Source organism: Streptomyces sp. NPDC050422, from assembly GCF_044458665.1.
Classification (GTDB): Bacteria; Actinomycetota; Actinomycetes; order Streptomycetales; family Streptomycetaceae; genus Streptomyces.
Genome location: NZ_JBITIE010000027.1, coordinates 1 through 56,586 on the forward strand (window position 1 = coordinate 1; position 56,586 = coordinate 56,586).

Annotated in this window: 47 protein-coding genes and 1 tRNA gene; 25 read left to right on the forward strand and 23 right to left on the reverse strand. The window is 71.3% G+C overall.

Annotation, left to right across the window (positions count from 1 at the left end; genetic code table 11):
- Positions 1-306 precede the first annotated feature (306 nt).
- Both ACIBJG_RS33455 and ACIBJG_RS33460 read right to left on the reverse strand, forming a co-directional pair.
- Positions 307-380, reverse strand: a tRNA-Pro gene (locus tag ACIBJG_RS33455).
- 50 nt (positions 381-430) lie between these two features.
- Positions 431-3,064, reverse strand: a complete 2,634-nt coding sequence (locus ACIBJG_RS33460; protein ID WP_399313373.1) for an ATP-binding protein — start codon at positions 3,062-3,064, stop codon at positions 431-433.
- 109 nt (positions 3,065-3,173) lie between these two features.
- On the opposite strand from ACIBJG_RS33460, the gene ACIBJG_RS33465 reads away from it, so the two are divergent.
- Both ACIBJG_RS33465 and ACIBJG_RS33470 read left to right on the forward strand, forming a co-directional pair.
- Complete coding sequence (locus ACIBJG_RS33465) at positions 3,174-3,704, forward strand: DUF309 domain-containing protein (protein WP_399313375.1); 531 nt, start codon at positions 3,174-3,176, stop codon at positions 3,702-3,704.
- A gap of 107 nt (positions 3,705-3,811) precedes the next feature.
- Entirely contained in the window at positions 3,812-4,186 is a 375-nt protein-coding gene (locus ACIBJG_RS33470) for a hypothetical protein (protein WP_399313377.1), read from the forward strand.
- A 31-nt stretch (positions 4,187-4,217) separates the two neighbouring features.
- Here ACIBJG_RS33470 and ACIBJG_RS33475 read toward each other — a convergent pair whose 3' ends face one another.
- From ACIBJG_RS33475 to ACIBJG_RS33485, 3 genes are read right to left on the reverse strand one after another with little or no spacing between them, the layout of a single operon-like run.
- Positions 4,218-5,447: an FAD-dependent oxidoreductase gene (locus ACIBJG_RS33475; protein ID WP_399313379.1), complete on the reverse strand. Its 1,230-nt coding sequence runs from the start codon at positions 5,445-5,447 to the stop codon at positions 4,218-4,220.
- A complete protein-coding gene (locus ACIBJG_RS33480) occupies positions 5,444-6,865 on the reverse strand; it encodes an NAD(P)/FAD-dependent oxidoreductase (RefSeq protein WP_399313381.1) in 1,422 nt (473 codons plus the stop codon). Before ACIBJG_RS33480 ends, ACIBJG_RS33475 begins: the two co-directional genes overlap by 4 nt.
- Positions 6,866-6,884: 19 nt before the next feature.
- Positions 6,885-8,318 (reverse strand): FGGY family carbohydrate kinase, encoded by a 1,434-nt coding sequence (locus ACIBJG_RS33485; protein ID WP_399313382.1) that lies wholly within the window; start codon positions 8,316-8,318, stop codon positions 6,885-6,887.
- A 323-nt stretch (positions 8,319-8,641) separates the two neighbouring features.
- On the opposite strand from ACIBJG_RS33485, the gene ACIBJG_RS33490 reads away from it, so the two are divergent.
- Both ACIBJG_RS33490 and ACIBJG_RS33495 read left to right on the forward strand, forming a co-directional pair.
- A complete protein-coding gene (locus tag ACIBJG_RS33490; RefSeq protein ID WP_399313384.1) occupies positions 8,642-9,649 on the forward strand; it encodes a hypothetical protein in 1,008 nt (335 codons plus the stop codon).
- Positions 9,650-9,717: 68 nt separating this feature from the next.
- Positions 9,718-11,247: an amino acid permease gene (locus tag ACIBJG_RS33495; protein ID WP_399313386.1), complete on the forward strand. Its 1,530-nt coding sequence runs from the start codon at positions 9,718-9,720 to the stop codon at positions 11,245-11,247.
- A gap of 80 nt (positions 11,248-11,327) precedes the next feature.
- Here the strand turns inward: ACIBJG_RS33495 and ACIBJG_RS33500 are convergent, their stop codons facing one another.
- Complete coding sequence (locus ACIBJG_RS33500) at positions 11,328-12,098, reverse strand: sulfite exporter TauE/SafE family protein (protein WP_399313388.1); 771 nt, start codon at positions 12,096-12,098, stop codon at positions 11,328-11,330.
- A gap of 126 nt (positions 12,099-12,224) precedes the next feature.
- On the opposite strand from ACIBJG_RS33500, the gene ACIBJG_RS33505 reads away from it, so the two are divergent.
- The 6 genes from ACIBJG_RS33505 to ACIBJG_RS33530 all read left to right on the forward strand — a co-directional run bounded on the left by ACIBJG_RS33505 (position 12,225) and on the right by ACIBJG_RS33530 (position 19,743).
- The gene (locus ACIBJG_RS33505; protein WP_399313390.1) at positions 12,225-13,382 is read left to right on the forward strand and encodes a substrate-binding domain-containing protein; all 1,158 of its coding nucleotides are present in this window, start codon (positions 12,225-12,227) and stop codon (positions 13,380-13,382) included.
- A 102-nt stretch (positions 13,383-13,484) separates the two neighbouring features.
- Entirely contained in the window at positions 13,485-14,846 is a 1,362-nt protein-coding gene (locus tag ACIBJG_RS33510; protein ID WP_399313392.1) for an ABC transporter substrate-binding protein, read from the forward strand.
- Between the two features lie 48 nt (positions 14,847-14,894).
- The gene (locus tag ACIBJG_RS33515; protein ID WP_399313394.1) at positions 14,895-15,890 is read left to right on the forward strand and encodes a carbohydrate ABC transporter permease; all 996 of its coding nucleotides are present in this window, start codon (positions 14,895-14,897) and stop codon (positions 15,888-15,890) included.
- Positions 15,887-16,762 carry a carbohydrate ABC transporter permease gene (locus ACIBJG_RS33520; protein ID WP_399313396.1) on the forward strand — a complete coding sequence of 292 codons (876 nt, stop codon included), beginning with the start codon at positions 15,887-15,889 and terminating at the stop codon, positions 16,760-16,762. The genes ACIBJG_RS33515 and ACIBJG_RS33520 overlap by 4 nt, the downstream gene beginning before the upstream one ends.
- Positions 16,763-16,804: 42 nt before the next feature.
- The gene (locus tag ACIBJG_RS33525; RefSeq protein WP_399313398.1) at positions 16,805-17,845 is read left to right on the forward strand and encodes a hydroxyacid dehydrogenase; all 1,041 of its coding nucleotides are present in this window, start codon (positions 16,805-16,807) and stop codon (positions 17,843-17,845) included.
- Positions 17,842-19,743, forward strand: coding sequence for a DUF2264 domain-containing protein (locus ACIBJG_RS33530; protein ID WP_399313399.1), 1,902 nt, complete (start codon positions 17,842-17,844; stop codon positions 19,741-19,743). The genes ACIBJG_RS33525 and ACIBJG_RS33530 overlap by 4 nt, the downstream gene beginning before the upstream one ends.
- 46 nt (positions 19,744-19,789) lie before the next feature.
- On the opposite strand, the gene ACIBJG_RS33535 is transcribed toward ACIBJG_RS33530, so the two are convergent.
- The 3 genes from ACIBJG_RS33535 to ACIBJG_RS33545 are packed head-to-tail and all read right to left on the reverse strand — an operon-like array spanning position 19,790 to position 22,724.
- Positions 19,790-20,422 (reverse strand): lactate utilization protein C, encoded by a 633-nt coding sequence (locus ACIBJG_RS33535; RefSeq protein ID WP_399313401.1) that lies wholly within the window; start codon positions 20,420-20,422, stop codon positions 19,790-19,792.
- Positions 20,419-21,960: a LutB/LldF family L-lactate oxidation iron-sulfur protein gene (locus tag ACIBJG_RS33540; protein WP_399313404.1), complete on the reverse strand. Its 1,542-nt coding sequence runs from the start codon at positions 21,958-21,960 to the stop codon at positions 20,419-20,421. The genes ACIBJG_RS33535 and ACIBJG_RS33540 overlap by 4 nt, the downstream gene beginning before the upstream one ends.
- A complete protein-coding gene (locus ACIBJG_RS33545; protein WP_399313405.1) occupies positions 21,957-22,724 on the reverse strand; it encodes a (Fe-S)-binding protein in 768 nt (255 codons plus the stop codon). The genes ACIBJG_RS33540 and ACIBJG_RS33545 overlap by 4 nt, the downstream gene beginning before the upstream one ends.
- A 351-nt stretch (positions 22,725-23,075) precedes the next feature.
- On the opposite strand from ACIBJG_RS33545, the gene ACIBJG_RS33550 reads away from it, so the two are divergent.
- Entirely contained in the window at positions 23,076-24,752 is a 1,677-nt protein-coding gene (locus ACIBJG_RS33550) for an L-lactate permease (protein ID WP_399313407.1), read from the forward strand.
- A gap of 93 nt (positions 24,753-24,845) precedes the next feature.
- Here the strand turns inward: ACIBJG_RS33550 and ACIBJG_RS33555 are convergent, their stop codons facing one another.
- The 5 genes from ACIBJG_RS33555 to ACIBJG_RS33575 all read right to left on the reverse strand — a co-directional run bounded on the left by ACIBJG_RS33555 (position 24,846) and on the right by ACIBJG_RS33575 (position 28,658).
- Positions 24,846-25,604: a FadR/GntR family transcriptional regulator gene (locus ACIBJG_RS33555; RefSeq protein ID WP_399313409.1), complete on the reverse strand. Its 759-nt coding sequence runs from the start codon at positions 25,602-25,604 to the stop codon at positions 24,846-24,848.
- A gap of 149 nt (positions 25,605-25,753) precedes the next feature.
- Positions 25,754-26,797 (reverse strand): S66 peptidase family protein, encoded by a 1,044-nt coding sequence (locus ACIBJG_RS33560; RefSeq protein WP_399313411.1) that lies wholly within the window; start codon positions 26,795-26,797, stop codon positions 25,754-25,756.
- A gap of 55 nt (positions 26,798-26,852) precedes the next feature.
- Positions 26,853-27,233: a DUF4440 domain-containing protein gene (locus ACIBJG_RS33565; RefSeq protein ID WP_399313412.1), complete on the reverse strand. Its 381-nt coding sequence runs from the start codon at positions 27,231-27,233 to the stop codon at positions 26,853-26,855.
- 97 nt (positions 27,234-27,330) lie between these two features.
- Positions 27,331-28,110 carry a crotonase/enoyl-CoA hydratase family protein gene (locus ACIBJG_RS33570; protein ID WP_399313414.1) on the reverse strand — a complete coding sequence of 260 codons (780 nt, stop codon included), beginning with the start codon at positions 28,108-28,110 and terminating at the stop codon, positions 27,331-27,333.
- A gap of 29 nt (positions 28,111-28,139) precedes the next feature.
- A complete protein-coding gene (locus ACIBJG_RS33575) occupies positions 28,140-28,658 on the reverse strand; it encodes a hypothetical protein (RefSeq protein ID WP_399313416.1) in 519 nt (172 codons plus the stop codon).
- Between the two features lie 568 nt (positions 28,659-29,226).
- Between ACIBJG_RS33575 and ACIBJG_RS33580 the strand changes: the two genes are divergently transcribed.
- From ACIBJG_RS33580 to fusA, 3 genes are all read left to right on the forward strand, one after another.
- Positions 29,227-30,114 (forward strand): DUF2510 domain-containing protein, encoded by an 888-nt coding sequence (locus ACIBJG_RS33580; protein WP_399313418.1) that lies wholly within the window; start codon positions 29,227-29,229, stop codon positions 30,112-30,114.
- Positions 30,115-30,232: 118 nt separating this feature from the next.
- Positions 30,233-30,547, forward strand: a complete 315-nt coding sequence (locus ACIBJG_RS33585) for a hypothetical protein (protein WP_399313420.1) — start codon at positions 30,233-30,235, stop codon at positions 30,545-30,547.
- A gap of 409 nt (positions 30,548-30,956) precedes the next feature.
- Entirely contained in the window at positions 30,957-33,035 is a 2,079-nt protein-coding gene (gene fusA / locus ACIBJG_RS33590; RefSeq protein WP_399313422.1) for an elongation factor G, read from the forward strand.
- Positions 33,036-33,101: 66 nt separating this feature from the next.
- Here fusA and ACIBJG_RS33595 read toward each other — a convergent pair whose 3' ends face one another.
- Entirely contained in the window at positions 33,102-34,547 is a 1,446-nt protein-coding gene (locus ACIBJG_RS33595; RefSeq protein WP_399313423.1) for a glyceraldehyde-3-phosphate dehydrogenase, read from the reverse strand.
- A 207-nt stretch (positions 34,548-34,754) separates the two neighbouring features.
- Here ACIBJG_RS33595 and ACIBJG_RS33600 point away from each other — a divergent pair, with 207 nt between their 5' ends.
- Both ACIBJG_RS33600 and ACIBJG_RS33605 read left to right on the forward strand, forming a co-directional pair.
- Complete coding sequence (locus ACIBJG_RS33600) at positions 34,755-35,678, forward strand: LLM class F420-dependent oxidoreductase (protein ID WP_399313425.1); 924 nt, start codon at positions 34,755-34,757, stop codon at positions 35,676-35,678.
- Positions 35,679-35,957: 279 nt separating this feature from the next.
- Positions 35,958-37,463, forward strand: a complete 1,506-nt coding sequence (locus ACIBJG_RS33605; RefSeq protein WP_399313427.1) for an aldehyde dehydrogenase family protein — start codon at positions 35,958-35,960, stop codon at positions 37,461-37,463.
- A gap of 54 nt (positions 37,464-37,517) precedes the next feature.
- Here ACIBJG_RS33605 and ACIBJG_RS33610 read toward each other — a convergent pair whose 3' ends face one another.
- The gene (locus tag ACIBJG_RS33610) at positions 37,518-38,144 is read right to left on the reverse strand and encodes a TetR/AcrR family transcriptional regulator (protein ID WP_399313429.1); all 627 of its coding nucleotides are present in this window, start codon (positions 38,142-38,144) and stop codon (positions 37,518-37,520) included.
- Between the two features lie 88 nt (positions 38,145-38,232).
- Between ACIBJG_RS33610 and ACIBJG_RS33615 the strand changes: the two genes are divergently transcribed.
- On the forward strand, positions 38,233-39,372 hold the full coding sequence (locus ACIBJG_RS33615; RefSeq protein WP_399313431.1) for an acyl-CoA dehydrogenase family protein: 1,140 nt from the start codon (positions 38,233-38,235) through the stop codon (positions 39,370-39,372).
- A gap of 75 nt (positions 39,373-39,447) precedes the next feature.
- Here ACIBJG_RS33615 and ACIBJG_RS33620 read toward each other — a convergent pair whose 3' ends face one another.
- The 6 genes from ACIBJG_RS33620 to ACIBJG_RS33645 form a co-directional block, all read right to left on the reverse strand.
- Positions 39,448-41,280, reverse strand: coding sequence for an AMP-dependent synthetase/ligase (locus ACIBJG_RS33620; protein ID WP_399313433.1), 1,833 nt, complete (start codon positions 41,278-41,280; stop codon positions 39,448-39,450).
- A 179-nt stretch (positions 41,281-41,459) separates the two neighbouring features.
- Positions 41,460-43,637 (reverse strand): 3-hydroxyacyl-CoA dehydrogenase NAD-binding domain-containing protein, encoded by a 2,178-nt coding sequence (locus ACIBJG_RS33625; RefSeq protein WP_399313434.1) that lies wholly within the window; start codon positions 43,635-43,637, stop codon positions 41,460-41,462.
- A gap of 31 nt (positions 43,638-43,668) precedes the next feature.
- A complete protein-coding gene (locus ACIBJG_RS33630) occupies positions 43,669-44,883 on the reverse strand; it encodes an acetyl-CoA C-acetyltransferase (RefSeq protein WP_399313436.1) in 1,215 nt (404 codons plus the stop codon).
- A 76-nt stretch (positions 44,884-44,959) separates the two neighbouring features.
- The gene (locus ACIBJG_RS33635) at positions 44,960-46,108 is read right to left on the reverse strand and encodes an acyl-CoA dehydrogenase family protein (RefSeq protein ID WP_399313438.1); all 1,149 of its coding nucleotides are present in this window, start codon (positions 46,106-46,108) and stop codon (positions 44,960-44,962) included.
- The gene (locus tag ACIBJG_RS33640; RefSeq protein ID WP_399313440.1) at positions 46,105-47,130 is read right to left on the reverse strand and encodes an LLM class F420-dependent oxidoreductase; all 1,026 of its coding nucleotides are present in this window, start codon (positions 47,128-47,130) and stop codon (positions 46,105-46,107) included. The genes ACIBJG_RS33635 and ACIBJG_RS33640 overlap by 4 nt, the downstream gene beginning before the upstream one ends.
- On the reverse strand, positions 47,130-48,284 hold the full coding sequence (locus ACIBJG_RS33645) for a CaiB/BaiF CoA transferase family protein (RefSeq protein WP_399313442.1): 1,155 nt from the start codon (positions 48,282-48,284) through the stop codon (positions 47,130-47,132). Before ACIBJG_RS33645 ends, ACIBJG_RS33640 begins: the two co-directional genes overlap by 1 nt.
- Before the next feature lie 259 nt (positions 48,285-48,543).
- Between ACIBJG_RS33645 and ACIBJG_RS33650 the strand changes: the two genes are divergently transcribed.
- From ACIBJG_RS33650 to ACIBJG_RS33665, 4 genes are all read left to right on the forward strand, one after another.
- Positions 48,544-49,263, forward strand: coding sequence for a TetR/AcrR family transcriptional regulator (locus ACIBJG_RS33650; protein WP_399313444.1), 720 nt, complete (start codon positions 48,544-48,546; stop codon positions 49,261-49,263).
- Between the two features lie 46 nt (positions 49,264-49,309).
- Complete coding sequence (locus tag ACIBJG_RS33655; RefSeq protein WP_399313446.1) at positions 49,310-49,819, forward strand: DUF4334 domain-containing protein; 510 nt, start codon at positions 49,310-49,312, stop codon at positions 49,817-49,819.
- A complete protein-coding gene (locus ACIBJG_RS33660; protein WP_399313447.1) occupies positions 49,816-50,907 on the forward strand; it encodes an NAD(P)-dependent alcohol dehydrogenase in 1,092 nt (363 codons plus the stop codon). The genes ACIBJG_RS33655 and ACIBJG_RS33660 overlap by 4 nt, the downstream gene beginning before the upstream one ends.
- Positions 50,908-51,045: 138 nt before the next feature.
- Positions 51,046-52,242 (forward strand): TetR/AcrR family transcriptional regulator, encoded by a 1,197-nt coding sequence (locus ACIBJG_RS33665; RefSeq protein WP_399313449.1) that lies wholly within the window; start codon positions 51,046-51,048, stop codon positions 52,240-52,242.
- Positions 52,243-52,352: 110 nt separating this feature from the next.
- On the opposite strand, the gene ACIBJG_RS33670 is transcribed toward ACIBJG_RS33665, so the two are convergent.
- A complete protein-coding gene (locus ACIBJG_RS33670; protein WP_399313451.1) occupies positions 52,353-53,552 on the reverse strand; it encodes an oxygenase MpaB family protein in 1,200 nt (399 codons plus the stop codon).
- Between the two features lie 521 nt (positions 53,553-54,073).
- Between ACIBJG_RS33670 and ACIBJG_RS33675 the strand changes: the two genes are divergently transcribed.
- From ACIBJG_RS33675 to ACIBJG_RS33690, 4 genes are all read left to right on the forward strand, one after another.
- A complete protein-coding gene (locus ACIBJG_RS33675) occupies positions 54,074-54,409 on the forward strand; it encodes an Ig domain-containing protein (protein ID WP_399313453.1) in 336 nt (111 codons plus the stop codon).
- A gap of 201 nt (positions 54,410-54,610) precedes the next feature.
- Positions 54,611-54,787, forward strand: coding sequence for a hypothetical protein (locus tag ACIBJG_RS33680; RefSeq protein ID WP_363023523.1), 177 nt, complete (start codon positions 54,611-54,613; stop codon positions 54,785-54,787).
- A gap of 10 nt (positions 54,788-54,797) precedes the next feature.
- A complete protein-coding gene (locus ACIBJG_RS33685; RefSeq protein ID WP_399313455.1) occupies positions 54,798-55,511 on the forward strand; it encodes a hypothetical protein in 714 nt (237 codons plus the stop codon).
- A complete protein-coding gene (locus ACIBJG_RS33690) occupies positions 55,508-56,545 on the forward strand; it encodes a DUF6895 family protein (RefSeq protein WP_399313458.1) in 1,038 nt (345 codons plus the stop codon). Before ACIBJG_RS33685 ends, ACIBJG_RS33690 begins: the two co-directional genes overlap by 4 nt.
- Positions 56,546-56,586: the final 41 nt, after the last annotated feature.

Below are 56,586 nucleotides of genomic sequence, written 5' to 3' on the forward strand. Positions count from 1 at the left end.
GATCGACAGTTGACAGTTCCTCATCCATTTCCCCATCAGGAGCGGGCATGAGCGCAATCGACCCAAAGCCTATTACCGCAGCCTTGCAAAGCAGCCGAACTGCGGGAGGTGGCGGGGAATCTCTGTTCGGAATTCTCGGCGCAGGCCTCGCCTGCTCAGCCCGCCGCATCACGTGAGGTGGGAAACGCTCACCGCCGCCCACCTGCGGGGGCGAATCGTCGACGGGGCCGAGGGTGTCCCCGGGAACCGCCGAGGGCCGGTCTCGGATTTCTCCGAGACCGGCCCTCGATCTACGACTCTCGCGAGTCGGGACGACAGGATTTGAACCTGCGACCCCTTGACCCCCAGTCAAGTGCGCTACCAAGCTGCGCCACGTCCCGCTGACCAGTCCCCCGGTCCTGCCGGGCGGCTGCGCAGGACAAACATTACCTCACTCCGTGGACCGGATCGACGCCCGTGCCTGCTGGGCGCGGGTTGCCAGCCCTTCGGCACCGCAGGCCGTGGCCAGCTTGTGCGCCCGGGCGAGCTCGCGCGGCGACCGGGTGGCAACGCCGTGGTCGAACAGGGCGAGCGCGAGCTCGTAGCCGGACGGCGATGCCTCCAGGTGGCGGACCGCCTCGCCCAGGAGCTGGGCGGCCTCGTCCGGGCGGGCGAAGAGGGCGACGCAGCGCAGTGCCTCGCCGATCGCCGTGTCCGTGCCGAACCGCTCGGCGTGCACCCTGGAGGAATTGGCGATCCGGGCGGCGCGGCCCGGGTCGTCGTCGGCCAGGGCGCGGGCCAGGTCACCGGCCCAGGGGCCCCAGACGCCGTTGAACCTGCCGCGCGGTTCGAGGGACTGGCCGGCCGCCTCCAGCTCCGTGACCGCTTCCTTCGTACGGCCTTCGGCGAGCAGCAGGCGACCGCGGACGCACGGGGCGTCGGGCAGAACCATGGCGCTGGGATAAGGCGGGCCGAAGTCGTACCGGTCCGCGATCTTGCGTGCCTCGGTGACACGGCCCCGGGCGAGCAGCGTGTCGATGAGCAGACAGGCGGCGTCCCAGTGGACCGGCAGTCCGCTGCCCACGCGGTCGGCGAGGCGGAGTCCCTCACGCAGGAAACCCTCGGCCTCGGCCAGGCGGCCGCGACGACGGTGGACCAGCCCCAGGAGCGTGTGGGCGAAGGCCAGGTGGGCGCCGCTCCAGCCGGAGATCTCGAAGGCGCGCACGGCCTCACCGAAGAGTTCCTCGGCGCGGTCGAGTTGGTCGGTGAAGGCGTAGGTGATGCCGAGCAGGGTCGGGAGCTCGAAGCCCCATTCGGTGTCGGTCCAGCCGAGGCCGCGGGCGGGGTGGCCGTTGACCAGGGCGCGTTCGCAGAGGTCCACGATCAGCTGGGCGTTCTCGCCGCGCAGCATCGCGTCGAAGGCGCGCAGCGTGAGCAGCGCCCGTTCGGCGTTGTCCCGGCCGGTGAGGTGGTCGGCGTTGGCGGCGAGCCGGCGGGAGCGGCCGGGGCCGTCCTCCTCGGTGGCCTGCATGCCCTCCCAGAGGAAGTGGGCGGCCTGCAGCCGCATCAGGCCCGGGCCCGGCGCCGTGCGCCCGGCCTCGGCCGCGAGGGCGAGCGCCGCCTCCTTCAGCTGGTTGTTGTGCGACAGCGCGGCGGCGAGCCGGAACGTGGCGTCGACCCGCAGATCGTCGGCGAGGCCCGGCATGTCGAGGGCGGCCCGCAGGTGTTGCACGGTGGTGGGCGGCGAGCTGAGGAGGGTGGCGCAGCCCAGTTCGTAGAGCAGCGTGGCCCGCACGTCGTGGCGCGGGGGTTCCTGGAGGGCTCGCTCCAGGCAGCGGCGGGCGGCCTCGGGGGCGCCGACCGCGAGGTGCTGGTTGGAGGCCGCCCGCAACTGCTCGACCAGCTCCTGGTCGTCGTCGGGGTGGACTTCGAGCAGGTGGCGGGAGGCGGCGGCCGGGCCGAGTCCGGCCCGGGTGATGGCCCAGGCGGCCCTGCCGTGCATCGCGGTGCGGGTGGCCGGCGGAATGGAGCGGTAGACGGCGGTGGCGATCAGGGGGTGTACGAACTCCAGCGGATCGAAACCGCTGACGATACGGGCCTCGCGCAGCCGGGCCGTGCAGTCCGCCGCTTCGGCGGCGCTCATCCCGGCCAGCGTGGCGGCGAGGTCCTGGGAGATGTCCGTGCCGAGGACGGCGGCGGCCCAGGCGAACCGGTTGGCGTTGGTGCCGAGCCGTTCGAGCCGGGTGACGAGGCCACTGCCCCGGGCGGACGCGCCGAGTTCCCGCAGCAGTCCGGCCGACTCCTCCAGCGGGGGCAGTTCGCTGTCCTGGACCTTGGCGACGAGCTCGACCGCCTCGTAGGGGTTGCCGCCGGTGACGGCCCATGCCTCGCGGCAGAACGGGTCGTCGGCGTGCTCCCCGAGGGTGGCCCGGACCAGTTCGGCCGTGGCGTCGGGGGTGAGCGCGCGCAGGGCGACCCGGACCTGCGCCGGATGGCTGCCGGCTGTGGTGCGCTGGGCCTCACGGGCCGCGAGCTCCTCGGGGCGGTGCGCCTGGACGACCAGGACCTTCACTTCGCCGAGCCGGGCGGTGAACGAGGCGAGCCAGGCGAGCGATTCGCCGTCCGCCCAGTGCGCGTCGTCGATGATGAGCAGCAGCGGGCGGTGGCTCAGCCGGGAGGCGAGCCGGGAGACGACCCAGTCGAGGCCGTCGCGCACACCCTGCGGGTCCGGCTGCGGGCCGGTCGGCTCGGAGAGGCCGAGGGCCGGGGCCGCGATCTCGTACCAGGACCCGAACAGGGCCTTGACGTCGTCGGCGGGGAACTGGTCCAGCGCGGGCTGGAGCAGTTGGCGTACGACGTGGAACGGCACCGAGGTGACCGTCTCGCCGCCCCTGGCGGACCAGACGGTGCACCGGTCGGCCGCCATGGCCTGGATCTCGGCCAGTAGCGCTGTCTTGCCGATGCCTGCTTCGCCGCTGAAGACCAGCAGCCCGCCGGTCGCCTGCGCGCCGCACAGTGCGTCAACGGCCTGTGCGGCGGCGGCGAGTTCCGGTTCTCGCTCGTACAGCGGCCGGGACGGCTTCATGCCTACCCTCCCTCAAAGTCGTTTCGGTGACAGTCGAGACTAGTCGTGCGCGGGGGCCCACCGACAGGGGTTCAGGCAGTTCGTCGCAGGTGCGAGGCACAATCGAGGGGTGGACGAGACTCGCAGGGACCGGAACACCGAGGGCCGGGCGCACAATGCGCGCCCCCGGGACGGGCTTGGACGCCCTCTGCCGTACGGCACGCCGGGGGTGGAGCGGCAGCCCGAGGGGGTGGTCCGCGCCCCCGAGGAGACCGTACGGGAGGCGCAGCGGCTGCTGAACGCGGGAATGCCGTTCCACGCGCACGAGGTCTTCGAGGACGCGTGGAAGTCGGGCCCCGACGCGGAACGGGAGTTGTGGCGCGGCCTGGCCCAGCTGGCCGTCGGGCTGACCCACGCGGCTCGGGGGAACGCGACGGGCGGGGCACGGCTGCTGCGACGCGGGGCGGCGGCGCTGACGGAGTTCGCCGCGTCCGGCGGTTCGGCGGAGGCCTTCGCCGATGCCTCGGTCGTCACGGTGCACGGGATCGCCATCGGCGCGCTGACCGGCTGGGCCCTGGACCTGGCGGCGCGGGTGGAGGAGGCGGGTGCTCCGGCCGTCGACGCGGCCGCCGAGGCACCGCGGCTTGGGGCGGACGGCTGAAGGCGCGGGCGCCGGACCCGTCGCATGGCGCCTGACTCCCGTTACTTTCCCTCCCCTTGACCGAGAGCGGTGAACAGTGCCGCGCGAAACCATTACCATCCGGCGTCATGAGCACTTCTGACCAGGACCAGGACCAGGACCAGAGCCAGGCCTTGGACACACCGACAACCGCACCGATATCCGCACCGATATCCACATCCGGGGATACAGCGGAGGCCGAGGACCGGCGGCTCACGCCGCGACAGGCGAGACGCCTGCGCATCGTCCTCTCCTCGGTCGGGATGGCGGCGATGGCGGTCGTACTCGGGCTGCGGATCGCGAGCAGGTCCTCGGTCCTGGTGGTCGGGGTGTACGGGCTCGCGCTGATCCTGTGCGGGATCGTGATCGAGCTCAGCAGGAACGGCAGGACCCGGCTCGGCAGCTGGCTGCTGGGGGTCGGGCTGGTGGCGGCGATCGGTTCGGACTGGCTGCTGATCCCCTGAGCCCTCCGTGCCGGTTTCGCCGCGGACCCGGTCAGCCGACCGAGACGCGCACGGTGCCGCCGTGCGGATCGGCCCGCTCCAGCCAGCCCGCGGGCAGGTGGAGGGGGCGGCCCGGCCGGGCGGGCCGCAGCAGCCTCCGGCGGTAAAGCTCCCGCCCGTCCTGACGGGCCACGAGCACCGGGGCCGTCAGTTGCCGGACGGTGCGCAGGATGAAGCGGTCGTGCAGCGGCCGCTCCCCGTCGGGGCCGAGCAGGTTGGGTGCGATCCACGCCAGCGGAGCCGCGACGGCAAGCGCGGGCAGCCCGGCCGGCCAGGCGCCGGTGGCCAGATGGTGCCGTACGGGGGCGGCGAGGGCCCGGCCCTCCGCCGCGGCGGTGCCGGCGCTCTCGACGGCGTGGAGCAGGTTGCCGACGGCGAATACCCCGGGGGCGCGGGTGCGGTACGCGGCGTCGTACGCGGGGCCGCGGGTACCGGGGTCCAGAGGCACGTCGCCGCGTCGCGCCAGTTCGTGGTCGGGGATCCAGTCGCCGGTGAACACCACGGTGTCGCACGGCAGGGTCGTCGTACGGCCGTCCTGGTGGCGCACCGCGACCCCGGTGAGCCGGGGGCGGCCTGTCAGCGCCGTGACGGTGGTGCGGGTGAGGAGCGGGGCTCCGTGGCGCGGACCCAGGGCTGCGGGGAGGGCCGGCGGGCGGTCGGTGACCCGGGCGACGACCGCGACTTGGGCGGTGCGCAGGGTCTCGGCCGCGGCGATGCTGACCGGTTCGTCGCCGATGATCACGGCGCGGGTGCCGATGTGCTGGTGGTGGAGGTGGACGGCCTGCTGGAGTTCGCCGGTGGTGTAGACGCCCGCGGGGCGGGTGCCGGGGACGAGCCGGGCGCTGCGCGGGCGTTCGCGGGCTCCGGTGGCGAGGACGACGGCCTGGGCGGTGATCCGTTCGAGCCCGCCCGGTCCTGTGGCGTCGAGGGTGTGGGGTCCGGCCCAGCCGGTGACGGTGATGCCGGTGCGCAGGGTGGCACCGGCCCGGGTGGCCGCGGCCGTGCACCGGCGTGCGTACTCGGGGCCGCTCGTCCCACCGCCCGTACGGCCGCTGCCGAATCCCGCGTGGTGGCAGTGGCGCGGGATGCCGCCGGCGGTCTGTTCGCGTTCCAGGACCTCGACGCGTCGTACGCCGGATGCGGCGAGTTCGGCCGCGGCGCCCAGTCCGGCCGGTCCCGCTCCGACGACCAGCACGTCGACGGTCCGTTCGCGTCGAGTCATGGCCGTGTCCCCTCGATCAGTGCGCGGAGCCCGGCCCCGCAGTGGAAGCCCTGGCAGCGTCCGTTGCCGGCCCGGGTCCTGCGGGCCAGGCCCGCCACGGTTCGCGGCGGAAGGGTCGAGACCAGTGCGTCGCGGATCTCGCCCGCGGTGACGCGTTCGCAGTGACAGACGAGGGTGCCGTACGCCGGGTCCCGGGCGATGAGGTCCGCGCTCAGATACGGGCGCCGGCTCGCCTCGCCGAGGTCCGGCATGGTGAGGGGTTCCAGTTCGGCGGGGGTGCCCGGGTCGAGTCCGGTCCGGGCGAGCAGGGTGGTGACGTGGTCCGCGATGGCCATGGACGCGGTCAGCCCGGTGGAGCGGATGCCGCCGACGGCGATGTAGCGCAGGCCGGGGTACTCCTGGATGCGGTAGTCCTCCTGGCCGGTGGCCGCCCGCATCCCCGCGTAGACGGCGGTCACCTCCTCGTCGAGGAGCCGGGGCAGGATCCTGCGGCCCTTCTCCCTCAGCAGGGCGATGCCGTCCCGCGTCGATTCGGTGGCGGCCTTGTCGTCGAGTTCCTCGGCGGTGGGGCCCAGGAGGACGTTGCCGAAGACCGTCGGTGCGACCAGGACGCCCTTGCCCTCGGCGGTGGGGACGGGGAGCAGGATGTGGCGGACGAGGTCGCGGGCGAGCTTGTCGAACACGATGAGCTGGCCGCGGCGCGGGGTGACGGTGAAGACGTCGTGGCCGAGCAGGCGGTCGATCTCGTCGGCGTACAGTCCGGCGGCATTGATCAGGTAGCGGGTGCGCAGCGGTCCTCGGCCGGTCGTCAGGGTGTGGACCGTGTGCCCGGGTTCGATTTGGCTGACCGGGCAGTCCAGGTGCAGGTGGACCCCCGCACGGACGGCCTGGGTGGCGAAGGCGAGGGGGGTGGTCCAGGGGCAGATGACGGATTCGTCGGGGACCTCCAGCGCGCCGAGTGCTCCCGGGCCCAGGTGGGGTTCCCGCTCGGCGACCGCATGGGCGTCCAGCAGTCGGGCCGCGTGGTAGCCGTTGGCTTCGGCCTTGGCCAGCAGGGCGGGCAGCACGGCGAGTTGTTCCGCGTCCCAGGCGACGAGGAGGGCGCCGACGCGTTCGACGGGGATGCCCGTTTCCGCGGCGTACGCGGAGAGTCTGTGCTGTCCTTCGCGTACGAGGCGGGCCTCCATCGAGCCGGGTACGGCGTCGAAACCGGTATGCAGGATCGCGGTGTTGGCCTTGGACGTGCCCTCGCCGATGTCGTCCGAGGCCTCGACGAGAGCGGTTCGCAGGGGGTGGCGGGCCAGTTCGCGTGCGATGGCGGTGCCGACGACGCCCGCTCCGATGACGGTGACGTCGTACGGGGCTCCGCCGGGCAGCGCGGGCAGCGGGTCCCCGGCGGTCGTGACGGTGGGCGTCATCGGGCCAACCCGCCTGGGCTCATGACCGTTCCAGCAGGGTTTCGACGGCCGCCCGGAACCCGGCGAGGCGCTCGGCCGCCTCCTCGGGGCCGATCCGTGGTTCGTACACGGCGGCCGGCCGCCAGGCGGGGACGACCTCGGAGAGGGCGAGCCCGGGATCGAGGCCGAGCCGGGCCACGGCTCCGGCGCCGAGTGCGGTGACATCGGGCAGCGCGGACACTTCGACGGGCCGTTGCAGCAGATCGGCCTGGGTCTGCATGAGGAGTGCGGAGCGGGTCAGTCCGCCGTCGACGCGGAGCGCGGACAGCGGCGAACCCAGATCTGCCGCCACCGCGTCGGCGAGCTCGACGACCTGCGCGGCGATGCCCTCGCACAGCGCCCGCACGAGGTGGCCGGCGGTGGTGTCCAGGCTCAGGCCCGTCAGCGAGCCGCGCAGGTCGCCGCGCCACCAGGGGGCGGCAAGGCCGGCGAGCGCCGGTACGAAGGTGACGCCGCCGGAGTCGGGGACGCCGCCGCCGACGGGGTCGAGGTCGGCGGCGCCCGAGATCACGTTGAGGTCGGTGAGCCAGCGGACGGCGGAGGCGGCCGTGTAGACCTGTCCGTCCAGGCAGTAGCTGGTCCGTCCGCCGAGCCGCCAGGCCACGCAGCTGACCAGGCCGGTGGAACCCCGGCGCGGTACGGGGCCGGTCTGGGCGAGGAGGAACGCGCCGGTGCCGTAGGTGCACTTGGCGGTGCCCGGTTCCAGGGCTCCCTGCGCCAGCAGGGCGGCCTGCTGGTCGACGAGGAGGCCCGTCAGCGGGAGGTCGCCGCCGAACGCGGTCGTCGTACCGAACGCCCCTGCGGCGTCGACCACGGACGGCAGGCGTTCACCGCCCAGACCGAAGATCTCCAGGGCGGCGGGCGACCAGTCGACGTCGTCGAGATCGAGCAGCTGGGTGCGGCCGGCCGTCGACGCGTCCGTGACGAACGCGCCGGTGAGCCGGTGGACCAGCCAGGAGTCGCTGGTGGTGACGACGCCCTCCCTTGTCATTTCCCGGCGAATCCAGGCCATCTTGGGCGCGGCGAAGTACGGGTCCAGCGGAAGTCCGGTGAGGTGCTTCAACTCTTCTTCGTGCACCGCGAGTTCGCCGCAGAGCCGCTCGGCCCGGCGGTCCTGCCAGACGATCGCGTCGGTGAGCGGTTCCCCGGTGTCCGGGTCCCAGGCGAGCACGGTCTCGCCCTGGTTGGCGAGCCCGACGGCCACCACCGGTTCGGCCGCCTCGGCCAGGGCCTGCGCCCCGGCGTCGAGGACCGAGCCGAGGAGCTCGGCGGGGTCCGCCTCGACCGCTCCCCCGGGCCCGTACCGCGGGCGCACCGGAGCGGAACCGGAACCGATCACGCCCCGTTCGGGACAGATCACCAGCGCCTTCGTTCCGGAGGTGCCCTGGTCCACGGCGAGTACCGGGCCTGTCATCGGGTCTCCAGCGGTACGCAAGCCCTGTGGCTTGAACGGAATCGTGATCTTCGGTCGCGGGACCCCAGGGTGGTGCAGCCCGGCGGCTACGTCAAGCGCCCGCAAGGCGTGCGTCCGGAACCCGACCCAGGAGCTCAACCTCCTGTTTGCACGGGTGACTTGAAGAAGATCCACGATTCGTTCGGGAGTTCGGCACGGAGGGCTCTACACTCACCGCCGAGCAACAACCGGACGCTTTACAGCAGTTCATTTTTCAACTGCTGCTTCACCCCCCACGTCCAGAGGATCGATGAGACCGACACCACCATGCGCCGAGCACGTCCATGGCCAACAGTGATTTCCGGCCGGTCTACCACCCGGCCGGCCACGACAACGAACTGCGCTCCGCGTTACAGGACTTGCGCACCGGACGCTGGCTCTCCATGCGCGACCTGCTGGAGAGCACCCCGGACTGGACCCTGTGGACCCAGCGGACCCAGGTGCTCGGCGCGGTCGCCGCGGGATCGGACGCGGTACAGGCCTGGCTGGCCGAGGAGCCGCGTAGTATCGCGGCCGCCGTGATGCGGGCGCGGGTCGCGGTCGAGCGGGCGGTCCGCGCCCGCCGCTCGGACCATCCCAGCGGGCAGGAGCTCTGGCAGGAGGCCTGGGAGGCGTGCCGTTCGGCCGCCCACGCCTCGCCCGCGGACCCGGTGCCCTGGGTATGCCTGCTGGCCCTCTCCCAGCTGGACGAGCGCCAGCGCCTGGAGGAGCACCGGTTGCATCCGCCGGGGCCCATGCTCTTCCCCGGGCCGTGGGGGCTGCTGGCGGAGGCCGACAAGCGTGATCCGTACAACCGCGAGGCCTACCACCGCATGCTCCAGTTCGTGTATGCGCGCAGGGCCGGCGGCTCTCTCTCCGAGGCGGTCAACTTCGTTCAGTGGGCGGCGTCTTCGGCACCCGACGGATCGGCGCTCCATGTGCTGCCGCTGTACGTGAGGGTGGAGCGCTACCGCCGCGAGAACGGCCACGAGAAGGCGCTCGACCTGCACTGGGTCACCGAGGACGCGGAGCGCGAGGCCCTGCGCGCCCTGGAGATCTGGTTCCACCGCACAGCGCGGGCCACGCACACCCTGCTCGATCTCAACCATCTGGCCCACGCGCTGTGGGGGGCACTCCAGTTCGCCGACGCGGCTCCCGTGTTCCAGGAGCTCGGCCCGTACTTCACGTCACTGCCCTGGGCGTACCGCACCCGCACGCCCACGGACCCCGGCGGCGCCGAGGAAGTGTTCCTGCGGGCCCGCAGCCGCGCCCTCGCCGCCGCCCGCGATCCCGGCCGGGGGCCGCACGGCTGACCGTGTCCCCGCTCTCCCCATGGTCTTTGTCCTTCACCGTTTCCCTTCCGCTCACGGAGGTCTCCCCCATGTCCATATCCACCTCGAACCGGAAGGGCGCCGACGCCACTCCGCCCAAGGACGAGGAGCAGCGGCTGCGCGAGCTCGGCTACCAGCCGGTGCTGGCCCGCCGCATGGGCGGCTTCGGCAACTTCGCCATCAGCTTCTCCGTCATCTCGATCCTGTCCGGCTGCATGACCCTGTACGGCTTCGGCATGTCCACCGGCGGCCCGGCCGTGATGCTCTGGGGCTGGGCCGGGGTCGGTCTCTTCGTCATCTGCGTCGGCATGGCGCTCGCCGAGGTCACGAGCGCGTACCCGACGTCCGGGGCGCTGTACTACATGGCGGACCGGCTCGGCGGCCGCAAGTGGGGCTGGTACACCGGCTGGCTGAATCTGCTGGGGCTGCTCGGCGCGATCGCCGGTATCGACTACGGCGCCGCGCTGTTCACCGGTGCGCTGATGAACCTGCAGTGGGGTTTCACACCCACCCCGGGCAAGACGATGATCATCTTCCTCTGCATCCTGCTGCTGCACGCCGTACTGAACCTCTTCGGCGTCCGGCTGGTCAGCGTGCTCAACTCGATCAGCGTGTGGTGGCATCTGGTCGGTGTCGGGGTGATCGTGTCCGTACTCGCGATCGTTCCCTCGCACCACCAGTCGCCGTCGTTCGTCTTCACCGAGTTCGTCAATGACACGGGCTGGGAGAACCCGCTCTACGTGGCGGCGATCGGGCTGCTCCTGGCGCAGTACACCTTCTGCGGTTACGACGCCTCCGCCCACCTGTCGGAGGAGACCTCGGACGCCTCGGTCTCGGCGCCCCGTGGCATCGTCCGTTCGATCTGGGTCTCGTGGCTGGCCGGTTTCGTGCTGCTCGCCGGGCTGACGTTCGCGATCCAGGACTACGCGGGCGCCCAGGAGAGCTCCACCGGAGTACCGCCGGCCCAGATCCTGATCGACGCGCTGGGCACCTCGGGCGCCACGGCGATGCTGCTGATCGTGATCGCCGCGCAACTGTTCTGCGGCAACGCCGAGGTGGCCGCCACCAGCCGGATGGTCTTCGCCTTCAGCCGCGACAACGCGCTGCCGGGCTCCTCGCTGTGGCGCAAGGTGAGCGCCCGCACGCAGACACCGGTCAACGCGGTGTGGCTGTCGGTCGTCGTCGCCGGGGTGCTCGCCCTTCCGTCGCTGTACTCGGCGACCGCGTACGGTGCCGTGACGGCGATCAACGTCATCGGCATCACACCCGCGTACGCCATCCCGATCTTCCTGAAGCTGCGCGCGGGTGACCGCTTCGAGCGGGGGCCGTGGCACCTGGGCCGCTGGTCGAAGCCGGTCGGCTGGATCGCCGTGGTGTGGGTCGTTCTCGTGACCGTGCTGTTCCTGCTGCCGCAGAGGTCCCCGGTGACGATCGACTCGATGAACTACGCGTCGATAGCCCTGGTCGCCGTGCTGGCCTTGTCCACCGTGTGGTGGTTCGTCGCCCGTGGCTCGTACGGCACGCCGTCGGCGTACGGAAACGCGCGCGAGCAGGCGGAGATCGAGGAGGGAATCGTCTGAGGGACGCGCCCCCTCGTCCGACGGACGCGGCCCCCTCGTCCGACGGCCCTTCCGGATCACCGCGATCCGGGAGGGCCCCGCTATGCGTTCAGCAGGAGTTGGAGGCCGCCCAGCACCGTGGCACCGATGACCAGGCGTTCGAAGAGCTGCTGGTTGATCCGGTCCACGCACTTCCGGCCGATCCAGGCGCCCGGGAGGACGAACAGCAGCATGCAGGCGTCCAGCAGCAGCGACTGCGCGTCGATCAGTCCGAGGCCCACGCTGAACGGCACCTTGGATGTGTTGACGATCAGGAAGAACCACGCCGACGTGCCGAGGAAGCCGAGCTTGCGGAACCCCGCGGAGAGCAGATAGAGCGACATGACCGGGCCGCCCGCGTTGGCGACCATGGTGGTGAACCCGCCGAGCACACCGTACGAGCGGGCCTTGAGGCGCTCGGCCGCGGTGGGCGGGCCCGTGCCGGCCGCCGGTTCCTCGCCCGCGTTCGCGGTGCGGCGCCGCCAGACCGTGACCCCCGCCATGAGGACCAGGATCGCGCCGATCGAGGTCCGGACGGCCGCGTCGCCGGCCCACATCATGAACAGGGTTCCTGCCACCACGCCCACGGCGACGGCGGGGAAGAGCCGGAGCAGGGTCGGCCAGTGCGCATGGCGCCGGTAGGTGAGCACGGCGAGCACATCGCCGGCGATGAGGATCGGGAGCAGCACTCCGGTGGACTCGCGGGCGGGAAGTACGGCCGCGAAGACCGCGAGACTGATCGTGTTGGCACCGCTGACGGCCGTCTTGGAGAAGCCGACGAGTGCGGATGCCGCGGCCAGTGCCGCCAGTTGCCAGAGAGTGAGGGTGTCCATGCCAGGGACAGATGGTAATCCCTGCGCTGTCCGGCCTCGGGCGAGCCCGCACGGACGCATGACTATGCTGCGCTCCAAGCGCTCACACGAAGCGTTCAAACGCACAACGCACAGGGGGCCAGCAGCATGCGCGAGCCGGTTGAACTCAGGCGTCGGCGAATCCTGGCGGTGGTGGAGTCGCGCGGCCCGGTCAAGGTCAGCGCGCTCGCGGCCGAACTGGACGTTTCCGTGGTCACGGTGCGGCGGGACGTGGAGGAGCTGGCCCGCGCGGGGCGGCTGCGGCGCGGGCACGGCGTGGCCCGGCCGGTGCGCGATCCGGCGGGGCCGCCGGTCGTGCCCGAGCCGCGGGGCGTCGATCCCGCCGGCGACGGGGGCGCCGTGGCCCTCGTCGTACCGGAGCGGCATTCGTACCTGTACGAGACCCTGCACGGCGCCCGGACCGTTCTGGAGGATGCCGGGATCCGTATCGCCCTGCACATCGCTCCGCAGTCGGCAGGCGCGGAACGGCCCCTGGTGGAGCGGGCCCTGGCGGACGGCGCGCGCGGTCTCCTGATCGCGCCGAGGTGGCGCAACGCGCTCTCCGAGGAGCTCGACTACGGGTGGCTGGCGGACGTGGGCGTGCCGACCGTGCTGATGGAGCGGCGGCCACGGCCGGGCAGCGCCCTGCACGCCCTGGACTCCGTCTGCTCCGACCACTGGTACGGGATCCACCTCGCCGTGGAGCACCTGGTGTCGCTCGGCCACCGCAGGATCGTGCTGGCCGCCCGCGACGACAGTCCGACGGCGCGTACGGTACGGGCCGCCTTCGCCGCCGTCGCGGCGGCGAGGCCCGAGGTGGAGGACTGGACGGTGGTGCTGAGTTCTCCGGACGCGGTGCCCGGGCCCGGCCCCTCCGAGGCGGGGTACGAGGGCAGCGGGCTGCCCCGGGGCGAAGGGGCGCCACTCGATCTCGCCGCGCTGCTGCGTGAGCGGGGCGCGACCGCTGCCGTACTGCACGGCGATGTGGACGCGTTGATGCTGGTGCAACGCCTGGCGGAGAGCGGGGTGCAGGTGCCGCGGGACTGCTCGGTGGTCGCGTACGACGATGTGGTCGCGGCGCTCGGCAGCACCCCGCTGACCGCGGTGGCACCGCCCAAGGCGGACATCGGCCGGGCTGCGGCCGAGCTGCTGCTGCACCGGCTGTCCGGGGCTCCCGGGGCGGCCGGTCCGGTGCGCAGGACGGAGCTGTTGCCCGCGCTCAAGGTCCGCGGATCGGCGCAGGTGGTCGCCGCCGCACTGGATTGAGCGTTTGACCGCCTTATTTTTCTTCTGATCGATCTATTGACCGCTATCGATCAGCCGATCAGGATTCCCCGTGTCTTCATTCAGGAGCCGCGGGAGGCGCCCATGCCCGGTCGACAGAGCCGTCGATCCGTGCTCGCCACGATGACCGCAGTACCGCTGGCGGGCGCTCTCGGCGCCTGCAGCGGTGGGACATCGGGTGCGGACAGCACGAGCAGGACCAGCACCGTCAGCAACAAGTCCGGCCGCAACGCCACGCACATCACCTTCTGGTCCGCCCTGCGCGGCAGCCAGGAGGTCGTGGACGCGTTCAACCGGACGCACGACACGATCCAGGTCGAGTTCCAGCAGATCCCCTCGGGACCCCAGGGCGGCTACGCGAAACTCAGCAACGCCTCCCGGGCCGGCAACGCCCCGGACGTGGCAACGATCGAGTACCCCCAGCTCCCCGGGTTCGCCATCGACGGCGTCGCCCGGGAACTCACGGACATGGTGAGCGACTCGCTCCGGTCCAGACTGCTGCCGCAGGCGCTGGCGCTGACCACCTTCGACAAGCGCGTCTTCAGCCTTCCGCTGGACGTCGAGCCGATGGTGATGCACTACCGCACCGACCTCTTCGACCAGTACGGAATCGACGTTCCGCGCACCTGGGACGAGTTCGAGGAGGCGTCCCGCACCGTGCGCCGCAAGGCGCCCGACCGCCGGCTGACGGCCCTCGCCACGGACGGCGGGTTCCAGTTCGCCGCGTTCGCCTGGCAGGCCGGTGCCCAGTGGTTCGACACCCGCGGCGGCGCCTGGAACGTGTCGCTGGCCGACGAACCGAGCCGGCGCGTCGCGGCGTACTGGCAACGGATGATCGACCAGGACCTGGTCTCCATGACGCCCGTGGACAGCAGGCAGTACGACGCCCTGCTCAGCACCGACAAGATCCTGGTCCGGCTCAGCGGCGCCTGGGACGCCGGAGCCCAGATGAAGGCCCGTCCCGGCCAGAAGGGCAAGTGGGCCGTCGCACCGCTCCCCCAGTGGCAAGCGGCGGACGCGGCGGTCGGCACCCACGGCGGCTCGACCTTCGCGGTCACGAAGGACAGTGAACACCCCGAGGCCGCCCTGGAGTTCATCGAGTGGCAGGTCTCGCACCCCGACGCGCTGCGGGCCCGGCTCTCCAGCGGGGCCAGCAGCCAGTACCCGGCCGCCCCCGGTCTCGTCGCCGTCGGCCGCAAGGCCTTCGACCGCGCCTACTACAACGGCCAGGACATCTACACCCTGTTCGAGCAGGAGGCGGACAAGATCCGGGACGGCTGGATCTGGGGACCTCGGATGACCGCCACACAGAAGGTCATGCAGGACGGCTTCGCCCGGCTGGGCGGCGGCCAGGGCTCGGTGCTCGAATCCGTGCGCGCGGCCCAGCGGGGCACCATGCCCGACCTCAGGGCGCTGGGCCTGTCCACCACCGAGCACAGCAGCTGACCCGTGATCCGTCCCCCTTCCCAGCAGCAGAGAGGCAGGTGACCTTCGATGACCACCCCCGTCACCACGCCGGCTTCCGCCCCCGCGAGCGTCTCCGCGGCGGCGCCGGCGTCCACCACGTCCCCGCGCACCGGGCGGAAGTCGGCCCGCCGCCGTGAACTCGGCGCGGCCGGCGCCCTGATGACCCCCTTCTTCATCCTGATGGTCACCGTCTTCCTGATCCCCGTCGGGACCGCCGTCTGGCTCAGCTTCTTCAGCGACGACCAGCCGGGGCTCGGCTTCGGCCCGGAGCGCACCGTCTTCGTCGGCATGCGCAGCTACGCCGCCGTACTGAGCGACCCGACGTTCCTGAGCGGGCTCGGCACCGTCGTCCTGTACTGCGTCATCTACATCCCGCTGATGGTGATCGGCGCGCTCGCACTGGCGCTGCTGCTCGACTCCGGCGTGGTACGGCTGCGCTCCTGGGCGCAGCTCGCGCTCTTCCTGCCGCACGCCGTGCCGGGCATCATCGCCGCCGTCATCTGGCTCTACCTCTACACGCCGGGGCTGAGCCCGGTGATCGACCTCCTCGGCAAGGCCGACATCACGATCGACTTCCTCGGGGTGCACACGGTGGTGCCCTCGATCGTGAACATCGCGCTGTGGAGCAACCTCGGCTACAACATGGTGGTCTTCTACGCCGCTCTGCAGGCCGTGCCTCGCGAGGTCATCGAGGCGTCCGTCGTCGACGGTGCCGGCCCCGTCCGCACCGCGCTCCAGATCAAGACGCCTCTCGTGCGCTCGTCGGTCGTGATGGTCGCCATGTTCACCCTGATCTTCGCGCTCCAGTTGTTCACCGAACCGATGCTGCTGAGCCAGTCGACCCCGATGATCAGCTCGCGCTTCTCGCCCAGCATGTACATCTACGACGCCGCGTTCACCCGTAACAACTACGGCCTGGCCGCGGCCGCCTCGGTCGTCCTGCTGGTCTGCACGATCGCCCTCTCCTACGGGGTGACCCGCTGGACCAACCGCTCCGACGCCGCCGAGGAGGACGCCCGATGAGCGCGACCGCTCCCACCCGCACCGCCGCCACCCTGCGGCCCCGGCTGCTCGGCCGCTCCGTCGTCAATCTGGTCGTCGGAATCTCCGTGCTGTACACGCTGCTGCCGGTGCTGTGGCTGGTGCTCGCCTCGTCCAAGGACCGGGACGCGCTGTTCGGCAGCGACGTACTCTCGCTCGACCACTTCTCCTTCGCGCAGAACCTCAAGGACCTGTTCGCGATGGACGGCGGCCTGTACTCGCGGTGGTACGGCAACAGCCTGCTGTACGCGGTCCTCGGTGCCGTGCTCGGCTCGCTGATCAGCATCGCCTGCGGCTACGCCTTCGACAAGTACCGTTTCGCGCACAAGGAGAAGCTGTTCGGTCTGGTGCTCGCCGCGGTGATGGTGCCGCAGACCGTGCTGGCACTGCCGCTCTATCTGATGGCGTCCGGCACCGGACTGGTGAACACGTTCTGGTCGGTCTTCATCCCGGTGCTCTTCAATCCGTTCGGCGTGTACCTCGGCCGCATCTTCAGCCAGGGCTACGTACCGAACGAGGTCCTCGAAGCGGCCCGGGTGGACGGGGCCGGTGAACTGACCACGTACTTCCGGGTCGCGCTGCGGATGCTCGGCCCCGGTCTGGTCACCGTGTTCCTCTTCCAGCTCACCGCCATCTGGAACAACTTCTTCCTGCCGATGGTGATGCTCTCCGACCAGGACCTCTATCCCGTCAGCCTCGGCCTGTACACGTGGAACAGCGCGGCCACCGTCTCGCCCGAGTACTACCCCGTGGTGATCATGGGTTCGCTGCTCGCCGTCCTGCCGTTGATCCTCGCCTTCGCGCTGCTGCAGCGCTTCTGGAAGTCGGGGCTCACCGCCGGCGCCGTCAAGTAGCGACACCCCGCACCCCGTTACCGCCCCCGGACCAGGAGAAAGATGACCGGCACCTCCCCCCTCGCACCTGTCGCATGGCGACGGCCGCGCGCCGCCGTCGCCATGCAGCAGGCCACCGCGGCCGCCCTGCTGAACACCGGGTCGCTGGCCGAGCTGTCGCGGGCGTGCGACCTCGCGCCCCTGCCCGTACTCGACGACTTCACCACCGACCGGGCCCGTGCCGTGCTCGCGGACACGGAACTCCTCGTCACCGGCTGGGGCTGTCCGCCCCTCGACGCGGCGGCACTGGCCGCCGCGCCCCGGCTGCGGGCGGTGGTGCACGCCGCGGGCAGCGTCCGCGGGCACATCACCGACGCCTGCTGGGAGCGCGGCATCGAAGTGTCGTCGGCCGCCGCCGCCAACGCGCTCCCGGTCGCCGAGTACACCGTCGCGATGATCCTGCTCTCCGGCAAGCAGGTCCTGGAACGGGCCCGCGACTACCGGTCCGAGCGCCACCGCGACGACTGGCTGACCACCTCTCCCGTCGTGGGCAACTACGGCCGGACGGTGGGCATCCTCTCCGCCTCCCTCATCGGCCGCCGGGTCATCGAGCTACTGCGCCCCTACGACCTGCGGGTGCTGCTGCACGATCCGTACGTCTCCGAGGCGCAGGCGGCCGAACTCGGCGTCCGAGCGGTCGGGCTCGGCGAGCTCTTCGCCCGGAGCGATCTGGTGAGCGTCCACACGCCGTTGCTGCCTGCCACCCGTGGACTCGTCAGCCGTGAACTGCTCATGTCCATGCGCCCGGACGCGGTGCTCCTCAACACCTCGCGGGGCGCCGTCGTCGACCAGGACGCGCTCGTGGACATCCTGCGGCTCGACCGCATCAGGGCGGTCCTCGACGTCACCGACCCCGACACGCTGCCGGCCGGACACCCCCTGTGGGAGTGCGAGAACGCCCTGATCACCCCGCATCTGGCGGGCTCCCAGGGCAACGAGTGGCAGCGGCTCGTCGACCTGGCGGTGGGCGAGGCCGAACGCTGGGCCGCGGGCGACGGCTTCGCCCATCCCGTACGACGCGAAAGGCTGGCCTTCCTCGCATGACCGATCCGCACCCGAACTCCCCGCTGGACCTTCCCGCCGACGACCGGGCGCTGAGCCCCGTCACCGGTTATACCCGCGCGCACTGGGAGGCGGCGGCCGACGGGCTGCTGAAGGCCGCCTGGCAGTGGGCCACCCCCGGCAGCGCGCTCCTCGACCTGCCCGGACGCCCGTCCGCCTCCGGGGTCCGCTCCGACGGCCTGGAGGGCTACGCGCGCACGTTTCTCGCCGCCGCGTTCCGGGTCGCGGGCGCGGGCGGCAAGGACCCGCACGGCTGGCTCGACCGGTACGCGGACGGGCTCGCGGCCGGCACCCGTACGCCGGGCCGGGACGACGCCGAGTCCTGGCCGCTGATCCTCGACCACACCGTGTTCGGCCAGCCCATGGTGGAGTCCGCCTCGGTCGCCATCGGGCTGCGGCTCACCCGGCCGTGGCTCTGGGACCGGCTGGACCCGGCCGTGCAGGACCGCGCCGAACAGTGGCTGCGCGGCGCCCTGCGCCACACGCCCGCCCCGAACAACTGGTACCTGTTCCCCTACTCGGTGGCCGGCTTCCTGGAGTCGGTGGGCCGCGGCGACGCGGAGACCGCGAGGGCCCGGGAGCGGGCCCACGACCTGATGGAGAGCTGGTACCGAGGTCAGGGCTGGTACGCGGACGGCGACAGCCGCGCCTTCGACCACTACAACGGCTGGGCTCTGCACCTCTACCCCGTGCTCGACGCCCACCTCTCCGGCGACTCCGAGCTGTCCGCGCACTACGGGGCGCGGCTGCGCGAGCACCTGGAGGGCTTCGCGCTGCTGTTCGGCGGGGACGGGGCGCCGATCCACTTCGGACGCTCGCTGACCTACCGGTTCGCGGCCGGTGCGGCTGTCGGGCTCGGCGCGCTCACCGGAGACACCCCACTCGCACCGGGCGCGTCCCGCCGGGTGATCAGCGGGGCGCTGCGCTACTTCCTGGACCGTGGCGCCACCGGCACCGACGGCCTGCTGAGCCTGGGCTGGCACGGCCCGCACGACGCGACGCTCCAGCCGTACTCGGGCCCCGCCTCCCCCTACTGGGCGTCCAAGGCCTTCGTCTCCCTGCTGGCCCCGGCGGACCACCCGCTGTGGACGGCCACCGAGGAGCCGGCCCCGAGCGAGGGACCGGACAGGGTGCTCGCGCTGCCCGCGCCCGGGCTGCTCGTCCAGTCGACGCGAGAGGACGGGATCGTACGGCTGCACAACCACGGCAGCGACCATGTCCGGCCGCACGAGGGCGAGTCGGCGGTGGAGGAAGACCCGCTGTACAGCCGGCAGGCGTACTCGACGGTCACCGGTCCCACCGCGCGGGCGAACACGGCCGACAACCATCTGGCCGTGGTCGTCGCCGGAGCCCGCAGCGCCCGCCGGGCCGTCCACCCGCTGGGCGCGGGCGGCGGCGACGGCTGGGGCTGGGCGGCTTCCTGGCACCGTCCGGTGTTCACGGGCCGCGCCCCGATGGTGCCGGGTCTGCGGGTGGAGAGCGTGACGGTCGTCCGCGGCCGGTACGAACTCCGGGTGCACCGGGTGCTCGGCGCCCCGCACGGCGCCCGCGTGGAGCAGACCGGCTGGGCGACGGGCCCCGAGTCCTCGGTGACGTCGGCGCTGCACGGTCTGCACGGCTGGGAGTCGCGGGACGAGGTACGCGCCCCGCAGGGCACGGCGTACACGCGCTGGGCGGTGCTGCCCCGGCTGGGCGCGGACGCCGAGGGCACGGCGGTCCTGGTGGCGCTCGCCTCACTGAGCGCGGAGCCGGGGGCGGACGCGCTCGACGCGGTGGTGAGCGGGATGAACGTCGACGGGGACACCGTCGAGGTGTGCTGGGCCGAGGACTCGGCGACGACCCGCATCGCCTTCGGCCCGGTGACGGTCACGCACGGCTGACGCGACGGGACGCGACGGGACGCGCGGCGGCGCACCCCCCGTCGCGTTACGCGTCCGTGCGGATCACGACCGCGAGGGTCCGCGGGCCGTGCACGCCCTCGACCCGTTCGAGTTCGATGTCGGACGTGGCCGAGGGGCCGCTGATCAACGTGGTCGGCCGCTCCGGCACCAGTCGCGCCACCGCCTCCGGTACGCCCACCTCCACGGTCGACAGATCGACGACGCAGACGTGCAGGTCGGGCACGAGGGACAGCGCCCGGCGTCCCTGGTCGGGCGAACCGTCCAGAAAGATCGTGCCGGTCTCGGCGCAACTCACGGCCGAGGCGGTGACGACTCCGCCGAGGGCGTCCAGCCGTGGTGCGGGGATGTCGGCGGAGTCCTGCTGGACCTCGCCCTCGTAGGCGGTGAGCCACTGCGGGTCGAGGCCGGCGGGCACGCCGATCCGGCCTGCTCCGTGCTCCCGCAGCACCTCGGCGACGACCTCGGCCGTGCGCTCGGCAGTGCAGGGGTGGACCTGGGCCTTGTAGTCGACGAGACGGTCGGTGAACAGCGCCAGCCGCTCGTCGTCGGGGAGGGTCCGCCCGATGCGGTAGTCGCGCGGGATCGGGGTGTCGGTGGCGGGTGCCAGGGCCAGGGCGTCCCGGACGCGGCCGAGCACCGTTTCACGAGCGGTCGTCACTTCTCCTCCTCCTGCTGCTGGTTCTGCCCGTACTCGTCGGCGGCGGCCCGCATGGTCGCCGCGCCCTCGGCCGAGGCCAGCCAGGAGCGGAAGGTCTCCTTGGGCGGGGCGGGGGTGTCGCGGCTGTCGCTCCAGCCGTTGAACGGCGGGGGCAGATGCGAGATCTTGCCGTCCCGTCCGGCGATGACGCGGCCGAGCCCGGACGCCTTCTGCGCGGCCGTGAACAGCTTCGGGCTCTTCATCACTCCGGCCGCCGCCTTCATGGCGAGCTTCTCGGCCGTGGTGCCGGACTGCTCGGTGTGCTGGTGGCGCAGCTCGACCAGCAGCGACGGAATGTCGATCTTGACCGGGCAGGCGTCGAAGCAGGCGCCGCACAGGCTGGAGGCGAAGGGAAGCGAGCTGTTGGGGTCGTCCTTGGCGGCGTGCATGCCGGCGAGCTGCGGGGTGAGTACGGCACCGATCGGACCCGGGTACGTCGACCCGTAGGCGTGGCCGCCGGCGCGTTCGTACACCGGACAGACGTTGAGACACGCGGAGCACCGGATGCAGTTGAGCGCCTCACGGCCGATCTTGTCGGCGAGGGCTGCGGTGCGTCCGTTGTCGAGCAGCACCAGATGGAAGGTCTGCGGCCCGTCGCCGGGGGTGACCCCGGTCCACATCGAGGTGTACGGGTTCATCCGCTCGCCGGTGGAGGAGCGCGGCAGGAGTTGGAGGAAGACCTCCAGGTCCTGGTAGCGCGGCAGCACCTTCTCGATGCCCATGACGGTGATCAGGGTGTCGGGCAGGGTCAGGCACATGCGGCCGTTGCCCTCCGACTCGACGACGGACAGGGTTCCGGTCTCGGCGATGCCGAAGTTGGCTCCGGACACGGCGACCTTCGTCGTCATGAACTTCTCGCGCAGATAGGCGCGGGCCGCGGCGGCCAGGTGGGCGGGGACGTTGTCCAGGGACGGGTCCACGCCCGGGATCTCCTTGAGGAAGATCTCCCGGATCTCGTCCCGGTTGCGGTGGATGGCGGGCACCAGGATGTGCGAGGGCTTGTCGTGGGCGAGCTGCACGATGAGCTCGGCCAGGTCCGTCTCGTACGGGGTGATGCCGATCGATTCGAGGTGCTCGTTGAGGCCGATCTCCTGGGTGGCCATCGACTTGACCTTGATGACCTCCTTACTGCCGGTCTCCTGGATCAGCCGCGCGACGATCTCGTTGGCCTCGCCGCCGTCCCGTGCCCAGTGGACGGTGCCGCCGCGTTCGGTGACCTTGCGCTCCAGCTCCTCCAGGAGCTCGGGGAGCCGGTTCATGGTGTCGGTCTTGATGGCCGATCCCGCGTCGCGCAGCTCCTCCCAGTCGGGCAGCTCGCCGGTGACGTCGAGGCGTTTGGCGCGGATGGTGTGGGTGGCCCTGCCGAGGTTGCGTCGCAGTTGTTCGTTGCCCAGGTCGTCGTGGGCGGCCGCGGGGAACTTCCGGTCACCGCGCAGGTTGCCCGTCCCGTACGGGGAGCGGGGCGGGGTCGCGGGCATGCCGAGAAACGTGCTGCTCATCGGGCGGCCTCCGTCAGGACGTGCGGCGCGGTGCGGGTGGAGGAGAGGATCTGCGCCAGATGCAGGGTCCGGGTGCCGGACCTGATCCGGGAGAGCCCGCCGCCGATGTGCATCAGACAGGACGAGTCGCCGGCGGTGCACACGGCGGCGTCCGTGGTGGCGATGTTGCGCATCTTGTCCTGGAGCATCGCGGTCGACGTGTCGGCGTTCTTCACGGCGAAGGTACCGCCGAATCCGCAGCAGGCGTCGGCCTCGGGCAGCTCGACCAGGTCGATCGAGTCGACCGCCCGCAGCAGCCGCAGCGGCTTCTCGCCGACCCGCAGCATGCGCAGCGAGTGGCAGGTGGGGTGGTACGTGACGCGGTGCGGGAAGTACGCGCCGACGTCGGTCGCGTTCAGCACGTCGACGAGGAACTCCGACAGCTCGTACGTCTTGGCCTTCACCGTGGCGACGCCCGAGCGCAGCGCCGCGTCGCCGTAGCGCTCGGCGATGATCTCGTGCTGGTGGCGGACCGAGCCGGCGCAGGATCCCGACGGCATGACGACGGCGTCGATGGAGGCGTCACCGAACTGCTCGGCGAAGTTGCGCACGAGGGGGACGGGTTCGCGCTGGTAGCCGGTGTTGACGTGCATCTGGCCACAGCAGGTCTGCCCCGGTGGGAACACCACGTCGTGACCCAGGCGCGCCAGCAGCACCGCCGTGGATTTCACCGCCTCCGGGAAGAGGGTGTCCCCCAGACAGGTGGCGAAGAGTCCGATACGCATGGGGCCTCCCCGATCGCAAGTTATGGTCCGACCATACTAGCCTCCGTCCGATTCCGGGAGGGGTACACGCACAGCCGCCCGGCCAGATCGAACGAAATCACCGATATGTGCGCCTCTGGATCCCCGGAGTGACCTACCAAGCAATTGGTCAGACCTTATTGACATGCGACATATCCAGTGTCCTACTAATCGCTGAACCGGGCTGCCGACTGCCCACTCCTCACCCCCACCTGCACCTGCACCTGCGTCACCAGCAGCCCTCCCGGGTCACATCCGCACGTGGGGCTGGACACGCGGTCCATGGCCGTCTCGGTTCGCTCCGCCCCGTGCCACTCAACGAGGAGTAATTTCGTGGCCTCCGCACCACCCGCCACCGTGCTTGCTTCGTACACACCAGATGTGCGTGCCATCGGCGACAGCCTCCTGGCCACCGCTCTGGTGAGCCTCATCCCGCTCGCCGTGTTCTTCCTGCTCCTGATGGTGGCGAAGCGCTCGGCGCTGGTGTCCGCACTGGGCTCGGTACTCTCAGCCCTTCTCGTAGCGGTGATCGGGTTCCGGATGCCGGTCGAGCTGGGCCTGCTCTCGGCGTCCCAGGGCCTGGTCTTCGGTCTGTTCCCGGTGATGCTGATCGTCGTGGCGGCCATCTGGTTCTACGAACTCACGGTGGTCAGTGGCAGGTTCGAGGATCTGCGCCGCTCGTTCAGCGCCGTCGGCCGGGGAGACCTGCGCGTACAGGCGATGCTCATCGCGTTCTGCTTCGGCGGCCTGCTCGAGGCGCTCGCGGGATTCGGCGCACCCGTCGCCATCACGGCCGTGATGCTGATGGCGCTCGGCCTGCCGCCGGTGAAAGCGGCCGTGACGGTCCTGCTCGCCAACACCGCACCGGTCGCGTTCGGCGCGATGGCCATCCCCGTCACCACGGCGGGCAACCTGACCGGCATCCCGGCCGAGGACATCGCCGCGGTCATCGGCCGCCAGTCCCCGCTGCTCGCGCTCTTCGTGCCCCTGCTGCTGCTGTTCGTCGTGGACGGCGCTCGTGGAATCCGTCAGCTGTGGCCGATCGCGCTGGTCACCGGTGGCGTCTTCGCCGTGGCCCAGTACTGGTGCTCCAGCCACTTCGCGTACGAACTCACCGATGTGGTCGCCTCGCTCGCGGGATTCGGCGCCGCCGTGCTGATGCTGCGCTTCTGGAAGCCCCGCACCCCCGAGGACCAGCACTCCCAGGTGGAGAAGGAGGCGCTCACGCCGCGCCGGGTCACCTACGCCGTGCTCCCGTACATCCTGGTGATCGCCGTCTTCGCCCTCGCCAAGCTGGACATCGGGGTGTTCGACGTGCCCGAGATCCTCGGCCACCTGAACCTCACCGTCGAGTGGCCGGGCCTGTACGGCGAGCTGCTCACCTCCAGTGGCGAGCCGTCGTCCAGCGCGATCTACAAGCTGGAGGTCCTGGGCAACCCGGGCACGCTGTTGATCATCTCGGGCCTCCTGGTCACGCTGATCTACCGTTACGCCAAGGACCGCGACGTCTACCCGATGTCCGGGTCCATGGCGCTCTCCGCGGCGGGCCGCACCCTGAAGAACATGCGGGTCGCCATCATGACGGTCGCCACGGTGCTCGCACTGAGCTACGTGATGAACCAGTCCGGCCAGACCGTGGCCATCGGCACCTGGCTGGCGACGGCGGGCGGACTCTTCGCCCTGCTCTCGCCGATCCTCGGCTGGCTGGGCACCGCGGTCACCGGCTCCGACACCTCGGCCAACGCGCTCTTCGCCAACCTCCAGCAGACAGCCGGCCAGACCGCCGGGATCGACCCGACGCTACTGGTCGCCGCGAACACCTCCGGCGGGGTGGTGGCCAAGCTGGTGAGTCCGCAGAACCTGACCATTGCCGCCACCGCGGTGCAGATGCCGGGCTCGGAACGCATCCTGCTGCGCAAGGTGGCCGGATACAGCGTGGGCATGCTGGCCATCCTGTGCGTCCTGGTCTACCTCCAGTCGACGTCGGCACTCTCCTGGATGCTGCCGTAGCCGTACCCCGACAGCCGAAACGGTGAGGGACCGGTGCTCCGTCCGGGTTCTCCCGGACCGCGCACCGGCCCCTCACCATTAGCCGCGCCGCTGCTACGCGGAACCGCTGTCCTCGTCGCCTGCACCGGTCCGGTCCTCGTCGACCAGCGTGCCGTGGAAACCGCGGATGTGGAGCTCGGCCAGGTCCGCCGCCTCGTCGCCCCTGCCGATGCGCACCAGCCTCAGCATCTCGGCGTGCTGACTGTTGAGTTGCGCCTGGGTGGCCGGCCAGTCGTCCACCTCTTCGAGGGCCCGCAGGATGAGGGGCCGCACCGACTCCCGCACCGCCGCGGTCAGCGTCGAGGTGAGCGCGTTGCCCGAACTGCTGGCCACCTTGACGTGGAACCGGGTGTCGAGTTCGTTGAACTCCTCCGGCAGGATGCCCTGCTGCGACATCCGGTGGACCACCGCGCCCGCCTCGTCCAGATCCCCCTCGGAGGCATGCGTCGCGGCGGCGGCGAAGCTGGCACGCTCCAGGGCGACCCTGGCCTCCATGACGTCGTGCAGGCTGTAGCTGCCCAGGGCGAAATGCAGGCGCAGCAGCCGCCCGAGTGCGTCGTCCGGGTTACGCACGATGCGGGCTCCCGAGTCCGGGCCCCGGCCGGGCTGCGCGACCAGCACGCCGATGGTCTCCAGCACCCGGAGCGCCTCGCGCAGGGCGGAACGGCTGACCCCGAAGACGGGGGCGAGCTCACGCTCGGGCGGCAGCCGGTCGCCGGCCCTCAGCTTTCCGGCGAAGACCTGCTCCTCGATGCTCTGGAGCACCAGTTCATGCGTCCGCGACTGCCGTACGGGTTGCCATTCGACGGGCATCCGCCACCCCCTGCACCGGCCGGAGCCGTTCCGTTGCCGACTGCGTCTTTCCGAATCTCCCACTATGTCACACACGTCATGTGGTCGGACCAGAAGTGCCGGGGGGGCACTAGCGAGGCCTGTCCGACCCCTGATCCGCCGGACAGGCCCTAGTACGTCACGACGATGCGGCGGGCCACGCCGTCCACCCGTATCCGCCCGCCGTACGGGATGACCAGCTGCGGGTCCGTATGGCCGATGTCGACATCGAGGACGGCCATGGTCTCGGGGGCGTACTCGTTCAGGGCACGCAGCACGGCCTCGCGCTGCTGCTCCCGATACCGCTGCCCGTCCGCGGTGTCGAAGGGCTGGTCGAAGGACCAGTTCTTGGCGCGCCCCATCACCAGTGCGGGGAACCGGCGCAGGAGCCCGCGCTCGCCCATGCTCCGCAGGATCCAGTACACCTCGCCGGCGCTCGGCATGTCCTCGGATGTTTCGAGGAACAGCACCCGACCCTCGTACTCGGCCGCCGGACGGATCTCCCGGTCGGCCACGAGCATCCAGGACAGGATCTCCAGGTTGCCGCCCCAGCTCGCCCCCTGGACCACCCGGTCGGCGTTGTGCCAGGTCCAGCCGTCGGCGGGGAGCATGCCGGGTTCGTGGTCGAAGGTCCGCGGGTCCTCCCACCTGCCGTTGACGCTGCCGGTCTCCTTCGCGGGGGTCAGTTCGTGGTCGTCATGGGTGAACAGCGCCGCACGCAGCGACGCGGCCGTCAGGGGGTGCATGACGCCCGGGCGCCCGAGCTCCACCATCACGGATCCGCCGTGATATCCGACGATGCCGAGGCGGTCGAGGAACACCAGCAGGTTGGTGTTGTCGCTGTAGCCGAAGAACGGCTTGGGGTTGGCCCGCAGCAGTTCCCGGTCCAGGTGCGGCAGCACGGTGATCTGGTCGTCCCCGCCGATGCTGGCGATGACCCCCTTGATCGTCGGGTCGGCGAAGGCCGCGTGGATGTCGGCGGCACGCTCCTGCGCGGTGGAGCCCATCTTCCGGGTGGCCGGGTACTCCACGGGCTCCAGCCCGAAGTCGTCGCGGAGCCTGCGCAGGCCCAGTTCGTACGGCAGCGGGAGGATGCCCGGGAGTCCGGACGAGGGGGACAGGACGGCGACGCGGTCGCCGGGCCGGGGCTTGGAAGGGTAGCGGGGTGCTGTCATCCGATGACCTTAATCAGCCGCTTGCGGGCTGTCCGCCGGATACTTTCCGGCGGGGCTACGAAGAGCCGGTCGGCGTGCCCTGATGGAAGTACAGCCGCCAGCCGGAATCCGACCGTCGCCAGAGCGAACTGCGTCTGACGCGGAGGCCGTTGCTCACCGAGATGTACGTCAGGTGTACGAGGCCCGGCGCCAGCAGCACGCCGGACATCCCGGTGGCGGTGCTCGGCTCGGGGGCGTTCTCGTCGGCGGCGGCGGACGTGACGGCCAGGATCGACGTCCTGTCGTAGCTCCGCCCGGAGGCGCCGAACTCGGTGAACTCGGGGTCGAGGAGTGCGGTGACCGCGTCCGGCGAGGCGCGCACGCCCGGATCGAGCAGCCGCAGTTCGCCGTCGACGGCGGCCCGCACGGACCGTTCCTCGTCATTGCTTCCGCTCATGCGTGGACCCTAGGCGAAGACCGTCGCCCACGCACGAACGCAACCCTCGGTGTCCGCGCCCGGGCCGGTGGGCCCTCCGCTCGCCCGTCCCGCCGCCTCAGTCGCCGAAGGAGCCGTGCCGGCCGGCGCCGCCCGCGAACCGGTCAGCCCCCGCGAGCGTCTCCCCCGCCGTCAGGGGAACGAGGCCGTGCCGGTACTCGGCGGCCAGCGCGTCCGGCTCGCTCAAGCCGTGCTGTTCGCGCACGGAGAGCCGGTCGTGGCGCAGGCACAGCTGGGGGAAGCCGGCGATCTCCCGGGCGAGTCGTTCCGCAGCGGGCCGGGACTCACCCGTGGGGACGAGCCGGTTGACCAGGCCCATCCCGTACGCCTCCTCGGCCGGTACGGGCCGGCCGGTGAGAATCATGTCCATGGCCCGGCTCTCACCGATCAGGCGCGGCAGCCGTACGGTGCCGCCGTCCACCAACGGCACACCCCCGCGGCGGCAGAACACCCCGAAGACCGCGTCCTGTTCGGCGACCCGCAGATCGCACCAGGCGGCCAGTTCCAGGCCCCCGGCCACCGCGTGCCCGGCGACCGCGGCGATGACGGGCTTGGCGAGCCGCATCCGGGTGGGCCCCATCGGCCCGTCCCCCTCGGCGGTCACGGTGTTGCCGCGTTCGGTACCGATGCCCTTCAGGTCGGCGCCCGCACAGAACGTGCCGCCCTCTCCCCACAGCACGGCGACCGCCGCCTCGGGATCGGCGTCGAACGCGCGGAACGCATCGGCCAGTTGGCGGGCGACCGGACCGTCGACCGCGTTGCTGACCCCGGGCCGGGACAGGATCACCGTGAACACGGGACCGTCGCGCTCGATGCGTACGGCGGGACTCTCGCTCATCGTTCACCTTCCCAGGGGCGCCGGTCGGGTCAGGCGCGGGCCGTGCGCCCGCCGCGCCGTCGGCACCCGGCTTCTGGCGCTTCATGCCGATCAACTCGCCGAGACACACAGCGAGTTCGGCGTCCATCATGCGGGCACAGGCAGGCCATCCTGGCAGTGAGTCCGTCCGGGCAGCCGAAGAGCTGTGCGAAGACCAGGGCCGGGATCGGGTCGGCGTACTGGGCGACCAGATCGGCCTCACCGTCGCCGGCGAACCGGTCGATGAGCTGGGCGGCGCTGCGCTGCACGTACGTACGCAACTGGTGCGGGTTGACGCGGCCGAGCGCGTCGTCGACCGAGGCACGCAGCCGCAGGTGGCGCTCACCGTCGGCGAACCAGAGGCTGGGCCGCCGGCCCATCATGGGCACGACCTGGTTGCCGGCCGGGACCTTGCCCTCGGTCAGCGCGGCCCAGCGCCGGGCCACGCCGAACGGGCCGACCACCATGAGCTTGGCGGTCAGCTGCACCGTGTCGCGGACGTAGATGCCGTCAAAGAGCCCGGAGGTCATGCAGCAACTTCTCCAAGATGTGAGCGGTGGCGGCCCGTTCCCCCGTCGCGGAGCCCGCGGCGGGCACCGCGGGCGCGAGGACGCGTCCGGCCGTCCATCGACGGCAGCGCCGGCCGTCGGCCCGACGGGTCGTCACAGCGATGCGCGGGCTGGGGAGTTCACGAGAGCGAAGCTCGGCACCTCGCGGCCCGGGGAGACGTCCCGTCGGGTTGTTCACCGAGTCCCCGGCAGGGACGGTCGGCTCACCTCGGGGCGGGACATCGCGACATCTTCCTGGGCAGCACGCTGGGCGGGCGGATCGATGGATCGGCGCTTCGGGGGGCACCGGCCACGCTGAGCGATGGGTGCACACACGTGGTGACTACGCACAAGCATGCTCATGACCAGGCATTGATAGCAATATGACAGAGCAAAATGCTGAAGATATTGATCACAGGAAGCGCCCCAAGCCCGCCCATGCCCCACATGTCGGACGGCCGGTTCCCTCGACTCCCCTTGACTCCCGTCGGCTCCCGTCGGCCCCGCCCGGTTCATAGGATTCTCACGCAGCCCGGCTACGGTGGCTGCCGTGACGCAGACGAGCCCGCCCGGCTGGCATCCAGACCCCGGGTACACAGGAATTGGCCCCATCCAGGAACGCTGGTGGGACGGCACTCAGTGGACCGATCAGCTCCGGGTCCCGCCGGCCGCGCTCCGCAGCCGACGGATACGCATCGGCGCGGGCATCACCGCGGCCGTGGTGGTCCTGGCCGCCATCGGCGGCGGTGTGGTCCTGCTGACGGACGATTCCGGCACGACCGGGAACTCCGCGGCGGCCCCGTCCACCTCGCCGTCCCCGGCCCCCAGCCGCGGGCCCGGCGCACCGGGCGGCAGTGGGGGCAGCGGTGGCGAGACGCCCGAGCAGCAGCAGCCCCAGACCGAGGACGGCTATGCGACGGACATGGCCAGCGGCATCAGCATCCCGGTCCCCGACGGCTGGACGGGCGAGTCGGGCATGGGTGCGGGCGTGACCACGGGCACGTACACCTGCCCGGGGGACAGCGGGGAGAAGTGCGTGCGCGGCGGAATATTCTCCGTACCGGCCGCGGCGCTGAAGCTGACCACCAAGACCGCGAAGGCCACGGCCGAGAAGGACATCGCGGCCAATGCCGAGGAGTCGTACGGCGAGAAGATCTACGGCGGCATCACCTCGCACGAGCAGCTGAAGTCCGAGGCGGTCACGGTGGCCGGCCAGCAGGGCTACCGGGTGCGCTGGAAGGTGGTCACGAAGGACGGTGACGACGGGTACGTCGAGTCCCTGGCGTTCCCCTCGCCGCAGGCCGAGGACATGCTGATCGTCGTGCGCTCCGGCTTCGACATCAACGCCAAGGCTCCCGCCCTGTCCGTGCTGGACGACATCACCAAGGGCATCAAGGCCGCCTCGGGCACGGGCGCCGGCCCGGGCACCAACGCGTAGGGCGGGTCTCCGAAGGCCCTCCTGCGGGCCGCCGCACGGCCCGGGTGAGTACCCGGGCCGCCCGGACTGAGTACGCCGCCCGATCCGCTGCCGGTCCCTCCGCTGCTGGAATGGGGGCATGGCTCCCGACGCACCACGCCCCCGCATGCAGCGGATGACCAGCACCGGCACCACGCTGGCCGTCACCCTGGCCCCGCTGGTGATCGGGGTCCTGCTGGCCCGCACCACCATGGCCATGGACCCGCTGACGCAGGTCAACGCCCTGATCACCCGCACGGGTCGCGGTCCGGGCGTCTCGCCCGCCGAGTGGCGCGGCTGCGGCAGGAGCGCGCTGCGCCGGTGCAGGACGTTGCCGCCCCGGGCCCGCCGCGGTGCGCACCGCGCCACGCGCGCGGTCCGCGCGGTCCGCGCAGTCGGCCGGCCGGGCCGGTAGCCGGCGCGGCCCCGGAGGGCCGCCGCGCCACCGGGGCCGAAAAACCGGTTCCCCTGCGCGCGTCCCGTTCCCTAGACTCGCCACGCATTCGCGCGCCGGCACTCCGCCGCGGCGCGCACCGTGACCATCGAGGGGAGACCTGCCGTGCGCTACCGCACCGCTGTCGTCGTTCCCCTGTCGCGGTACGAGGTGATCCTGGTGTCCACCTCCGCCCGGCGCCGGCTGCGCGGCCGGCCCCGGACACCCCTGACGAACACCTGAGCCCTGTCCGCTTTCTGACGGACCGTCCACACGACTGCGCCCTGGCGCGCCGCACCGTGGACGCCAGGGGTTCCACGGCTGCCACGAGCAGCCGATTCGTCCGGGCATCGCGCCGTCTTCTTCCGGATCATCCGAAAGGCCACGGACCATGCGTACCGAACAGCACCGCCAACTGACCAGCGCACTCACCGATGTTCGCAATCTGGGCATCCTCGCCCACGTCGACGCGGGCAAGACCACCGTCACCGAGCGGATCCTCTACGCCACCGGCACCACCCACAAGCGCGGCGAGGTTCACGACGGGACGACCATCACCGACTTCGACTCCCAGGAACGCGACCGCGGCATCACCATCTTCGCCGCCGCCGTGAGCTGCACCTGGGCGGGCCACCGGATCAACCTGATCGACACCCCGGGGCACGTCGACTTCGCCGACGAGGTCGAGCGCTCGCTGCGGGTGCTGGACGGCGCGATCGCCGTGTTCGACGCGGTCGCCGGCGTGGAGCCGCAGAGCGAGTCGGTGTGGCGCCAGGCCGACCGGCACGCCGTGCCGCGCATCGCGTTCGTCAACAAGCTCGACCGGGCCGGCGCCGACCTCGACACGGCCGTCACATCGATCCGGGAGCGGCTGCACACGATCCCGCTGGTGGTCCAACTGCCGATCGGCCGGGAGGAGCAGTTCCGCGGAGTGGTGGACCTGCTCCGCATGCGGGCGCTCGTCTGGGCCGACGGCTGCGACACGTACGAGGAGGGGGACGTACCCAGTGAACTGCGGGGCGAGGCACAGCGGCGCAGGCGGCTGCTGGAGGAGACGGTGGCGGAGCTCCATCCAGCCGCGCTGGAGGAGTTCTGTGCACGGTCCGACCTCTCCGAGCGGACGCTGGCCGCGGCACTGCGTGATCTGACGCATACCGGTGAGGGCGTCGTGGTGCTGTGCGGTTCCGCCTACCGCAACCGCGGTGTCGAGCCGCTGCTGGAGGCCGTCGTGGCGTATCTGCCCTCCCCACTGGACGTTCCACCCGTACGGGGCACGCTCGGCGACGCGGTACAGGAGCGGGCCGCCGATCCGGCGGCGCCGTTCGCCGCGCTCGCGTTCAAGGTCAACGCGACCGCGACGGGCCGGCTGACCTATCTGCGGGTGTACTCGGGAACGATCGGGAAGGGGGAAACGGTGCTGGACGTCGGCGCCCGGCGCAGCGAACGCGTCGGCCGCATCCTGCGGGTCCAGGCGGACCGCCATGTCGATGTCGACGCGGCGGTCGCCGGGGACATCGTCGCGGTCATCGGCCCCAAGGCCGTCCGCGCCGGTGCCACCCTGTGCGCGCCGGACGCCCCGCTGGTCCTGGAACCGCCGACGGTGGCCGATCCGGTCGTTTCGGTGGCGGTCGAGGCCTGCCGGAGCACCGACACGGAGCGGCTGATGGCGGCACTCGTACGGCTGGCCGAGGAGGATCCGTCGCTCGCGGTACGGACGGACTCCGAGACCGGTCAGACGGTGCTCTCGGGCATGGGTGAGCTGCATCTGGAAGTGGCCGCGGAGAAGATCCGCCGCGCCCACGGGCTGGAGGTGCGGGTCGGCCGGCCGCAGGTCGCGTACCGGGAGAGGGTCGTCCGCGGGGTGTCGGGTCTGGTGTACCGGCACGTCAAACAGGACGGCGGTGCCGGGCAGTTCGCCCATGTGGTCATCGACGTCGAGCCGTTGGAGGACGAAAACGACCGCGCCGCAGGGGTGGAGTTCGTGTTCCGCTCCGCGGTCGTCGGAGGCCGGGTTCCGCAGGAGTACGTCCGGGCGGTCGAGGCCGGCTGCCGGGACGCCCTGCTGGAGGGTCCGATCGCCGGGCATCCGGTGACCGGGGTGCGGGTGACGCTGACCGACGGCGCCACCCATCCCAGGGACTCGTCGGAGATGGCGTTCCGTACGGCAGGCCGGTTCGCGCTGCGTGAGGCGCTGCGCTCCAGTGCGATGGTGTTGCTGGAACCGGTCGTCGAGGTCACGGCGACGGTGCCCGACGAGGCCGTGGGCGGGGTGCTCGGCGATCTGGCCGCGCGGCGCGGCCGGGTGTCCGGCTCCACCGCACGGGCCGGTGCGGTGGTGATCACGGCGACCGTGCCGCTGGCCGAGCTGTTCGGCTACGCGACGCGGCTGCGCAGCCGGACACAGGGCCGGGGCACGTTCACCACCCGGGCCACCGGCTACGCGCCGGCACCGGCATCGGTGTCCGGTTAGCGCGCAGGGCCGGTCCCACCCGTCAGCGGGTGGGACCGGCCTGGTGCGGTCAGGCAACTGCCGGAATCAGTGCACCGGTTCGGGATACGTCGGGTACTCCACCCCGGAGACGTACTGCACGACCCGGATGACCTGGCAGGAGTAGCCGAACTCGTTGTCATACCAGAGGTAGAGGATCGCGTTGTCGCCGTCGACCTGAGTGGGGCCCGCGTCGACGATGGAGGCGTGCCGCGAGCCGATGAAGTCGCTCGACACCGCGTCGGGGGCGGTCGTGAAGTCGATCTGGCGCTTGAGCGGCGAGGTCAGCGAGACGTCACGGAGGTAGTCGAGGACCTCCTCGCGCGTGGTCTCGCGGCCGAGCTTCAGGCTGAGGATGGCGATCGAGACGTCCGGCACCGGCACCCGGATCGAGCTGCCCGTGATCGTCGCATCGAGGTCGGGGAGCGCCTTGGCGACGGCGGAGGCGGCGCCGGTCTCGGTGATCACCATGTTGAGCGGCGCGGAGCGGCCGCGGCGGTCGGAGTTGTGGTAATTGTCCAGCAGGTTCTGGTCGTTGGTGAACGAGTGGATGGTCTCCACGTGCCCGCGCAGGACGCCGTACTCGTCCGCCATCGCCTTGAGCGGCGGGACGATCGCGTTGGTGGTGCAGGAGGCGCAGGAGATGATCTGCTCGTCCGGCTTGATCATGTCGTGGTTGACGCCGTGCACGACGTTGAGGACGTCGCCCTTGCCCGGCGCGGTCAGGACGACCTTGTCGATGCCCGGACGCAGGTGGTTCGAGAGGCCCTCGCGGTCACGCCACTTGCCGGTGTTGTCGATCAGGATGGCGTCGTTGATGCCGTACGCCGTGTAGTCGACCGACGTCGGGTCGTCGGAGTAGATCACCTGGATCTCGTTGCCATTGGCGATGATCTTGTTGTTCGCCTCGTCGACGGTGATCGTGCCCTGGAACTGGCCGTGGATGGAGTCGCGCCGCAGCAACGAGGCGCGCTTGACGATGTCCTGGCCCGCGCCCTTGCGGACGACGATGGCGCGGAGCCGCAGGCCGTTGCCGGATCCGGCCTTCTCTATGAGCAGGCGGGCCAGCAGCCGGCCGATACGGCCGAAGCCGTACAGCACGACGTCGCGGGACTCACGGCGCTCGATCTTGTTGGCACCCGTGGCACCGGCCACGGCACCTGCGGTGAACTCCGCCTCGGAAAGGCCTCGGTCATCGGCCTTGTAGGTCGCGGCGAGCATGCCGATGTCGATCTGGGACGGACCGAGATCGAGGGTGGTGAGGGCCTGGAGGAACGGCAGGGTCTCGGTGACCGAGAGCTCTGCACCGTCGATCTGCCGGGCGAATCGGTGGGTCTTGAGGATGCTCACCACCGACTTGTTCACCAGGGAGCGGCTGTGCAGAAGGACGGTGACGTCCCTCTCGCGGTGCAGCTTCCCGATGATCGGGATCATCGACTCCGCAATCTCCTCGCGGTGCATCCAGTTGGTGAACGAGTCGTCATTGACAGTCACAGGTTTATCTTTCGAGCTAGGCGGCGCTCATATGGTAACCCGTCGTTCTTTTGATCATCCAGACGGTGCCGCCCGACGACCCCGGAGAGGTGCGGGGGTACGTGACGCGGGCACGCCCGCCCGGGCTCGGACGGGTTCACGCAGCGGACACGAAGTCGTCATACGGGAACCGGAATGTACGGCCAACGTCCGCTGTTTTCCCCTGACATGACTGTGGGAGTAGCGCTCAGCGCGACCGGATCCGACAACCAGATCGACGCCACCGTGCACCTCGCCCGGGAGGCCGCCGCCGCGGGGCTGCGGTCCGCCTGGTTCGGGCAGACCTTCGGTGCCGATTCCCCGCAGCTCGCGGCGATCGTCGGGCGCGAGGTGCCTGACCTCCAGGTGGGCACGTCCGCGATCCCGGTCTTCGGACGCCACCCGCTGCTCGTCTCCAGCCAGGCCCAGACCGCGCAGGCGGCCACCCACGGCCGCTACCACCTCGGGCTCGCGCTCGGCACGAAGCCGCTGACCGAGGCGGGCTTCGGCATCCCCTACGAGCGCCCCATCGCCCGCCTGCGCGAGTTCCTCACCGCGCTGCGGCAGCTCACCGAGACCGGCAGCGCCGACTTCCACGGCGAGCTGCTCACGGCGACCACCCCACTCCCCGCGCGCGTGCCCGGCGCGGAGGGCGGAGTCCCCCTGCTCGTGGCTGCGATGGGCCCGCAGGCGCTCCGGGTCAGCGGCGAGCTCGCGGACGGGATCCTGCCGTACCTCGCGGGCCCCCGGGCCCTGGCCGAGCACATCGTCCCGGCGGTCACCGCCGCCGCCGAGGCCGCGGGCCGCCCCGCGCCCCGGATCGTCGCGCTGGTGCACGGCGTCGTCACCGGCGACCCCGACTCCGCGCGCAGGACGGCCACCGAGCAGCTCGCGTTCTACGAACAGTTCCCCTCGTACGCGCGGGTCGTCGAGCTGTCGGGCGCCGCACGGGCCGGTGACGTCGCCGTGATCGGTGACGAGAAGGCGGTGGCCGCCGAGGTGGGGCGCTACCGGGATGCCGGGGCGACCGAAGTGGTGTTCTCGGGGACGGACCTGGCCGGGGAGGCGGACCGGCGGCGGACGTGGGAACTGCTCGGGGAGCTGGCGGGCTGAGGCGGGTGCGGGTACGAAGGAGGCGCGGTGGCGCCTTCCGCGCCTCCGTGGCGTCCGGCGTGGCGTCCGGCATTACGTCCGGCATTACGTCCGGCATTACGTCCGGAGTATTGACGCGCGATGAAACAACTCAATAGTTTCAGTATCTTCGACTCACCGGGGTGCTCCCCATGAGATCCGGAACAGTCGGCACCACCACGACCCGCGTCGCAGGGGGCCGAAGAGGGCCTCCGTACGGGCGTGGTCGTCCGCCCCTCGCGTTCCCCGTCAGGAGACCCGATGACCGACACCACCACCCCGGCCGCACGTCCCGCCGCGACCTTCACCACGCGCTCCCCCGCGACCGGCGAGCCGCTCGCCGAGCATCCGGTGAACGGGCCGGAAGAGGTCTCCCGTGCCGCGGTCCGGGCCCGCGCCGCCCAGGCCGGATGGGCAGCGCTCCCCGCGTCGCGGCGCCGTGACCAACTGCTGCGCTGGAAGAAGGCCCTCGCCACCGACCTGGACGCGGTGGCCCGCACCATCGCCGAGGAGACTGGCAAGCCGGCCGGTGACGCCGCGCTGGAGGTGGTCCTCACGCTGGAGCACCTCAGCTGGGCCGCCCGTAACGCCGGACGCGTACTGCGCCGGCGGAAGGTGGGCACGGGGCTGTTCACCGTCCACCAGCGGGCCTCGCTGGTGCACCGGCCGCTGGGCGTGATCGGCGTGATCGGTCCCTGGAACTACCCCCTGTACACGCCGATGGGCTCCATCGGTTACGCCCTGGCAGCAGGGAACGCCGTGGTCTTCAAGCCGTCCGAGCTGACCCCGGGCACGGGGGTCCTGCTGGCCGAGCTCTTCGACGCCGCCGTGCCCGAACACGCCGGGCTGCTCACCACCGTCACCGGCGCCGCGTCCACCGGGGACGCCCTGGCCCGGTCCGGGGTCGACAAGCTGGCGTTCACCGGTTCGCCGGGGACGGCCCGCAAGGTGATGGCGGTGTGCGCCGAGACGCTGACGCCGTTCCTCGCCGAGTGCGGCGGGAAGGACGCGGTGATCGTCACCGCGGACGCTGACCTGGACGCGGCCGCCGACGCGATCGTGTGGGGTGCGCTGAGCAACGCCGGCCAGACCTGCGCGGGGGTCGAACGCGTCTATGCGGTGCGTGAGGTCCATGAGGCGCTGTGCGCACGCGTGGTCAAGCGGGCCGAGGGACTGCGCCCGGGCTCCGAGGCGGACGCCACCTACGGCCCGATGACGCTGCCCGGCCAGGTCGCGATCGTCGAGCGGCATGTGACCGGTGCGGTCTCGGCGGGTGCGCGGGCCCTGCTGGGCGGGCCCGAGTCGGTTCGCGCTCCGTACGTCGCACCGGTCGTACTGACCGGCGTTCCGGAGGACGCGGCGGCGATGACGGAGGAGACCTTCGGGCCGGTCGTGGCGATCAACGCGGTGGCTGACGTGGACGAGGCGGTGGAGCGGGCGAACGCGTCCCGTTACGCCCTGGGGGCCGCGGTGTTCTGCCGCAGCCGGCGCGCCGGTGCCGCGATCGCGGCGCGGTTGCGTGCGGGGGCGGTGTCGGTGAACTCGGTGCTGGGCTTCGCGGCCGTGCCGGCCCTCCCGTTCGGCGGTTCGCAGGACTCCGGCTTCGGGCGGCTCCACGGCGAGGAGGGACTGCGCTCCTTCACCTCCGTGCAGTCGACCACCGTGCAGCGGTTCACCCCACCGATCGCGCTGACCTCCTTCGAGGTCCCACAGGCCACACGCGAGCGCGCGGTACGGATCGCCCGGGCACTGCACCGGCGCCGCTGAACGGCCGCGCCCCCGCCGGCCCGGACCGTCCGCCCGGCCGGCCGGCCCGGCCGGTCAGGCGTCCAGCAGCGGGGCCAGGTAGCGGCGCGCGAAGGCCCGGGCCTGGTCCTCGTCGTCCATCTCGATACAGCTGGCCGGGTTGAGCAGGAACGAGACGGCGACGCGCACCATGAGCTCGGCGACCGGCTGCGGATCCTCGTCGGGACGCCCCTCGGCCTGCTGGGCGCGGCGCAGATGACCCGTCAGGTACGTCACCGTTGCGGAGAGCGAGAAGCCGCCCTGCACCGTCATGTAGGGCAGTACGACCTCGGGTTCGAGACGCAGCAGGCCGCCGAAGAGCGGATGGGCCCGGGTGTGGCGCAGGGCGACCACGAAGCCCTCGACGACCCGCTCCTCCATCGTCGGCAACGCCGCCACCGCCGCGTCCAGCCGCTGGAAGAACCGGCTGAGCTCGCGCAGCAGGGTGGCCTCGACCAGCTTGTCCTTGCTCTGGAAGCGCCGGAAGACGGTGACGCGGGAGACACCGGCGCGCTTGGCGACATCGTCCACGGAGGAGCGGCGCAGACCCAGGAGGGTGAACTGCTCCAGGGCGGCGTCGAGGATCCGTAGCGCCGTACGGTCCTCCGCCTCCGGCTGGGCGATGGCCCGGGAGAGCCCCGAGTCGTTCGTGTCAGTTCTCATGGCGGTCACGATACCGGCGAACACCCCCCGCAGAGACAATGAAACGCATACCATCTCTTCGTATCACCCACGACACCCGGAGGACCTGATGGGCAGTCGCCTCACCGAAGAGCAGGCCGATTTCGTCGCGGCCGTCCGAGATTTCGCCAAGCGGGAGTGCGGCACCCGGGAGCAGCGCGACGCGCTGACCTCGGGCGGCCGTGAAGCCCACCACCCCGGGCTGTATGGCCGGCTCGCCGAACTGGGCTGGCTCGGGGTGTGCCTGCCGGAGGAGTACGGGGGCTCCGGCGGCGGGCTGGCCGACTCCTGTCTCTTCCTGGAGGAGACCTCGTACGGAATGGTCCCCGCCGGCGGCTTCATCACCACCGTCATCGCCGCCAAGGCGTACGAGAGGTTCGGAACCGAGCAGCAGCGGCAGGAGGTGCTGACCGGTGCCGTGGGCGGTGAGGTGCTGTCCATCGCCATGTCGGAGCCGGAGGCCGGGTCGGACGTCGGCGCGCTGCGGTGCCAGGCCCGTCAGGAGGCGGACGGCACGTGGGCGATCGACGGCCAGAAGACCTGGATCTCCAACGCGCACTGCGCGAAGCACATCCTGCTGGTGGCCCGCACCGGCGAGGACAAGCACGGCGGCCTGACCATGTTCCATCTGCCCGCCGGTACCGCGGGCGTGGAGGTGCGGCGCATCGACACCATGGGCGGCCGGGAGGTGAACGACGTGTTCCTCACCGGCGTGCGACTGCCGGCGGACGCGGTCGTCGGCCAGGTGGACAACGGCTGGCGGCAGTTGATGGCTGGGCTCAACTACGAACGGCTCTTCCTGGCCGCGAACATGCTGGGCCTGGCGCGCCGCGCGTTCGACGACACGGTCGCCTACGTACGCGAGCGCGAGCAGTTCGGCCGGCCCGTGGGCTCCTTCCAGGCACTGCGGCACCGGATCGCCGACCTCGCCACCGAGATCGAGTGCGCCCGGCTGCTGGTGCGTGAGGTGGCCCTGGACTGCGACGCACAGCCGGACAAGCTGTTCCCGCGCGAGGCGTCGATGGCCAAGCTGAAGGCGACCGAGACCGCCAAGCGTGCCGCCCTGGAGGGCATGCAGATGATGGGCGGCTACGGCTACACCACGGAGTTCGACATGGAGCGCCATCTGCGGGCCGCGGTGGTCTCCACGGTGTACGGCGGGACCAGCGAGATCCAGCGGGACGTCATCGGCAAGACCTACGGCCTCTGAGACGGTGCGGACGCGACAGGGCGGTCGACCGGGTGGTCGACCGCCCTGTCGCGTCCGTGAAAGGAGGCGGCCCGGTCAGTCCTCGTAGAGCCCGGACAGCTCGTCGGCGTACTTGTCCCGGATGACCCGGCGCCGCATCTTGAGCGACGGCGTCAGCTCGCCGGTGGCCGGGCCCCACTCCCGTACCAGCAGCTCGTACCGCTTGATCTGTTCGGTGCGGTTGAGACGGGCGTTGGCGGCGGCGACCGCGCGGTCCACCTCCGCGCGGACGGCAGGGTTGTCCGCCGGCCCGCTCGGCCCCTCCACCGTCCCAACGCCGTTGGCCGCCGCCCAGGCAGGGACAGCCTCCGTGTCGAGCACCAGCAGGGCGACCAGGTAGGAGCGGTTGTCGCCGTGCACCATCGCCTGGCCGATCAGCGGGTGTTCCTTGAGCGCGTTCTCCACCAGCGCCGGCGAGACGTTCTTGCCGGTGGAGGTGATGATCATCTCCTTCTTGCGGTCGGTGAGCCAGAGGTAGCCGTCCTCGTCCAACCGGCCGATGTCGCCGGTGGCCAGCCAGCCGTCGGCGTCCAGGGCGGACCGCACCGAGCCGTCCGGCTGGAGGTAGCCGGAGAAGACGGACGAGCCCCGCACCAGGATCTCGCCGTCCTCGGCGAGGCGTACCTCCACGGACTCCACCGGGCGGCCCACCGAACCAAGCCGGAAACCGGCCCGCGGGCTGTTGCTGGTGGCGACGCCCGTGGTCTCGGTCAGCCCCCAGGCATCCATGATGACGATGCCGAAGCCGGCCCAGAACCTCACCACCTCGGCCGACATCGGCGCGGACGCGCTGGCCGACCAGGTCACCCGGTCCAGACCACCCGCGGCCAGCATCGGCAGCAGCACCTCCTCGCGGACGCGGACGTAACGCTCGTCGAGGTCGGCGGGCGGCGTCTTGCCCCGCTCGCGGTACCCGACGTGCTCGCGGGCGACTTCGAAGGCCTGGTCGATGACCGCCCGCTGCTCGGCCGGCATCAGGGAGAGGATGCCCCGCACGGTGGCGGACAGCTTCTCCCAGATCCTCGGCACCCCGAAGAACTGCGCGGGGCGCACCTTGCGCACGACGGCGGCGACGCCCGTCGGGTCGGCACAGAGGTAGACGTGCGAGGCGCGGTGGCAGGGCAGGTAGATGCCCAGCATCCGTTCGGCGATGTGGGCGAAGGGCAGGTAGCAGATGTGCTCGACGTGCGGGGGCAGCTCCACCACGGCGTCCAGCGCCAGGGCATTGGCCATCACCTGGTGATGCGTCAGGACGACGCCCTTGGGTTCACCGCTGGTCCCGGAGGTGTAGACGACGGTCAGCGGGTCCTCGGGACGGGCGGCGTCCAGTTCCTCGGCGAACTGCTCCGGCACCGGTTCGCGGAGCAGGGCGGCGTACGGGAAGTGCTTTTCCTCCTCGCCCGCCTCGGCCACCACCATGCGCTCCAGCGGGGTCTCGGCGTCGGCCAGCAGCGGCTCCCACACCGCCACGTGGGCGGCCCCCTCCACCACAGCGAGACGGGCCCGGCAGTTGCGGGCAATGTGGGTGATCTGCTCGGGGGCCGCCGTTCCGTAGACGCTGACCGGGACCGCGCCGAGCCGCACCAGGGCCAGGTCGGACAGCCAGTGTTCGGACCGGTTGGACATCATCAGCAGGACGCGGTCGCCTCGGCGGACGCCGAGGGCCACGTAGCCGGCGGCGAGGCTCCGGGTCTGCTCGTGGATCTCCGCCCAGGTGAGGGTCGTCCAGCTGCCGTCCGCCCCTGCGGACTGCCAGGAGAGGCCGGGGAGTTGCGGGTACTCGTGCGCGTTACGGGTCAGGAGTTGCGGCAGGGTCCGGTCTGCCGGGTCGTCGGGCAGGTCGCCGGTGGTGCGGGGCGGTGATGTCATCGGGGCCTCCTTGCGGGTCGGAAGAGAACGTCTGAGAAGACCGGGGCGGTGGGGAGCCCCGGCGGGCGTGGCGGCGGAGCGCTTCGGAAGGTCCTGACTGCCTCCCGCTGTCCGGGCCGCGGGGCCCGGCCGGTGCTCGGAGCTGCGGATTCGGGGTGGGTTCCGCGGGCCCCGGAAGATCAGGCGTCGGTGAAGGTCTCGCGCTGCTCGGCCTTGCGCAACAGCAGTCCGGGCGGGGCGAACCGCTCGCCGTACTTCCCGGCCAGCTCACCCGCGCGGGCTACGAAGCCGGGCAGGCCGCCCTCGTAGCCGTTGATGTACTGCAGCACGCCGCCGGTCCACGACGGGAAGCCGATACCGAGGAGCGAGCCGATGTTGGCATCCGCCACCGAGACCAGCACACCCTCCTCCAGGCAGCGCACCGAGTCCAGCGCCTCGACGAAGAGCATCCGCTCCACCATCTCGGTCAGGTCAGCAGGCTGCTTCGAGGGATGCGTGAAGTGTGCGCGCAGTCCCGGCCAGAGGCGGGTGCGCCTGCCGTTCTCGTCGTACTCGTAGAAGCCGGCGTCGCCGCTGCGTCCGGGGCGGCCGAACTCGTCGATCATGCGGTCCACGACGGCGTCCGCCGGGTGCGGCTCCCAGGTCCCGCCCGCCGCCTCGACCGCACGGCGGCTCTCCTCGCGGATCCTGCGCGGGAGCGTCAGGGTGAGCTCGTCCATCAGGTTGAGGACCTTGGCCGGGTAGCCGGCCTGGGCTGCGGCCTGCTCGACGGAGGCCGGGTCGATGCCCTCACCCACCATCGCGACGCCCTCGTCGATGAAGTGGCCGATGACACGGGAGGTGAAGAAGCCGCGCGAGTCGTTGACCACAATCGGCGTCTTGCGGATCTGCCGCACCAGGTCGAAGGCGCGCGCCAGCGCCTCCTCCCCCGTCTTCTCGCCCTTGATGATCTCCACCAGCGGCATCCTGTCGACCGGCGAGAAGAAGTGGAGGCCGATGAAGTCCTGCGGCCGCTCCACCCCCTTGGCGAGGACGGTGATGGGCAGGGTGGAGGTGTTGGAGCACAGCAGGGCGTCAGAGGCGAGCACCTGCTGGATCTCCTGGAACACCTTGTGCTTGAGGCCGGTGTCCTCGAAGACGGCCTCGATCACCGCGTCGCAGCCGGCCAGGTCCTGCACGGAGGCGGTCGGGGTGATACGGGCCAGCAGCGCGGCCGCCTCCTCCTGCGTCGACTTGCCACGCGAGACTGCCTTGGCGCACAGCTTCTCGGAATAGGCCTTGCCCTTCGCCGCCGCCCGGGCGGAGACGTCCTTCAGCACGACGTCGATGCCCGCCGTGGCGCAGGAGTAGGCGACCCCGGCCCCCATCATGCCCGCGCCGAGCACAGCCACCCTGGTCACCTTGCGCGCCTCGACGCCCTTCGGGCGGCCGGCGCCGGAGTTGACCGCCTGCAGGTCGAAGAAGAACGCCTGGATCATGTTCTTGGTGACCTGCCCGGTGACCAGTTCCGTCAGATATCCGGCCTCCACCTCGAAGGCCGTGTCCACGTCGACCTGGGAACTCTCCACGGCTGCTGCGAGGATGTTGCGCGGCGCCGGGCTGGGGGCGCCCCCGGTCTTCTTCTTCAGCAGTGCGGGGAAGGCAGGGAGTTGCGCGGCGAGCTCGGGGTCCGAAGGGGTGCCGCCGGGGATGCGGTACCCAGGGGCGTCCCAAGGCTGCGCGGACTGCGGGTTGGCGTCGATGAACGCCCGCGCCCTGGCCAGGAGTTCGTCCGGACCGGCGGCGATCTCGTCGACCAGGCCGGCCTCCAGCGCGCGCGCCGGTCCGTACTGGGCGCCCTTCAGGAGGACCTTCTGCAGGGCGTCGGCCACACCGAACATGCGGACCGTGCGGGTCACTCCCCCACCGCCGGGGAGCAGACCCAGGGTGACTTCGGGAAGCCCGACGCGGGCGGCCGCGCCGTCCAGCACCACACGATGGTGACAGGCCAGGGCGATCTCGTAACCGCCGCCCAGGGCCGCGCCGTTGATGGCGGCGACGACCGGCTTGCCCAGCGTCTCCAGGACGCGCAGCGAACGCTTGACGCGCATCCCGGCCTCGAAGGAGGCCCCGGCGGTCTCGCGGGTGACGGAGATCAGGTCACGCAGGTCGCCGCCGGCGAAGAAGCTCTTCTTGGCGGAGGCCACGATGACGCCCCGGATGTCGTCACGGCGTTCCGTCAGCTGTTCCGCGACAGCGTCCAGCGAGTCGATGAACGCGGCGTTCATGGTGTTGGCGGACTGGTTGGGGTCGTCGAGTACGAGGGTGACGACGCCGGTCTCGTCCTGTTCCCAGCGGATGGTCGTGCTCTCGGTCATGTGTCTGTCTTCTCCGTAGGAAGGGGGACGGTCAGAGACGCTCGATGACGGTGGCGATGCCCATGCCGCCGCCCACACAGAGAGTGGCGAGGCCGTAGCGCTTGTCGCGCCGTTCCAGTTCGTCGATGAGGGTGCCGAGGATCATCGCGCCGGTGGCGCCGAGCGGGTGGCCGAGCGCGATGGCGCCGCCGTTGACGTTGATCCTGTCGAGGGAGAGCCCCATGTCGCGGGCGAAGCGCAGGACGACACCGGCGAACGCCTCGTTGATCTCGACGAGGTCGATGTCGTCGATGGTCAGTCCTGCCTTCGCGAGCGCCTTGCGGGTGGCGGGCGCGGGGCCGGTCAGCATGATCGTGGGCTCGGAACCGGAGACGGCGGCGGAGACGATCCGGGCGCGCGGGGTGAGCCCGTAGCGCTCGCCGATCTCCTTCGAACCGATCGCGACGAGTGCGGCGCCGTCCACGATGCCGGAGGAGTTGCCCGCATGGTGGACGTGCTCGATCTTCTCCACCCAGTGGTACTTCTGCAGCGCCACCGCGTCGAAGCCGCCCATCTCGCCGATCGCCGCGAACGACGGCTTGAGCCCGGCGAGCGAATCGGCGGTGGTGCCGGGGCGCATGTGCTCGTCGTGGTCGAGGACCAGCAGCCCGTTGCGGTCCCGCACGGGGACGACGGAGCGGTCGAAGCGCCCGTCCTTCCAGGCTGCGGCGGCCCGCTCCTGGGAGAGCGCCGCGTAGGTGTCCACGTCGTGCCGGGAGAGGCCCTCCAGGGTGGCGATCAGGTCGGCTCCGACGCCCTGCGGGACGAAGCCGGTGTCGTGGTTGGTACGCGGATCCAGCGCCCAGGCCCCACCGTCACTGCCCATCGGCACACGCGACATGGACTCCACGCCGCCTGCCAGGACCAGGTCCTCCCAGCCCGAACGCACCTTCATCGCAGCCATGTTGACGGCCTCCAGCCCGGACGCACAGAAGCGGTTCTCCTGCACTCCGGCCACCGTCTCCGGCAGACCCGCGAGGATGGCGGCGGTGCGGGCGATGTCCGCGCCCTGGTCGCCGAGCGGGCTGACCACACCGAGGACGATGTCGTCGATCGCCGCCGGGTCGAGGTCCGGGAAGCGGCGGAGGGTCTCGTGGATCAGCCCGACGACCAGGTCGACCGGTTTGGTGGCGTGCAGGGCCCCGTTGGCCTTGCCGCGACCGCGCGGGGTGCGGATCGCGTCGTACACATACGCTTCGGTGCTCACCTTGGTGCCTTCCATGTCGGATCTGGAGGAAACCGCGAACGCCACACGGTTGTTGCCGCGAGGAGTCGGCCCGCGCTCAACGGAGCAGCGAGCGGCCGATGATCTCCTTCATGATTTCGGTGGTGCCGCCGTAGATGGTCTGGATACGGCTGTCGAGGAAGGCCCGGGCCACTTTGAACTCGCTCATGTAGCCGTATCCGCCGTGGAGTTGCAGACAGCGGTCGACGAGCCGCTTCTGCAGCTCGGTGGCCCACCACTTGGCCATCGAGGCGTCCACGGCGTCGAGCCGGCCCTCGCTGTGCTCGGTGACGCAGCGGTCCAGGAAGGTCCGGGTGACCGCGGTCTCGGTGGCCATCTCGGCGATCTCGAAGCGGATGTGCTGGAGCCTGGCCAGAGGCTTCCCGAACGCCTCGCGCTCCTTCACGTACCGCGTGGTGACGTCCAGGATCTCCTCGGCCGCCGCGGCGGCGCCGACCGCGATGGCCAGCCGCTCCTGTGCGAGGTTGCCCATCAGATAGGCGAAGGCGTTGTTCTCCTCCCCCAGCAGGTTCTCCTTGGGGACGCGCACGTCGTCGAAGAACAACTCGGCTGTGTCCTGGGACTTCTGGCCGATCTTGTCCAGGTTTCGGCCCCGTTCGAAGCCCTCCGCTCCGCGTTCGACGACGAGCAGGCTCAGCCCGCCGCTTCCGCCCTCGGGGGTCGTACGGGCCACCACGACGACGAGATCGGCGAGGATGCCGTTGGAGATGAAGGTCTTCGTGCCGTTGAGCAGGTAGTGGTCACCCTGGTCCGTGGCGTCGGCCCGGATTCCCTGCAGGTCGGAGCCGGCGCCGGGTTCCGTCATGGCGATGGCGGTGACGAGGTCACCGGTCACGAAACCGGGCAGCCAACGGCTCTTCTGCTCCTCGTCGGCGAGCCGGGTCAGGTACGGGCCGACGATGTCGTTGTGCAGACTCAGGGCAAGTCCGGAGGCACCGGCGCGGGCGAACTCCTCGATGAGGACGGTGCTGTAGCGGAAGTCACCGGTTCCGCCGCCGCCGTACGCCTCGTCGACGGCCATGCCCAACAGGCCCTGGCGGCCGGCCGAGCGCCACACCTCGCGGTCGACGACGCCGTCCTTCTCCCAGCGCGCGTGGTGCGGGGCCACTTCCCTGGTGAGGAAGGCCCGCACCGTCTCGCGGAAGGCCTCGTGATCGGGGCCGTAGAGGTCCCGTTCCAGTGTCACAGCCAGCTCCTCACTTGCTCGATCAGCCGGGCGGGATCAGGGCCGAGGGGAGTGACGTTGAGCATGGTCACGCCCGCCTCACGGAAGACCTCGACACGGTCGCGGACATAGCCCTCGGGACCGGCCAGGCAGAGTTGCTCCAGCAGCTCGGCCGGTACGGCGGCCTCCGCCTCCTTCTTGCGGCCGGCGAGGTAGTGCTCCTGGATGGCGGCCGCGGCGGGCTCGTAGCCGTAGGAGCAGACGAGGTCGTGGTAGAAGTTGCGGCCGGGCGCCCCCATGCCGCCCACGTACAGGGCGACGGAAGGGCGCATCAGGTCGCGGATCGCCTCGGAGTCGTCGCCGATGGCCAGCAGGCCGCCCGCCACGATCGAGAGCGGTCCGAGCGCGGGGTCGCGCTTGGCGGTCCCTTCGGCCAGCGAATCGCCCCAGACCTTGGAGGCGTGCTCGGGGACGTAGAGGAACGGCAGCCATCCGTCGGCGATCTCGGCGGCCATCCTGACGTTGGCCGGGCCCAGCGCCGCGAGGTAGACGGGAATGGTGTCGCGGACGGGGTGGTTCAGCAGTTTCAGCGGCTTGCCGAGGGTGCCACCCTTCTCCGGCGGCAGCGGCAGGTCGGTGATGCCGTGGTGTTCGATCACCTCGCGCCGCCAGATCCGCCGGGACAGTTCGATCACCTCGCGGGCGCGGCCCAGCGGCCGGTCGTAACGGCGGCCGTGCCAGCCTTCGACGACCTGGGGACCGGAGGCGCCGATGCCGAGGATGGCGCGGCCTCCGCTGAGGGCGTCGAGGCCGGCGGCGGTCTGGGCGATCAGTGCGGGGGTGCGCGAGTAGACGTTGAGGATGGCCGAGCCGATCCGCATCCGCTCGGTCCTCGCGGCGAGGTATCCCATGATCGTCGGGGAGTCGAAGCCGTACGCCTCGGCCACCCAGACGGCGTCGAGGCAGGCGGACTCCAGGGCCGCGGCCCGGTCCGCGGTGGCGCGCGGATCGGCGGCGTACGTCAGGGGTGAGGACAGCTCCATCAGCAGTGGTCCTTCAGCAGTTCGGGCACGTCCCAGTCGCGGGCCACGTCGGGGGTGTGCGCGCCGGGGACGGCGGGGGGCAGCCGCAGAGTGCCGGGGGTGTCGGAGAAGCGCGGGGCGGGGGCGGGCTGGGTGATGCCGTACGCCTCCGTGTAGGTGCCACGTTCGGTCAGGTGCCGGTGGCCGGCTGCCTCGTGCAGCGAGAGCACGGGCGCGACGCAGGCGTCGGAACCCTCGAAGACCGCTGTCCACTCCTCTCGGGTGGCGCTCTTGAACCGGGTGGTGAACCGGGCCCGGAGATCAGGCCAGTTGCTCGGGTCGGCGCGGTCCGGCAGTTCGTCCCCGTCCAGGCCCAGCAGAGAGACGAACACCGTGTAGAACTGCGGCTCCAGCGCGCCGACCGCCATCCAGCCGCCGTCAGCCGTCTCGTACACGCCGTAGTAGGGGCGGCCGCCGTCGAGCAGGTTGCTGCCGCGGGCGTCCTGCCAGGTGCCTTCGGCGAGCATGCCCCAGAACATGGTGGTGAGGTGTGCGGTGCCGTCCACGATCGCGGCGTCCACCACCTGGCCGCGGCCGGTGGCGCGGGCGGTGAGCAGCGCGGCGAGTACGCCGGTGGTCAGGTACAGGGAGCCGCCCCCGTAGTCGCCGAGCAGGTTGGCCGGGAAGGCGGGCGGACCGTCCGGTGCGCCGCTCATGGACAGGGCTCCGGCGGTGGCGATGTAGCCGATGTCATGCCCGGCCTGCGACGCGAGGGGCCCGCGCTGGCCCCAGCCGGTCATCCGGCCGTACACGAGCGCGGGGTTGACGGCCATGCACTCCTCGGGGCCGACCCCGAGCCGCTCCGCGACACCTGGCCGGTAGCCCTCCACGAGGATCTCGGCGCGTGCCACCAACGCCCGTACGATTCCCGGCCCTTCGGGTGCCTTGAGGTCGACCAGGACGGAGCGCTTGTTGCGGTTGGTCACGTCGTGGGCGGGATCGCCACCGAGGGGCGAGGGGCCGGGGCGGTCCACGCGCACCACGTCCGCGCCCAGGTCGGCGAGCAGCATCGCGGCGAACGGGCCGGGGCCGATCCCCGCCAGCTCGACCACGCGCACGCCGTCCAGGGGGCCCGCCACGGTGCGGCCGGGAGGGTCGGTGGAGTGATGGCTCATGGGTTCCTCTCTCGGCGCGCGGCGGGTTCGCCGCTCAACCGGGGCCTTACTGAGCGTTCGCTAAGAACGTAGAAGCGCAACGACGGGCGGTCAACTCCTCGCGCAGCCACAGTTTTTGTGGTCCCATACCGGGGAATCGAGATCGAGCCGGCTATCGATCGCACGAATTCCCTGACCGACCGCTAAGCGACAGAAGGGGGCTGCTTCGGACTCACGGCCGTACGATGCCGCCGATCGCCGCCCGCCCCGAGGAGAGCCGTTGAGTACCGAACCGAGCCAGCCCACCGCGCCCCCGGCCGAGCACTGGCGCTCCTACGGACCGCTCGATCTGCACCCGATCCTGACGCACGCCATGGTGGCCTTCAACGAGCACGGCTACCACGGCACTTCGGTGCGGGACATCGCCGGACGGGTCGGCGTCACCGTGCCCGCGCTGTACTACCACTACGAGAACAAGCAGGCCCTGCTGGCCACGCTGCTCGAGACGTCCATCAAGGACGTCCTGGACCGCTGCCGGGCCGCGGCCGGGGAGGCCGGGGACGATCCGCTGGCGCGACTCTGCGGCATGGTCGAGTCGATCGTGCTCTACATGGCCCACCGGCAGCAACTGGCCTTCCTCGACACCGAGATCCGCAGCCTGGAGCCACCGAACAGGGCCCGCTACGTCGCCCTGCGCGACTACCTCGAGCACATGCTGCTGGACACCGTCGAGGCGGGCCGCGCCCGGGGCGTGTTCACCACACCGATCCCGGCCGACGCGACGCGTTCGGTGCTCATCATGTGCCAGGGGGTCGCCAACTGGTTCCGCGCGGACGGCCCGCTCACCGCGGAGGAGGTCGCCGAACGCCACGTGCTGCTGAGCCTTGGCACCGTGGGCCACCCCGGCGCGGTCACCGGCGACCTCACGTTCCCGTTCTCACGGCGCTCCTCACTCGCGCAGACCTCCGCACCCCGGGGCTCCGCCGCACGCACTTCCTGACGTTTCACTCCGTGGTTCACACCACCCCGACGAGAGGACAGCCCTCATGAACGAGCACGAGGCCCTCACCCGGTTCCAGGAGCTCCGGGAGAACGACGGCCCGGTCGACACCTTCGAACTCGACGAGATCTGGGCCCTGCTGGCCACCGTCCGTCCCGAGGAGATACTCGGTGAGTGGAAGGGCGGCGAGTTCCGCACCGGTCACCCTCTCGACGGCATGCTGGACGAGGCCGGCTGGTACGGCAAGACGTTCACCTCCGTGCACGACGCCAAGCCGCTGATCTGCCGGAACGATGCGGGCGAGCTGTACTCCAACCGCGAGCTGGGACAGGGCGAGGCCAGCCTGTGGACCGTCGAGTTCCGGGGCGAGCCGACGGCCACCATGGTCTACGACGGCCGGCCGGTCTTCGACCACTTCAAGCAGGTGGACGACACCACGCTGATGGGGATCATGAACGCCAAGGGTGTCCCCGCCGAGGGCCCCTTCTACTACTTCTTCCTCGAGCGCGCCCCCGAGGCCCCGCACGGAAGCCCTCGCGCCGAAGAGGACTCGTGAGGCGCATCCGCGCCGCGCTCACCGAGGCGCCGGGCGCACCCTTCACCATCCGGGACGCGGACCTGGAGGACCCGCGGCCGCACGAGGTGCTGGTGAGGATGACGGCGGTCGGCGTCTGTCACACCGACCTCGGGATGCGGGACGCCTGGCCCCGCCACCTCACCCCGATGGTCTTCGGCCACGAGGGTGCCGGCCTGGTCGAGGCGGTGGGCCCGGAGGTGACGGGCCTCTCGCCCGGCGACCACGTCTGCCTCACCTTCGCCAGTTGCGGCACCTGCGAGCAGTGCGCTGCGAACCACCCGGCCTACTGCCACGCGGCGCAGGCCCTGAACTTCTCCGGCGGACGTGAGGACGGCACCACTGCGCTCTCGCTCGACGGCACACGGCTCCACGCCGGCTTCTTCGGCCAGTCCAGCTTCGCCACGCACGCCGTCGTCCACGAACGCGGCGTGGTCAAGGTGCCCTCCGACCTGCCGGCCGCGATCGCGGCGCCGCTGGGCTGCGGCGGTCAGACGGGCGCGGGCACCGTACTCAACCGGCTGCGCCCCGAGCCGGGTTCCTCGCTGGTCGTCCTGGGCGCGGGCGGGGTCGGCCTGAGCGCGCTGATGGCCGCGGTGGCCGTGGGCTGCGACCCGGTGGTGGCCGTCGATCCGGTCGCCTCCCGCCGCGCCCTGGCCGTCGATCTCGGCGCCGAGGCGGCCCTGGCCCCCGGGGACGGAATGGTGGCGGCGCTCCGCGACCTCACCGGCGGCGGTGCGCACCACGTCGTCGAGACGACCGGCCGTCCGGAGATGGCCCGCCGGGCCGTCGGTGCTCTGCGCCCGCGCGGCGAACTCGCGCTACTCGGCCTCGGTGGTGAGGTGACGTTCGACGTGATGGGCCTGCTCGCCAAGGGCGTCCGCGTTCACGGGGTGATCGAGGGTGACTCCGACCCCGGCCGCTTCGTCCCCGAGCTGATCGGCCTACACAGGCGCGGCCTGTTCCCCATCGACCGGCTGGTCTCCACGTTCCCGTTCGAGGAGATCGAAGCGGCCGTGGCCGCCATGCGGGACGGCAGCGTGGTCAAACCCGTCCTCACCTTCACCTGACAGGCGGGTCCGGCCGAACGCGTCGGCGGACGGCACCTCCGCCCGCCGGAACACCGACAAGTGATGCGGAAGTCACGTCCTGCGCGAGCGGCGCCGAGACCGCCCGGCTCCATGACGGCGTGTGATTGACTGATCCGCATGGCCTCCGCCTCCCGATCCGCCCGTTCGGCCGCGCCCGCCGACCGGGCCCCGGCTACCCGGCCCCGCAACCGCAGGCAGCTCATCGTCGAGGCGGCGGGACGGGTCTTCAGTGAGCGCGGCTACCACACGGCGTCCATGGAAGAAGTCGCCGCCGGCGTGGGCATCACCGCGGCCGCCCTGTACCGGCACTTCCCGAACAAGTACGCCCTGTTCGCCGAGTGCGCCGACGTCATGGTGGACGGACTGGTCGCCGTACTGGACGAGGTGCCGCCCGGGGCCCCCTTGCCGGATCTACTCACCGCGATCACCCGGATCACCGTCGCGCATCGCGCGTCGGGCGGCGTGTACCGATGGGAGGCCCGCTACCTCAGCCTCGAGGACCGCCGGCGCCTGGCGGTGAAGTTCGGCCGTCTCGTCGCGCGGGTCGACGAGGCGGTGCAGCGCGCGCACCCCCTGCCCGACGAGCGCCTGCGCGCCGTGGCGGCCCTCGGCGCGATCGCCTCCATCACGATGCATCACACCTCCATCGCCCAACGCCGCGCCGAGGAACTGCTGCTGGCGTCCGCGCTGCGCGTGGTGGCGAGCGAACCCGCGGCGGGCCGGGCCGGTGCGCACCCCGTCGAGCTGCCCGCCCAGCCGGTGCCGCGCACCCGACGCGCGGAGATCCTCGCGGCCTCCGTGCCGCTGTTCGCCCGGGACGGATTCGCCAGCGTCACGAACGGACAGATCGCGGAGGCGGTGGGGCTGACCCCTTCCGCGCTCTACCGCCACTACCCCGGCAAGATCGACATCCTGGCGGCGGCGTGCCTCCAGGCGGCGGGACTGCTGGCCCAGGGTGTGGAACGGAGTCTGCGCGAGGTGGACGGCCCGCATGACGCCATCGCCGCGCTGGCAGCGACGTACGTGGCCTACAGCTTCGAGTACACCGAACTCAACAGCGTCGCCGAGGCGGAGCTCGCCGGCCTGCCCGCCGGCCTGCGGCGGCCCCTCGTCCTCGCCCAACGGGAACACATCGCTGTCTGGGAGCAGCAACTGCGGCTGGCCCGGCCTGAATTGGACCCGCGCCAGACCCGGGTGCTGGTGCACGCGGGGTTCGGTGTGGTGGTCGAGGCGGGACGCAGACTGCGGTGGCAGGACAGCCCCGGCCACCGTGAGGCCGTGACCGCTCTGGTCGTGGGCGCCCTGGGTCTCTGAACGGACCTCGCGACCGGGCAAGCGGCCAGGGCCCTTCGCCTGTCACGTCGGTACCCGCCCCTCCACGTGATCCGTCGCGGGGCGGGCACCGGGAGGGTGCAACCTGCGGCTCAGTCCTTCCTGTTCCCGGTGGGGATCGTGATGGGGGTGGTGGTCCCGGAGTCGCCCTTGTTGAGGAACAGCATGCCGAGGGCGCGCACCATCTGGTCGATCGCGTAGAAGCTGCCGGGCATGACGGGCGACAGTCCCTCACGGAACAGGATGTACGCCGGCCATGCGGTGCGGACCAGGGCCGCCGCCACATAGTCGCGCTTCAGGCCCAGCCAGTCGCCGACCTGGTCGCTGAGGACGTAGCGTACGAACTCGTTCAGGAACCCGCGCGTGACTCCGAGGTCGACCTGTGCGGTCAGGCCGAGCAGTTCCTCGGCCAGCGCGATGCCCTCGGTCGTCGGGGTGAGGATCGGGGTGAGGACCTTCGCCGACTGCGCTTCCGCGGCCGCCCAAGTCTGCGGAATGTACTCGTCCGGCACACCGAGCAGGTGGACGGCGACCTGCCACGAGTGCAGGAACGCCTCCTGGTCCGCGACCGGGTACTTGATCTTCCAGTCGAGCAGTTTCCTGTGTACGTAGGTGCCCAGGCTGTGGAAGGTGACCAGGATGTCGGCGGCACTGATCGGGATCGTCTCGTCGGCGACCGCCTTCCAGTGCGGAGACTGCGGCAGCAGGTGACGCACCGCGGCGTGCACCACGCGCGTCTTGTTGGCCGTGACGATGAACTGCCCTTCCGGCTCGAACGCCTTCAGCTGGGACAGGTCGTAGCCGAACGTGAACGTCTTGGCCGCGCGGTCCTGCATGTCGGAGCCGCCCGCGGCCCAGTAGACGCTCTTGGCCTCGCGCGGGATCACGGTGCTCATGATTCCGCTGCCGAGGCCGTACAGCATGAAGAGGTACAGGTCCCTGCGCCGGTTGAAGTCGGCGGCGCGGGCCAGCTTGGCGGGGTCGGCCCAGGAGGGCAGCTTGTTGACCTGCCCCAGGTACGCGGCGAAGTCCGTCGGCATGCCGCTGGGCAGCGGGTCGTTGTTGTTGACCCATGACTCCCACGCGGTGTTGATGGCGGGCACATGACCGTTCTCGAGCATCGAAACCATCAGAGGGTCCGCTGCCTCGTCCCAGATCCACTGCGGACCGTTCCCCGCGTCGGCCCCAGCCACCGAACCCGTCGACGCCCACGCCTGGGCGGGACTCGCCACGCCCACGAGACCGAGCGCGACGCCGAGCGAAAGAATCTTTCGCCTGCTGAGATTGTCCATTGACTTACCTGCTTCCCTGAGGGGCCAGACGGTCTTAGATGCCATCGCAGACTTGCCAGTTGCACGTCCCATGCGCGATGCAACCGCGTCGCACAGATGTGATTTTCGATTAACATAGCGAGGTACGTTGCCGTCGGCAATGGTGGTGACCGAGCGGCTCGTCGCCAATGCCGTTCCGCTGTCCGGCAGTTGCCTGAGTACGCTGCCGGCCGGGAAGGGCGCCGCCCGGAGCGGGCGTCACCCCCGGTTCGCCAGACACCACCCCGGCCGTCGGGCAGCAGTGGGCCATCCAGGAGATCACCCAGGCGCCGCGCACGAGCGGATCCGCAGTCGCCACCGGCTCCTTCCGCCTGGTCAACCGCTACAGCGGTCTGGCCCTCAGCCTGAGCGGCCAGGGGGACCGGTCCGTCCTCACCTCCCCGCAGCGCGACTGGGACAACGGCGGTACGACGGGCGACACCCGGCCCGTCGCCGCGCAGAGCCTCGCATTCGTCCCCGGGGACGGCGGCGCTGCCGGCACCGTGGCCGTAACGGACCCGGGTGACAGGAGAAGGACCGCGGGCAGCGCCATCACTCCGGTCCAGGTCCAAGGCGCCGGTTCGTCGGGCGCGGGTCTCACGTACAAGGCCGCGGGGCTGCCCGCCGGGTTGTCGCTCGACTCCTCCACGGGCCGTGTCTCGCTCGAGATCTACGACTTCTGGCCGAGCCCCTCGCCCCGGCGGCCCAGGTGCCCCATCGCACCCGGGCCGCCGGCTGCGGCTCGCCGTACAAACGCCGGAGGATCCACCCGGGCGCCTCCACAGGTGCCCCCAAAGGCGCAGCGGCCGATCGCTTGGATGCAGACCCAGACACACTGAATGCGCCCCGCGCACTACCCCCGTCCGGTGATCGGATTACGCATTACACCAGGTCAGGGCCATGCGGCGAGCCTCATGATTTCCCCATTCAATTGAATGGGGAAATTCCCTGACCTCCCCATCCGGTTTGCGGCTTCGCATTCCGTGCATTCCACTCGATACGTACGGCAACCCCATTTCCCACAGGACGGGGCAACACCCATGTACACCAAGGAATCCACTGCCACCGACATCGAGCTCGACCTCGACGAGGCGCTCAACCCGGGCGAGGCCGAAGGCTTCTACCGCGACTCCCGCGAGTGCGCGTATCTCGCCCTCCTCGGAGGCGGCTCCGCACTGCTGCTCTCGCCGCCGACCCCCCGCCCCAAGAAGGGCTAGTCGGTAGCAAATGGACCAGTCACATGCTTCGTCCCCCCTCGCGGGTGCCGTGCATGACCTGGCAACAGAGGTGGTCCTCGCTCTTCGGAGCGGGGACCACCTCGCCACGGTGTGCGGCGCGGCGGGAATCGACGAGGACAACCGGACAGGAATCGCCGCGGTACGCGTCATCGGCGCCGATCTGCTTCTGCCCAGCGTGTTGTACGGGCGCAGTCCGCACCCCGGAGACATCGCCGTGCTCCAGCGTGCCGTGCGGGAGTTCCCGCCCCGGCCCGACGCCTCCGACGCCGCGGTCTGGAGCCACTGGGGCATGATGTCCGCCCTGCACAGGACGGCAGCGGCCACCGCCCCCGGGCAGCCGCCTGCCGTACCCGGCACCGACGAGCCGAATGCGGCGTGGCTCGAACAGACCCCATGGCAGGCCTTCACCCATCAACTCTCCGTGCTGGCCCCGCTCGCCGTCCCCGCCGCCTCGTCGGCCGTGCACCGGGCCGCCGCCCACCGGGTCGTCGACCTGTCCCGGGGGTTCGTCCGCGCGGTGCGGCGGCGCAACTGGCTCCAGGCGGCGGGCGCCGGCCGCTGGCTGGCCGCGCTGGACGGCCGGCCCGACAGCCTGGGCCTGGACCGCGGACTCGACTTCGTCGAGCTCATGGGCGGCGCGGACCCCCGCGTCGCGTTGCACGTACGGGCGGCCCGGCTGACGGCCGAGGGGCGGGCGCGGTGACGGTACCGGTGGCCACCGCCCCCGGCGGTACGGCGGGCACGGCGCTGTCCGTCCTGCCCGCGGTGCTGCGGAAGGCGCTCGGCTGGGCCGACGCCCACCGTGCGGGCTTCGTGCTCCCCCCGGACGTGCTGGACCCGCACACCCAAGTCAACAGCACGCTCAAACCCCTCGGCGAACTCGCCCAGCTCTGCACCACGATCCGCCGCAGCACCGCACCGGGCTCCCCCGAACACAGGACGGCCGGGGAGCTCATCGCCTTCGCGTGGGACCAGGTGCGCGCGGGCGACCTGCTGCTGGAGTTGCTGCGCGGTGAGCCCTTTGCCGCGTATCCGTACGAGATCTACGCCGCCTTCGCCGGATACGGACTGCGCAACGAGGGCTTCGAGCGTCTGGCCGGGGCACTCTCCGCGACCAGGGGCTGGGCCCATACCGAGCAGCAGGCCAACCGGGAACTGGGGCTGATCAATTCGGAGCGGCGGGTCGGCGACGCCCTCCACGCCGACGCCGGTTCGGTCCTCGCCCGCACCTGGCTGGGCGGGCTGTCCGAACCGTGGATGTTCGAGGGGCCTTCCGGATACGCGCTGACCCACACCGTCTTCCACATCACGGACTGGTGCTGTGTTCCCGAGCGGATGCCCGCCGGCATCGACGCCTATCTGCGGGCCTGGCTGCCGCCCTGGATCGACGGATGTCTGGAGAGCTTGCAGTGGGACCTGACCGGCGAACTGCTCGCGGTCGCCGCGGCACTTCCGGGGCCGCCGCCCACCGACCTGCTGGACGCGGCCTGGCCCGCGCTCGCCGCCGCGCAGGCCCCGAGCGGTGCCGTACCGGAGACGGGCCCCACGGCGTCTCCGGCAAAGACGCCACAGGCAGCGGCCTCGCAGGGCAACGCGGACCCGGAGCCGGACCCGTACCCCTTCCTCGCCTGTTATCACTCCACCCTGGTGACCGCGTTCGCCGCCGCGCTGTCCCTCAAGCGGCTCACCACGCACCGGGCGGATGCCACCACCGCGGACACCGGGGCCGCTGTATGAGCCGCACCGGTCTCCGCACCCGCCGCACGAAGGGAGTTGCC

Bases quoted from the DNA above. Each gene is read 5' to 3' on its own strand.
- ACIBJG_RS33515 (WP_399313394.1), top strand. From the start codon at position 14,895: ATGACCACCCCCGTCACCACGCCGGCTTCCGCCCCCGCGAGCGTCTCC.
- ACIBJG_RS33540 (WP_399313404.1), bottom strand. From the start codon at position 21,960: ATGAGCAGCACGTTTCTCGGCATGCCCGCGACCCCGCCCCGCTCCCCG.
- ACIBJG_RS33680 (WP_363023523.1), top strand. From the start codon at position 54,611: ATGTACACCAAGGAATCCACTGCCACCGACATCGAGCTCGACCTCGAC.
- ACIBJG_RS33560 (WP_399313411.1), bottom strand. From the start codon at position 26,797: ATGACAGCACCCCGCTACCCTTCCAAGCCCCGGCCCGGCGACCGCGTC.
- ACIBJG_RS33585 (WP_399313420.1), top strand. From the start codon at position 30,233: ATGGCTCCCGACGCACCACGCCCCCGCATGCAGCGGATGACCAGCACC.
- ACIBJG_RS33685 (WP_399313455.1), top strand. From the start codon at position 54,798: ATGGACCAGTCACATGCTTCGTCCCCCCTCGCGGGTGCCGTGCATGAC.
- ACIBJG_RS33510 (WP_399313392.1), top strand. From the start codon at position 13,485: ATGCCCGGTCGACAGAGCCGTCGATCCGTGCTCGCCACGATGACCGCA.
- ACIBJG_RS33475 (WP_399313379.1), bottom strand. From the start codon at position 5,447: ATGACTCGACGCGAACGGACCGTCGACGTGCTGGTCGTCGGAGCGGGA.
- ACIBJG_RS33620 (WP_399313433.1), bottom strand. From the start codon at position 41,280: ATGACATCACCGCCCCGCACCACCGGCGACCTGCCCGACGACCCGGCA.
- ACIBJG_RS33530 (WP_399313399.1), top strand. From the start codon at position 17,842: ATGACCGATCCGCACCCGAACTCCCCGCTGGACCTTCCCGCCGACGAC.
- ACIBJG_RS33625 (WP_399313434.1), bottom strand. From the start codon at position 43,637: ATGACCGAGAGCACGACCATCCGCTGGGAACAGGACGAGACCGGCGTC.
- ACIBJG_RS33565 (WP_399313412.1), bottom strand. From the start codon at position 27,233: ATGAGCGGAAGCAATGACGAGGAACGGTCCGTGCGGGCCGCCGTCGAC.
- ACIBJG_RS33610 (WP_399313429.1), bottom strand. From the start codon at position 38,144: ATGAGAACTGACACGAACGACTCGGGGCTCTCCCGGGCCATCGCCCAG.
- ACIBJG_RS33670 (WP_399313451.1), bottom strand. From the start codon at position 53,552: ATGGACAATCTCAGCAGGCGAAAGATTCTTTCGCTCGGCGTCGCGCTC.
- ACIBJG_RS33640 (WP_399313440.1), bottom strand. From the start codon at position 47,130: ATGGAGCTGTCCTCACCCCTGACGTACGCCGCCGATCCGCGCGCCACC.
- ACIBJG_RS33485 (WP_399313382.1), bottom strand. From the start codon at position 8,318: ATGACAGGCCCGGTACTCGCCGTGGACCAGGGCACCTCCGGAACGAAG.
- ACIBJG_RS33645 (WP_399313442.1), bottom strand. From the start codon at position 48,284: ATGAGCCATCACTCCACCGACCCTCCCGGCCGCACCGTGGCGGGCCCC.
- ACIBJG_RS33545 (WP_399313405.1), bottom strand. From the start codon at position 22,724: ATGCGTATCGGACTCTTCGCCACCTGTCTGGGGGACACCCTCTTCCCG.
- ACIBJG_RS33490 (WP_399313384.1), top strand. From the start codon at position 8,642: ATGGCCAACAGTGATTTCCGGCCGGTCTACCACCCGGCCGGCCACGAC.
- ACIBJG_RS33520 (WP_399313396.1), top strand. From the start codon at position 15,887: ATGAGCGCGACCGCTCCCACCCGCACCGCCGCCACCCTGCGGCCCCGG.
- ACIBJG_RS33575 (WP_399313416.1), bottom strand. From the start codon at position 28,658: ATGACCTCCGGGCTCTTTGACGGCATCTACGTCCGCGACACGGTGCAG.
- fusA (WP_399313422.1), top strand. From the start codon at position 30,957: ATGCGTACCGAACAGCACCGCCAACTGACCAGCGCACTCACCGATGTT.
- ACIBJG_RS33655 (WP_399313446.1), top strand. From the start codon at position 49,310: ATGAACGAGCACGAGGCCCTCACCCGGTTCCAGGAGCTCCGGGAGAAC.
- ACIBJG_RS33480 (WP_399313381.1), bottom strand. From the start codon at position 6,865: ATGACGCCCACCGTCACGACCGCCGGGGACCCGCTGCCCGCGCTGCCC.
- ACIBJG_RS33525 (WP_399313398.1), top strand. From the start codon at position 16,805: ATGACCGGCACCTCCCCCCTCGCACCTGTCGCATGGCGACGGCCGCGC.
- ACIBJG_RS33570 (WP_399313414.1), bottom strand. From the start codon at position 28,110: ATGAGCGAGAGTCCCGCCGTACGCATCGAGCGCGACGGTCCCGTGTTC.
- ACIBJG_RS33555 (WP_399313409.1), bottom strand. From the start codon at position 25,604: ATGCCCGTCGAATGGCAACCCGTACGGCAGTCGCGGACGCATGAACTG.
- ACIBJG_RS33615 (WP_399313431.1), top strand. From the start codon at position 38,233: ATGGGCAGTCGCCTCACCGAAGAGCAGGCCGATTTCGTCGCGGCCGTC.
- ACIBJG_RS33605 (WP_399313427.1), top strand. From the start codon at position 35,958: ATGACCGACACCACCACCCCGGCCGCACGTCCCGCCGCGACCTTCACC.
- ACIBJG_RS33460 (WP_399313373.1), bottom strand. From the start codon at position 3,064: ATGAAGCCGTCCCGGCCGCTGTACGAGCGAGAACCGGAACTCGCCGCC.
- ACIBJG_RS33600 (WP_399313425.1), top strand. From the start codon at position 34,755: ATGACTGTGGGAGTAGCGCTCAGCGCGACCGGATCCGACAACCAGATC.
- ACIBJG_RS33470 (WP_399313377.1), top strand. From the start codon at position 3,812: ATGAGCACTTCTGACCAGGACCAGGACCAGGACCAGAGCCAGGCCTTG.
- ACIBJG_RS33500 (WP_399313388.1), bottom strand. From the start codon at position 12,098: ATGGACACCCTCACTCTCTGGCAACTGGCGGCACTGGCCGCGGCATCC.
- ACIBJG_RS33505 (WP_399313390.1), top strand. From the start codon at position 12,225: ATGCGCGAGCCGGTTGAACTCAGGCGTCGGCGAATCCTGGCGGTGGTG.
- ACIBJG_RS33495 (WP_399313386.1), top strand. From the start codon at position 9,718: ATGTCCATATCCACCTCGAACCGGAAGGGCGCCGACGCCACTCCGCCC.
- ACIBJG_RS33665 (WP_399313449.1), top strand. From the start codon at position 51,046: ATGGCCTCCGCCTCCCGATCCGCCCGTTCGGCCGCGCCCGCCGACCGG.